This is a genomic window from Pseudomonas putida (assembly GCA_029953615.1).
In the GTDB taxonomy this organism is placed as follows: domain Bacteria; phylum Pseudomonadota; class Gammaproteobacteria; order Pseudomonadales; family Pseudomonadaceae; genus Aquipseudomonas.
This window is the reverse complement of sequence record CP124529.1, coordinates 5,038,312-5,095,304: the sequence shown is the minus strand read 5'-3', so window position 1 is coordinate 5,095,304 and position 56,993 is coordinate 5,038,312. Positions and strand designations below refer to the sequence as shown.

General features: G+C 64.5%; 50 protein-coding genes and 6 pseudogenes (2 of these 56 only partly in view). 34 read left to right on the top strand and 22 right to left on the bottom strand.

Annotation, left to right across the window (positions count from 1 at the left end):
* The 21 genes and pseudogenes from QIY50_23285 to QIY50_23185 form a co-directional block, all read left to right on the top strand.
* Positions 1-477: the 3' portion of a LysR family transcriptional regulator gene (locus QIY50_23285; protein WGV20180.1), read on the top strand. It extends 405 nt beyond the left edge of the window; 477 of the gene's 882 nt are visible here — the last part of the coding sequence; its start codon lies beyond the left edge, outside the window; the stop codon is at positions 475-477.
* A 516-nt stretch (positions 478-993) separates the two neighbouring features.
* Positions 994-1,959 carry an amino acid ABC transporter permease gene (locus QIY50_23280; protein WGV20179.1) on the top strand — a complete coding sequence of 322 codons (966 nt, stop codon included), beginning with the start codon at positions 994-996 and terminating at the stop codon, positions 1,957-1,959.
* A gap of 15 nt (positions 1,960-1,974) precedes the next feature.
* On the top strand, positions 1,975-2,739 hold the full coding sequence (locus QIY50_23275) for an amino acid ABC transporter ATP-binding protein (GenBank protein WGV20178.1): 765 nt from the start codon (positions 1,975-1,977) through the stop codon (positions 2,737-2,739).
* A 61-nt stretch (positions 2,740-2,800) separates the two neighbouring features.
* A complete protein-coding gene (locus QIY50_23270; protein WGV20177.1) occupies positions 2,801-3,640 on the top strand; it encodes an ABC transporter substrate-binding protein in 840 nt (279 codons plus the stop codon).
* A 97-nt stretch (positions 3,641-3,737) separates the two neighbouring features.
* A pseudogene (locus QIY50_23265) lies at positions 3,738-5,034 on the top strand (FAD-binding oxidoreductase).
* Positions 5,035-5,054: 20 nt separating this feature from the next.
* Positions 5,055-5,525 (top strand): Lrp/AsnC family transcriptional regulator, encoded by a 471-nt coding sequence (locus tag QIY50_23260; GenBank protein WGV20176.1) that lies wholly within the window; start codon positions 5,055-5,057, stop codon positions 5,523-5,525.
* Between the two features lie 239 nt (positions 5,526-5,764).
* On the top strand, positions 5,765-6,949 hold the full coding sequence (locus QIY50_23255; GenBank protein WGV20175.1) for an MFS transporter: 1,185 nt from the start codon (positions 5,765-5,767) through the stop codon (positions 6,947-6,949).
* Between the two features lie 97 nt (positions 6,950-7,046).
* On the top strand, positions 7,047-8,012 hold the full coding sequence (locus tag QIY50_23250) for an endonuclease (GenBank protein WGV20174.1): 966 nt from the start codon (positions 7,047-7,049) through the stop codon (positions 8,010-8,012).
* 160 nt (positions 8,013-8,172) lie between these two features.
* Positions 8,173-8,481, top strand: a complete 309-nt coding sequence (locus QIY50_23245) for a hypothetical protein (GenBank protein WGV20173.1) — start codon at positions 8,173-8,175, stop codon at positions 8,479-8,481.
* Positions 8,482-8,529: 48 nt separating this feature from the next.
* A complete protein-coding gene (locus QIY50_23240) occupies positions 8,530-9,081 on the top strand; it encodes a YbhB/YbcL family Raf kinase inhibitor-like protein (GenBank protein ID WGV20172.1) in 552 nt (183 codons plus the stop codon).
* A 555-nt stretch (positions 9,082-9,636) separates the two neighbouring features.
* On the top strand, positions 9,637-10,692 hold the full coding sequence (locus QIY50_23235) for a 3-deoxy-7-phosphoheptulonate synthase (protein WGV20171.1): 1,056 nt from the start codon (positions 9,637-9,639) through the stop codon (positions 10,690-10,692).
* 79 nt (positions 10,693-10,771) lie between these two features.
* On the top strand, positions 10,772-11,053 hold the full coding sequence (locus tag QIY50_23230) for a peptidylprolyl isomerase (GenBank protein ID WGV20170.1): 282 nt from the start codon (positions 10,772-10,774) through the stop codon (positions 11,051-11,053).
* A 12-nt stretch (positions 11,054-11,065) separates the two neighbouring features.
* The gene (locus tag QIY50_23225) at positions 11,066-12,994 is read left to right on the top strand and encodes an extracellular solute-binding protein (GenBank protein ID WGV20169.1); all 1,929 of its coding nucleotides are present in this window, start codon (positions 11,066-11,068) and stop codon (positions 12,992-12,994) included.
* Positions 12,991-14,049, top strand: a complete 1,059-nt coding sequence (locus tag QIY50_23220) for a microcin C ABC transporter permease YejB (GenBank protein WGV20168.1) — start codon at positions 12,991-12,993, stop codon at positions 14,047-14,049. Before QIY50_23225 ends, QIY50_23220 begins: the two co-directional genes overlap by 4 nt.
* A complete protein-coding gene (locus tag QIY50_23215; protein WGV20167.1) occupies positions 14,049-15,065 on the top strand; it encodes an ABC transporter permease in 1,017 nt (338 codons plus the stop codon). The genes QIY50_23220 and QIY50_23215 overlap by 1 nt, the downstream gene beginning before the upstream one ends.
* 136 nt (positions 15,066-15,201) lie before the next feature.
* Positions 15,202-16,602, top strand: a complete 1,401-nt coding sequence (locus tag QIY50_23210) for a sigma 54-interacting transcriptional regulator (protein WGV20166.1) — start codon at positions 15,202-15,204, stop codon at positions 16,600-16,602.
* Positions 16,603-16,881: 279 nt separating this feature from the next.
* Positions 16,882-18,273: a GntP family permease gene (locus QIY50_23205; GenBank protein ID WGV20165.1), complete on the top strand. Its 1,392-nt coding sequence runs from the start codon at positions 16,882-16,884 to the stop codon at positions 18,271-18,273.
* Between the two features lie 10 nt (positions 18,274-18,283).
* Positions 18,284-19,054: a 3-hydroxybutyrate dehydrogenase gene (hbdH, locus tag QIY50_23200; protein ID WGV20164.1), complete on the top strand. Its 771-nt coding sequence runs from the start codon at positions 18,284-18,286 to the stop codon at positions 19,052-19,054.
* A gap of 55 nt (positions 19,055-19,109) precedes the next feature.
* Complete coding sequence (gene eco / locus QIY50_23195; protein ID WGV20163.1) at positions 19,110-19,589, top strand: serine protease inhibitor ecotin; 480 nt, start codon at positions 19,110-19,112, stop codon at positions 19,587-19,589.
* 147 nt (positions 19,590-19,736) lie between these two features.
* Positions 19,737-21,686: an acetoacetate--CoA ligase gene (locus tag QIY50_23190; GenBank protein ID WGV20162.1), complete on the top strand. Its 1,950-nt coding sequence runs from the start codon at positions 19,737-19,739 to the stop codon at positions 21,684-21,686.
* 203 nt (positions 21,687-21,889) lie between these two features.
* Positions 21,890-22,165: a peptidylprolyl isomerase gene (locus tag QIY50_23185; protein ID WGV20161.1), complete on the top strand. Its 276-nt coding sequence runs from the start codon at positions 21,890-21,892 to the stop codon at positions 22,163-22,165.
* A 17-nt stretch (positions 22,166-22,182) separates the two neighbouring features.
* On the opposite strand, the gene QIY50_23180 is transcribed toward QIY50_23185, so the two are convergent.
* Entirely contained in the window at positions 22,183-22,806 is a 624-nt protein-coding gene (locus QIY50_23180) for a LysE family translocator (GenBank protein WGV20160.1), read from the bottom strand.
* 132 nt (positions 22,807-22,938) lie between these two features.
* Here QIY50_23180 and QIY50_23175 point away from each other — a divergent pair, with 132 nt between their 5' ends.
* Entirely contained in the window at positions 22,939-23,748 is an 810-nt protein-coding gene (locus QIY50_23175) for an AraC family transcriptional regulator (GenBank protein WGV20159.1), read from the top strand.
* A gap of 223 nt (positions 23,749-23,971) precedes the next feature.
* Positions 23,972-24,586: a LysE family translocator gene (locus tag QIY50_23170; protein WGV20158.1), complete on the top strand. Its 615-nt coding sequence runs from the start codon at positions 23,972-23,974 to the stop codon at positions 24,584-24,586.
* Here QIY50_23170 and QIY50_23165 read toward each other — a convergent pair.
* A complete protein-coding gene (locus tag QIY50_23165; GenBank protein ID WGV20157.1) occupies positions 24,534-25,259 on the bottom strand; it encodes a metallophosphoesterase in 726 nt (241 codons plus the stop codon). The genes QIY50_23170 and QIY50_23165 overlap by 53 nt on opposite strands.
* Positions 25,260-25,333: 74 nt before the next feature.
* Here QIY50_23165 and QIY50_23160 point away from each other — a divergent pair, with 74 nt between their 5' ends.
* From QIY50_23160 to QIY50_23150, 3 genes are all read left to right on the top strand, one after another.
* On the top strand, positions 25,334-25,849 hold the full coding sequence (locus QIY50_23160) for a DUF3016 domain-containing protein (protein ID WGV20156.1): 516 nt from the start codon (positions 25,334-25,336) through the stop codon (positions 25,847-25,849).
* A gap of 75 nt (positions 25,850-25,924) precedes the next feature.
* Positions 25,925-26,668, top strand: coding sequence for a carbon-nitrogen hydrolase family protein (locus QIY50_23155; GenBank protein WGV20155.1), 744 nt, complete (start codon positions 25,925-25,927; stop codon positions 26,666-26,668).
* On the top strand, positions 26,665-26,907 hold the full coding sequence (locus QIY50_23150; protein WGV20154.1) for a hypothetical protein: 243 nt from the start codon (positions 26,665-26,667) through the stop codon (positions 26,905-26,907). Before QIY50_23155 ends, QIY50_23150 begins: the two co-directional genes overlap by 4 nt.
* A gap of 3 nt (positions 26,908-26,910) precedes the next feature.
* On the opposite strand, the gene QIY50_23145 is transcribed toward QIY50_23150, so the two are convergent.
* From QIY50_23145 to QIY50_23110, 8 genes and pseudogenes are all read right to left on the bottom strand, one after another.
* Positions 26,911-27,411, bottom strand: a complete 501-nt coding sequence (locus QIY50_23145) for a methylated-DNA--[protein]-cysteine S-methyltransferase (protein ID WGV20153.1) — start codon at positions 27,409-27,411, stop codon at positions 26,911-26,913.
* 206 nt (positions 27,412-27,617) lie between these two features.
* Positions 27,618-29,259 (bottom strand): annotated as a pseudogene (locus QIY50_23140) (fatty acid--CoA ligase).
* 11 nt (positions 29,260-29,270) lie between these two features.
* The gene (locus QIY50_23135) at positions 29,271-31,049 is read right to left on the bottom strand and encodes an acyl-CoA dehydrogenase C-terminal domain-containing protein (protein ID WGV20152.1); all 1,779 of its coding nucleotides are present in this window, start codon (positions 31,047-31,049) and stop codon (positions 29,271-29,273) included.
* Positions 31,042-33,507: an MMPL family transporter gene (locus tag QIY50_23130; protein ID WGV20151.1), complete on the bottom strand. Its 2,466-nt coding sequence runs from the start codon at positions 33,505-33,507 to the stop codon at positions 31,042-31,044. The genes QIY50_23135 and QIY50_23130 overlap by 8 nt, the downstream gene beginning before the upstream one ends.
* Positions 33,508-33,522: 15 nt before the next feature.
* On the bottom strand, positions 33,523-34,518 hold the full coding sequence (locus tag QIY50_23125; protein WGV20150.1) for a YCF48-related protein: 996 nt from the start codon (positions 34,516-34,518) through the stop codon (positions 33,523-33,525).
* A 21-nt stretch (positions 34,519-34,539) separates the two neighbouring features.
* Complete coding sequence (locus QIY50_23120; GenBank protein WGV20149.1) at positions 34,540-35,898, bottom strand: DUF1329 domain-containing protein; 1,359 nt, start codon at positions 35,896-35,898, stop codon at positions 34,540-34,542.
* A gap of 38 nt (positions 35,899-35,936) precedes the next feature.
* Complete coding sequence (locus QIY50_23115) at positions 35,937-37,892, bottom strand: DUF1302 domain-containing protein (GenBank protein ID WGV20148.1); 1,956 nt, start codon at positions 37,890-37,892, stop codon at positions 35,937-35,939.
* A gap of 75 nt (positions 37,893-37,967) precedes the next feature.
* On the bottom strand, positions 37,968-38,546 hold the full coding sequence (locus QIY50_23110) for an alpha/beta hydrolase (protein ID WGV20147.1): 579 nt from the start codon (positions 38,544-38,546) through the stop codon (positions 37,968-37,970).
* 221 nt (positions 38,547-38,767) lie between these two features.
* On the opposite strand from QIY50_23110, the pseudogene QIY50_23105 reads away from it, so the two are divergent.
* Positions 38,768-39,780 (top strand): annotated as a pseudogene (locus QIY50_23105) (AraC family transcriptional regulator).
* Positions 39,781-39,922: 142 nt separating this feature from the next.
* On the opposite strand, the gene QIY50_23100 reads toward QIY50_23105, so the two are convergent.
* The 7 genes and pseudogenes from QIY50_23100 to QIY50_23070 form a co-directional block, all read right to left on the bottom strand.
* Entirely contained in the window at positions 39,923-40,933 is a 1,011-nt protein-coding gene (locus QIY50_23100) for a putative sulfate exporter family transporter (protein WGV20146.1), read from the bottom strand.
* Complete coding sequence (locus QIY50_23095; protein WGV20145.1) at positions 40,930-41,256, bottom strand: Rieske 2Fe-2S domain-containing protein; 327 nt, start codon at positions 41,254-41,256, stop codon at positions 40,930-40,932. The genes QIY50_23100 and QIY50_23095 overlap by 4 nt, the downstream gene beginning before the upstream one ends.
* Positions 41,253-41,907: pseudogene (locus tag QIY50_23090) on the bottom strand (DsbA family oxidoreductase). Before QIY50_23090 ends, QIY50_23095 begins: the two are co-directional and overlap by 4 nt.
* Positions 41,904-43,217 (bottom strand): MFS transporter, encoded by a 1,314-nt coding sequence (locus QIY50_23085; GenBank protein ID WGV20144.1) that lies wholly within the window; start codon positions 43,215-43,217, stop codon positions 41,904-41,906. The pseudogene QIY50_23090 and the gene QIY50_23085 overlap by 4 nt, the downstream one beginning before the upstream one ends.
* Positions 43,218-43,404: 187 nt before the next feature.
* Positions 43,405-44,457: a 3-keto-5-aminohexanoate cleavage protein gene (locus QIY50_23080; protein WGV20143.1), complete on the bottom strand. Its 1,053-nt coding sequence runs from the start codon at positions 44,455-44,457 to the stop codon at positions 43,405-43,407.
* A gap of 54 nt (positions 44,458-44,511) precedes the next feature.
* Positions 44,512-45,360 (bottom strand): TauD/TfdA family dioxygenase, encoded by an 849-nt coding sequence (locus QIY50_23075; protein ID WGV20142.1) that lies wholly within the window; start codon positions 45,358-45,360, stop codon positions 44,512-44,514.
* Between the two features lie 13 nt (positions 45,361-45,373).
* Positions 45,374-46,354 (bottom strand): quinone oxidoreductase, encoded by a 981-nt coding sequence (locus QIY50_23070; GenBank protein WGV20141.1) that lies wholly within the window; start codon positions 46,352-46,354, stop codon positions 45,374-45,376.
* Positions 46,355-46,582: 228 nt separating this feature from the next.
* Here QIY50_23070 and QIY50_23065 point away from each other — a divergent pair, with 228 nt between their 5' ends.
* Positions 46,583-46,789 (top strand): hypothetical protein, encoded by a 207-nt coding sequence (locus QIY50_23065; GenBank protein ID WGV20140.1) that lies wholly within the window; start codon positions 46,583-46,585, stop codon positions 46,787-46,789.
* A gap of 192 nt (positions 46,790-46,981) precedes the next feature.
* Entirely contained in the window at positions 46,982-47,338 is a 357-nt protein-coding gene (osmE, locus tag QIY50_23060; GenBank protein WGV20139.1) for an osmotically-inducible lipoprotein OsmE, read from the top strand.
* A 1-nt stretch (position 47,339) separates the two neighbouring features.
* Here osmE and QIY50_23055 read toward each other — a convergent pair whose 3' ends face one another.
* Complete coding sequence (locus tag QIY50_23055; GenBank protein ID WGV20138.1) at positions 47,340-47,699, bottom strand: hypothetical protein; 360 nt, start codon at positions 47,697-47,699, stop codon at positions 47,340-47,342.
* Positions 47,700-47,833: 134 nt separating this feature from the next.
* Between QIY50_23055 and QIY50_23050 the strand changes: the two genes are divergently transcribed.
* A complete protein-coding gene (locus QIY50_23050) occupies positions 47,834-48,034 on the top strand; it encodes a hypothetical protein (protein WGV20137.1) in 201 nt (66 codons plus the stop codon).
* An 11-nt stretch (positions 48,035-48,045) separates the two neighbouring features.
* Here QIY50_23050 and QIY50_23045 read toward each other — a convergent pair whose 3' ends face one another.
* The 4 genes and pseudogenes from QIY50_23045 to QIY50_23030 all read right to left on the bottom strand — a co-directional run bounded on the left by QIY50_23045 (position 48,046) and on the right by QIY50_23030 (position 53,516).
* A complete protein-coding gene (locus QIY50_23045) occupies positions 48,046-49,473 on the bottom strand; it encodes a sigma-54 dependent transcriptional regulator (protein WGV20136.1) in 1,428 nt (475 codons plus the stop codon).
* Positions 49,442-50,935, bottom strand: a complete 1,494-nt coding sequence (locus tag QIY50_23040) for a HAMP domain-containing sensor histidine kinase (GenBank protein ID WGV20135.1) — start codon at positions 50,933-50,935, stop codon at positions 49,442-49,444. Before QIY50_23040 ends, QIY50_23045 begins: the two co-directional genes overlap by 32 nt.
* Before the next feature lie 293 nt (positions 50,936-51,228).
* Positions 51,229-52,693 (bottom strand): annotated as a pseudogene (locus tag QIY50_23035) (HAMP domain-containing sensor histidine kinase).
* 237 nt (positions 52,694-52,930) lie between these two features.
* Positions 52,931-53,516 (bottom strand): annotated as a pseudogene (locus tag QIY50_23030) (lytic transglycosylase domain-containing protein).
* 185 nt (positions 53,517-53,701) lie between these two features.
* Between QIY50_23030 and gspG the strand changes: the two are divergent.
* The 4 genes from gspG to QIY50_23010 all read left to right on the top strand — a co-directional run.
* The gene (gspG, locus tag QIY50_23025; protein ID WGV20134.1) at positions 53,702-54,127 is read left to right on the top strand and encodes a type II secretion system major pseudopilin GspG; all 426 of its coding nucleotides are present in this window, start codon (positions 53,702-53,704) and stop codon (positions 54,125-54,127) included.
* 11 nt (positions 54,128-54,138) lie between these two features.
* Positions 54,139-55,329 carry a type II secretion system F family protein gene (locus tag QIY50_23020; GenBank protein WGV20133.1) on the top strand — a complete coding sequence of 397 codons (1,191 nt, stop codon included), beginning with the start codon at positions 54,139-54,141 and terminating at the stop codon, positions 55,327-55,329.
* Between the two features lie 303 nt (positions 55,330-55,632).
* A complete protein-coding gene (locus QIY50_23015) occupies positions 55,633-56,874 on the top strand; it encodes an efflux RND transporter periplasmic adaptor subunit (protein ID WGV20132.1) in 1,242 nt (413 codons plus the stop codon).
* A gap of 12 nt (positions 56,875-56,886) precedes the next feature.
* A protein-coding gene (locus QIY50_23010) for an efflux RND transporter permease subunit (protein ID WGV20131.1) crosses the window boundary here: on the top strand, positions 56,887-56,993 show its start. It continues 3,073 nt past the right edge of the window; 107 of the gene's 3,180 nt are visible here — the first part of the coding sequence; its start codon is at positions 56,887-56,889; its stop codon lies off the right edge, out of view.

Sequence of the window (56,993 nt, the reverse complement as noted above, 5' to 3'; positions counted from 1 at the left end):
CTGGAACAACGGGAAATCGACCTGGCGCTGCTGGAGTCCAGGCGCGTGCCGCCCGACAAGGAATCGATCCTGCTGGGCAGCGACGAGATGCTGGCATGTATGCACCCTGACCATCCTTATGCCGGCAAGGCCTTCCTCACGGCCGAGGACCTGCGCAATACCGACATGGTGGTGTTCGACCGCACCTTCGTGCAGCGCCACCTGCTGGACGCGTTCTTCGCTGAACATGGCATCACTTACCAGGTGGCGCTGCAAAGCAACTTCGTATCGCTGGTGGTGCAGGCCGCACTGGACAACATGGGCGTGGCGACGCTGCTGCGCTCGGTACAGCAGCGTACGCCGGGCATCGTTGGCGTACCGTTCCAGCCAGCGCAGCAGATGAGCTTCCGCTTGTGCTGGCGTTCGGGGGAATACCTGTCGCTGGCCAGCAAGCGCTTCATCGATTTTGCCGCGCAGACCCACTATCTGGAGCGTTGAGGCCAGCCTGCTCCGGCCCTTTCGCGGCTAAAGCCGCTTCCACAGGGACCCTGTCAGCTCAAGGAATGCGCCATACCTGTGGGAGCGGGCGCGCCCGCGAACACCGGCGCAGCCGGTGCCATCCACCGCGTCGTCTGCTTCGCGGGCATGCCCGCTCCCACAGGGTCCCAGCCAGCTGAGGAATGTGCTGTACCTGTGGGAGCGGCTTTAGCCGCGAACACCGGCGTAGCCGGTGCCATCCACCGCGTCGTCTGCTTCGCGGGCATGCCCGCTCCCACAGGGTCCCAGCCAGCTGAGGAATGTGCTGTACCTTGGGAGCGGCTTCAGCCGCGAATACCGGCGCTGCCGGTGGCTAACGATTTGACGGGGCTTGCAGCAGATGTCGGGCATCGCACTCCTCAAATGCCAGCAAAAAACTGTAAAACGTTGCAATCCGTCAGGTTCTTGCCTGCACTTCGCCTCCCTACAATGGCCTCACAACAACAAACGAGCCCAGCTCCGTGAGGCACGACCCCCATGTACAGAGACCACATCGTCAAACCGCGTGCGACCGACAACCCGGCGTTCATGGCCCTGGCCACCGCCGTCATCTTTGCACTCGCCCTGTTCTACGGCGTCGGCGACGGTAGCCTGGCCCGCCTGATGGGTCCGGTCGTGCTCGACCTGCAGGCGCCGCTGCTGCGCAACATGGCCGTAGCGGGCACCCTGGCCGTGACCCTGGTGCTTAACCTGTTCATCCTCGGCCGCTTTCCACTGCGGGCCCAGGTAATCACCGTCTGGGTTGAACTGTTGCTACTGTTCCTGCTTTTCTTCGACACCTTCGACCTGTCCTACAGCTTCATTGCCAGCAAAGTCGGCTTCATGATCACCCAAGGGGTGTTCACCACCGTCTACGTGTCCACGATCTCGATTGCCATCGCCTTCATCCTGGCCCTGCTGGGTGCGACCGCACGGCTGTCGTCCAACGGCTTTGCCATCGCCATCGCCAGCTTCTACACCTCGTTCTTCCGCGGTGTACCGCTGCTTATCCAGATCTACCTGATCTACCTCGGCATCCCCCAACTCGGCTACGTGGTCGGTGCAGTGCCGGCAGGCATCCTGGCCCTGTCGCTGTGCTACGGCGCCTACATGACGGAAATCTTCCGCGCTGGCATCAGCAGCATCCCCCGCGGGCAATGGGAAGCCTCGAGGGCGATAGGCCTGACCCCCTTCCAGGCCATGACCCGGGTGATCCTGCCGCAGTCAATGCGCCTGATCATCCCGCCCACCGGCAACCAGTTCATCTCCATGCTCAAGGACAGCTCGCTGGTATCGGTGATTGGCGTGTGGGAGCTGATGTTCCTGGCCCGCACCCAGGGCCGCGCCGAGTTCCGCCACCTGGAAATGCTGATTACCGCCGCCGTTCTGTACTGGGTGCTGTCGATCCTGCTCGAAGCCGTGCAGTCGCGCCTGGAAAAACGTTTCGACCGCGCCCACCGCTGATCGAGGAGCATCACGATGAATCAAGTAGTCCCAGCCACCGCTGTCCAGGCCGGCGTGTCCATACGCGGCCTGCAGAAATGGTACGGCGAGTTCCACGTGCTCAAGGGTATCGACCTGGAAATCGCCAGCGGCGAGATCGTGGTGGTCTGCGGCCCGTCCGGCTCGGGCAAGTCCACACTGATTCGCTGCCTGAACCTGCTGGAGGACTTCCAGAAAGGCCAGGTACTGATTGCCGGTAACCCGCTGAACCGGGATGCCGCCAGCGTGTCCGCCATTCGCCGCCAGGTCGGCATGGTGTTCCAGCAGTTCAATCTGTTCCCGCACCTGACCGTGCTGGAAAACCTGATGCTCGGGCCGCGCCTGGTCAGCAAGCTCAGCGAGCCCCAGGCCCGCGCCCTGGCCCTGGAGCACCTGGAGCGGGTGCGCATCGCCAGCCAGGCCGACAAGTTCCCCGGCCAGCTTTCCGGCGGCCAGCAACAGCGGGTGGCCATTGCCCGCGCGCTGTGCATGAGGCCGCGGATCATGCTGTTCGACGAGCCCACCTCGGCGCTGGACCCGGAAATGGTCAAGGAAGTGCTCGATGTGATGGGCGAGCTGGCTCAGGATGGCATCACCATGCTCTGTGTCACCCACGAAATGGGCTTCGCCCGCAGGGTCGCCGACCGCATCATCTTCATGGACCAGGGCCAGGTCATCGAACAGGCCCGGCCCGACACGTTTTTCGACAACCCGCGCCACCCGCGCGCCAGGGAGTTTCTCTCGCAGATCCTCAGCCACTGAGGCCTGTGTCTACCGCTGTGCCAATACCACAACAACAATCGCATACCCGGAGACTTACCGAATGAACCCACTTGCACGCTCGTTCGCACTCACTGCCCTCGCCGCCAGCCTGGCCCTGATGGGCGGCACCGCCTGGGCCGGTGCCACCCTGGACCGCATCCACCAGAGCAAGGTCATGAAAGTGGCCACCGCCGCCAACTGGCCACCGCAGTCGTTCCTCGGCGAGGACAACACACTCAAGGGCTTCGACATCGATGTCGCCAACGAAATCGGCAAGCGCATCGGCACCAAGGTGGCGTTCGTCACCCCCGAGTACGGCATCATCACCGCCGGGCGCTGGGCCAGCCGCTGGGACCTGTCGGTCGGCTCGATGACACCGACCCGCGAGCGTGGCCGCGTGCTCGACTTCCCGGCCATCTACTACTACACCCCCTACATGTTCGCCGTGCACAAGGACGCCGCCGGCGCCAGCGCCGCTGACCTCAATGGCAAGACCATCGGCGTCGAGGCCGGTACGACCTCCGAGGACTACATCAACCGCCGGCTGAAGATCGACGCGGCGGATGTGCCTGCGTTCAGCTACACCGTGGAACCAGGCGATGTGCAGACCTACGGCGACAGCATGGGCCCCCTGGATGACCTGCGCATGGGTAACGGCACCCGCCTGGATGCCGCGCTGTCGCCGCTGCCGACCATCATGGGGGCGATAAAGGCCGGTTACCCGATTGCCCCGATACAAGGCAAGCCCGCCTATTACGAGCCGCTGGCCATCGCCACCGACAAGGGCGACGACGCCTTCAACGCCGAGCTGGCCAAGGCCGTCGACAGCATGAAGGCCGACGGCACGCTGAAGCAGCTGTCCGAGAAGTGGTACGGCGCCGACCTCACCCAAGTGCAGTAACCCCATGACCCGCAGACCAGCGCCCTTCAGCTGAAGGGCGTGCGGCCCCCGCGTGCCCGTAAAACATGCACCGCCCAGTAAAAGGATGCCCCAGCCGATGTCCAGCTACAGCAACAACTATTACACCGGGACCATGCGCCCAGCCCCGCAGCGTCCGGCCCTGGCCGGTGAAACCCGCGCCGATGTGTGCATCATCGGCGGCGGCCTGGCGGGCCTGAGCATGGCCCGGGAACTGCTGGCGCGCGGGCGCTCGGTGGTCTTGCTGGAAGCCGCGCGAGTGGCCTGGGGCGCCTCCGGGCGCAATGGCGGCTTCGTGCTGCAGGGCTGGTCCGAAGGGCTGTCGGCGATCGAGCGACGCTGCGGCAAGCAGACAGCAGCGCAGTTGTTCCGGCTGTCACTCGAGGGCGTAGAAATCGTCCGCGATACCATCGCCCGCCACCAATTGCCAGGCTGTGCCGCGACCACCGGCAAACTCAGCGTGGTGCGCTACGACGACGCCGACAACCTGCAGCGCACCCGCGACCGCATGGCCCGTGATTTCGGTTTCGAGATGGAATACCTGGACACCCCGGCGCTGCGCAGCCGCCTGAACAGCGACCGCTATTTCCAGGGACTGCGCGACAGCCATGGTTTCCACTTCCACCCGCTGAACTACTGCCTGGGCCTGGCCGAGCTGGTCGAACTGGCCGGTGGCCGCATTCACGAGCAGTCGCCAATGCTGCGGGTAACACCCAAGGCCGGGCACCACCGCGTGACCACGGCCCACGGCGCAGTGACCTGTGCGGACGTGGTGTACTGCTGCGGTGGCTATGGCGGCGCCGAGTTCGGCCGGCTGCGCCGGGCGTTCCTGCCAATCGCCACCTACGTGGTGCTCACCGAACACCTGGGTGAACGCCTGGGTGACGTGGTACGTACCACGGATGCCGTCGGCGACAACCGCCGCGCCTCGGACTACTACCGCATCGTCGAAGGCGACCGCCTGTTGTGGGGTGGCCATATCACCACCCGCAACCTGCAGGACGAACAACGCCTGGGGCAGTTGCTGACCCGTGACATCCTCAGCGTGTACCCGCAGTTGCAGGGCCTGAAAGTCGCCAAGGCCTGGTCCGGGCTGATGGGCTACGCCCGCCACAAGATGCCGCACATCGGCCCCCTGGGCCCGGGAATGTGGGCCTGTACTTCATTATGGGGGCCATGGTATGAACACCGCACCCGTGGGCGCCAGGGTGGTCGCCGAGGCGCTGTGCGGCGAAACCGATCGTTACCGCCTGTTCGATGCCTACGGCCTGCAATGGAACGGAGGGCCGTTCGGGCCTGCTGCTGCACAAGCGGTTTATGCCGGGCTGAAGCTCATGGACCGGTTCCAGGAAGCGCGCTCGCAGTACACCAACTAGAACGACAATCAGGAATCGCCATGGACGCCCTTCCCCCCGGCGCACTGTTCAAGCTCACCGAAAAGGACCGCCAACTGCTGGCGCTGCTGCAGGCCAATGCCCGCGAACCCACCGCCTCGCTGGCACGCAAGCTGGGCGTGTCACGTTCGGCGGTGCAGGAGCGTATCAACCGCCTGGAAAACGCGGGCGTGATCACCGGTTACAGTGTGCGCATCGACCAGGACAAGCTGCAGCAGGTAATCAACTGCTTCACCATGACCTCGTGCAGCAACAAGAGCTACACCGACGTGATGACCACCTTGCGCAAGATGGAGTCGGTGCAGGCGGTGTATGCGGTGTCGGGCGAAATGGACTTCATCATCCACCTGACCACCCATACCTTGGGCGAACTGAATGCCGAACTGACCCGCATCAACATGATCAAGGGTGTGACGCAGACGGCGTCGCACATTGTCATGGAGACCAAGTTCAGCAAGAAGCTGACGTTGTAACCCCCCTCCCAGGCTTGTGCAGGGCCTTGTGGGAGCGGGCGTGTCGAGGCGTCGAACCGCCGCGAACACCGGCGCAGCCGGTGCCATCCTCCGCGCTGGATTCTTCGCGGGCATGCCCGCTCCCACAGGTGCTGTTCATGCCGCAGGCCCAGGAAGCCGGCCAGCTTCCTCGACGTCACCCTCTCGGATTGACTATGATCCCGCCTTGAACGTTTCAGCATGTTTCAACAAGGATCCAGATGTCAGTTCAGGAATTACCCCCTCTCCATGGCAAAAGTACCGTCGCCAAGATGGAAGCCTCCATGGCGCTGGGCAGTTTTGCCATTGGCACCGGCGAGTTCGCCATCATGGGCCTGATGCCCGATATCGCCAGCAACCTGCAATTGAGCGAGCCCCAGGTGGGCCATGCCATCAGCGCATACGCGCTGGGCGTAATGGTCGGCGCCCCGACACTGGCGATCATCGGTGCCCGGCTGTTGCGCAAGCACATGCTGCTGTTGCTGATGGCGCTGTATGCCCTTGGCAACCTGGCTACCGCCTTCGCTCCCTCGTTCGGTGGCCTGGTCGCCTTCCGCTTCATCAGCGGCCTGCCCCATGGCGCCTACTTCGGCATCGCGGCGGTGGTGGCGTCGAGCATGGTGGCCAAGGACCATCGGGCGGGGGCCGTGGCCCGGGTGATGATGGGGCTGACCCTGGCCATGTTGCTCGGCAACCCGGTCGCCACCTTGCTGGGCCAGTACTTTGGCTGGCGCTCGGCGTTCGTGCTGGTCGGCGTGATCGCCCTGTGCACCATCGCCCTGGTCTGGCGCTTCGTGCCCCAGCGCCACGATGAAGTGCGCAGCGACCCGCGCAAGGAACTGCAAGCTTTCACCCTGCCGCAAGTGTGGATGGCGCTGGGCATCGCCTCGATCGGCTTTGCCGGCATGTTCTGTGTGTTCAGCTACCTGGCGCCGACCATGTTGCAGGTGACCCAGGTGTCGCCGCAGTGGATTCCGTTCGGCCTGGCGGCGTTCGGCGTCGGTGGCATTGTCGGCAACATCGCCGGTGGCAAGCTGTTCGACCGCCTGCAGTTCCGCGCCGTAGGGCTGGTGCTGGTGTGGTCGATTGCAGTGCTGCTGTTCTTCAGTTTTGCCGCACAGGCGCTGTGGAGCCTGCTGCTGGGCATCGGCCTGGTCGGCACCATGATTGCCCTGGCGGCGCCGTTGCAAATCCGCCTGATGGACATTGCCCATGAAGCGCCAAGCCTGGCGGCGGCGTCCAACCATGCGGCGTTCAACCTGGCCAATGCGCTGGGGCCGTGGCTGGGTGGCATGGCGATTTCCGCTGGCATGGGCTGGACCAGCACCGGCTACATCGGCGCAGCGACAGCGCTGGCCGGGCTGGGGATCTACCTGGTGGCACGGCGAATGAAGGGCGGGCACTGAGGTCAAGGCCTGACAGATAGCGTGACGGGGCTGCCATGCTGGTCAGCCCGGAGGAAACGATTACAATGCGCGCCCCAACCTGAAATATGTTTTTCCCATGAAATCACTGCTTTACGCCGTATCGTTACTGTTTTCCTTCACCCTCCCCGCGCTGGCCAGCCCGCCGGCGACCTTCACCGAGGCCAAGGTGATAGCCAAGCAGAAGGTGTACCTGGACCAGGCCAGCAGTGCCATGGGCGACCTGTACTGCGGCTGCAAGTGGACCTGGGTGGGCAAGTCTGGCGGGCGTATCGATGCCGCCTCGTGCGGCTACCAGACCCGCAAGCAGCAGAACCGCGCCGAACGCACCGAATGGGAGCACATCGTGCCGGCCTACACCTTCGGCAACCAGCGCCAGTGCTGGAAAAACGGTGGCCGCGAGCATTGCGTGGATGACGACCCGGTGTTTCGCGCCATGGAAGCCGACCTGTTCAACCTGTACCCGGCAGTGGGCGAGGTCAACGGCGACCGCAGCAATTTCAGCTACGGCATGGTTGCTGGCAATGCCGGGCAATACGGGCAGTGCACCACCAAGGTGGACTTCGTGCAGCGTGCTGCCGAACCACGTGACGAAGTGAAAGGCCTGGTCGCCCGCACCACCTTCTACATGTACGACCGTTACAAGCTGAACATGTCGCGCCAACAGCAGCAGTTGCTGATGGCCTGGGACAAACAGCACCCGGTGTCGGCCTGGGAAAAAGAGCGTGACCGGCGCATTGCCGCGATCATGGGGCATGCCAACCCCTTCGTGACCGGTGAACGCAAATGGACGGCCGGCTACACGCCAGTCGGCAGTGGCGTGGTGCAGGCGGTGCCGGCGAAGGCCGCCAAGCCTGAGGCCAAGCCGAGCCTGGCCAGTGCCGGGTCTGTGGGGGCGGTGCTTGGCAACCGCAACAGCCACGTCTATCACCTTTCCGTCGGCTGCCCGGGCTATACCCAGGTTACCGCGAAGAACCAGGTCACCTTCGCCACCGAGGGTGAGGCGCAGGCAGCGGGTTATCGCAAGGCGGGCAACTGCCGCTGATCGCCTGCTTCAGGGGGCGCGCGCGCCCCCTTTTTGCGGCCTTGCATGGCGACCGGGTTGTGCTGCAGCCCGCAAAAAATGACCATCCGTCGTCCAGGCGGCACCCCGCTCCCCGCCCCCAGCCCAACGAATGACAGATCATCCGCAAAGGAGACGTTCCATGATCCGCATTCGCCCACTCTCACTCTGTCTTGCCCTGGCCATGGCCAGCGTTATTGGCACCAGCTTCGCCGCCACCGACACAGACACCGACAGCCGCCCGCAAACCGACCAGTACGGTGGCAAGACCTCCGGTGAAGGCAGCAGCGTCAATAGCCCAGGCAGCAGCAAGGCCAACGACAGCAGCGACACCGGCAGCAACAGCGATGCCGCCGACGGCGCCGCTGGCGGCTCCAACAGCACCGGCGAAGCCACCGGTTCTGGCGCCGGGCATTCGGGTGGCACCGCCGAGGACCAGGACAGCCATTGAGGCCAGCCTGGGCTACACTGCGGCACAACGCCCTGCCAAGGATTCGCCATGAACCTCAAACCCTGGCTGCTCGCCGCCCTGCTGCCGTGCGGCGCCTTGGCCGTCGCCGGTGGCCAGGGCGCGCTGTCGATCAGCTCATCGTCGTTTACCGATGGCGGCGTGATCGCCTTGCAACAGGTTGGCGCGGATCCGGCCTGCGGTGCCGGTGAAGAGCGCACTCCGCAAGTGAGCTGGGACAACCTCCCCGCAGGCACCCAGTCACTGGCGTTGATCATGTTCGACCCGGACGGCGGCAAAGGTATTGGCGTGGTCCACTGGCTCGCCTACAACATCGACCCGGCTCAGGATGGGTTGAAGGAAGGCGTCGCCGGGCTGACCGGGCAAGGCGTGACGGTGGGGCGCAACTCGCGGGGCACGCTCAGCTACCGAGGCCCCTGCCCACCCGCCGGCGACAACCCGCACCACTACGCACTGACGCTGATCGCCACCGACCTGCCATTGGGCACCCTGCCAGAGGGCCTGGACCGCAGCGGCCTGCTGCAACTGCTGCAAGGCCACGCGTTAGGCGCGCAAAGCCTGGTCGGGCGCTACGGCCATTGATCCTTCCAGTACAAAAAGCAATTGATCGTCCCCATAGCATTTATCCATTGAATGGCCCGGCGAAACTGAAGTAAGCTCGGGCTCAATCACTGGAGAGCAACATGCCAAAACACACCCGCAACCACGCCAACCACACCGGTCGCACCCTGCGCCCTGTGCTGGCCGTTGCCGGCTGCGTGGCACCTGCCAGCTATTACTTCGGGTATTGGTTTAGCCACTAGGCGCCGATACCCACACGGCGCCCACCTTCGAGGGGCCGCCGAACATGAGAATACTCAAACCCCCGGTCGGCTCCCCGACCGGGGGTTTTGCTTTTCAGGCCTTTGAACAACACCGATTCACATTGAGGACAGATTCATGAACTACGCCACTTATTACTACGCAAACACCTACGCCTGGCGATTTAGCCAATCCCGTTCGGGCCAGCCTGCCGCCTCCGTTCGGTCTTCCACAGGTGGCAATGCAGCAGCCAATACGAATTCAACGATCTGTCGAACACCTCGATAGGGCCGACCAAGCGGGCCAGAACCCGCTGTCCGCCCAGGGAAAAACGCCATGCAAGCTTCCAGCCTCGCCCTGACCCAGCCGCAAGCAGCCAACACCACCGTCAGCCAGCGCCTGCCCAGCCCGCACCTGCTCAAGCAGCAAATGCCGCTGTCCAGCGAACTTACCCAGCAAGTCCATGCCCACCGCCAGGCCATCCGCGACATCCTCGAAGGCCGCGACCAGCGCCTGCTGGTGATCGTTGGGCCGTGCTCGATCCACGACCCGCGCTCGGCCCTGGAATACGCCGACCGCCTGGCCGCCCTCAGCCGCGAAGTCGACGACAAGCTGCTGCTGGTGATGCGCGCCTACGTCGAAAAACCCCGCACCACGGTCGGCTGGAAAGGCCTGGCCTACGACCCGCACCTCGATGGCAGCGACGATATGCACGCCGGCATCGCCCTGTCCCGCGGGCTGATGCTGAACATGATCGAGCGCGGCCTGCCGGTTGCCACCGAACTGCTGCAGCCCATGGCCGCCGGCTACTTCGATGACCTTTTGGCCTGGGCCGCGATTGGCGCGCGCACCACCGAATCGCAGATCCACCGCGAAATGGTCAGTGGCCTGGAGTTGCCGGTCGGCTTCAAGAACGGCACCGACGGCGGCGTCGCCATCGCCAGCGACGCCATGCGCAGCGCCGCCCACCCGCACCGCCACTTCGGCATGGATGCGCAGGGCTACCCGGCCATCATCGAGACCTTGGGCAACCCGGACACCCACCTGGTACTGCGTGGTGGCCACAAGGGCCCGAACTTTGACGCCGACAGCATCGCCATGGCCCGCCAGGCGCTGGCCAAGGCGGGGTTGCAGGCGCGGATCATGGTCGACTGCAGCCATGCCAACAGCGGCAAGGACCCGGCGCGCCAGCCGGCGGTATTCAACGATGTGCTGGAGCAGCGCCTGGCCGGCGACCGTTCGATCGTCGGCGTAATGGTCGAAGGGCACTTGTTCGACGGCTGCCAGGCGCTGGGCAAGGGCGCGCTGAAGTACGGCGTGTCGATCACCGACGGCTGCCTGGGCTGGGCCTCGACCGAAACCCTGTTGCGCGAGGCGGCACAAAAACTGTAGGCAGCGGCTTGCAAGCCTGGCGAGACATACCCCGGACAAGTGCGCTAGGCTTGCCTTTTTACCCCAAGGAGCAGTACCCATGGCCCGTGCAACCGCCCGCCACATCCTGGTCAGCAGCGAAGATAAATGCAACGAACTGAAAGCCCAGATCGAAGCAGGCGCCGACTTCGCTGAAATCGCCAAAGCCAACTCCACCTGCCCGTCCAGCCGCCAGGGCGGTGACCTGGGCTCGTTCGGCCCGGGCCAGATGGTCAAGGAGTTCGACACCGTGGTGTTCAGCGCCCCGATCAACACCGTGCAAGGCCCGGTGAAGACCCAGTTCGGCTACCACCTGCTGGAAGTGACCAGCCGCCAGGACTAAGTCACCTTTCAGGTGATGAGATCCCTTGTGGGAGCGGGCGTGCCCGCGAATAGGCCAGATCAGGCAACCCCATTGTCTGGTCTGACGCATTCGCGGGCACGCCCGCTCCCACAAGTACTTTGGGGGCTTGTGTTTGCGTGCATGAGCTTGATGGCCCAGGCCGCCCCCACCCACGCCCTCACCGTCTACGGCGAAGCCCCCCGCTACACCACCACTTTCCAGCACTTCGACTACGTCAACCCCGACGCCCCCAAGGGCGGCATCCTGCGCCGCTCGGCCATCGAGATCGGCCAGTTCGACCATATCCTGCCCTACATCGACAAAGGCATCGGCGTCAGTGAAGTCGATGGCCTGCTGTACGCGCCGCTTGCCGTGCGCTCATTCGACGAACCCTACACCGTCTACGGCCTGATCGCCCGGCGCATGGAGCGCGGCCCGGAGGATGCCTGGCTGCGTTTCGAGATCGACCCGCGCGCCACTTTCGCCGATGGCAAGCCGGTGCGCGCCGAGGACGTACGCTTTACCTTCGAGCTGCTGATGAGCAAGGGCAGCCTCAAGTACCGCACCCAGTTCGCGGATGTTGCCGCTGTTATCGTGGAAAGCCCGCACAGCGTGCGCTTCGACTTCAAACCCGACCACGGCCGCACCCTGCCGCTGGACATCGCCAGCCTGCCGGTACTGCCCGAGCACGACTGGCAGCAGCGCGACTTTGCCAACGGCGCCGGCTTCGACAAGCCGGTCGGCAGCGGGCCGTACCGTATCGGGCACATCGACAACGGCCGCAGCATCACCTTCGAGCGCGACCCCAACTGGTGGGCGCGCGACCTGCCGGTCAGTCGTGGCCGCTACAATTTCGCCAAACTGCGCATCGAATACTTCGGTGATACCGAAGTGGCGCGGCAGGTGCTCAAGGGCGGCGGTTACGACTACAACCGCGAGTTCTCCGCCACTGCCTACACCCTGGGCTACAACGGCGCATCACTGGACGACGGGCGCCTGCAGCGCGCCCACCTGGGCCCGGCCAAACCGCAGGTGGCCCAGGGCTTCGTGTTCAACCTAGACCGGCCGCAGTTCAAGGACCGCCGCGTGCGCCAGGCGCTGGGCCTGCTGTGGGACTACGAGTGGAGCAACCGGCAGATGATGCGCAACATGTACATCCGCCAGCAGAGCGTATTCTCCAATACCCCGCTGGCCGCCCGCCAACTGCCGGATGCCGGCGAGTTGAAGCTGCTCGAACCGTTGCGCGGCCAGGTACCGGATGAAGTCTTCAGCACCGTGTTCACCGCTCCGGTCACCGATGGCTCGGGGATCATCCGCAAGCAACAGCTGCAGGCACTGGCGCTGCTCGAGCAAGCCGGCTGGCGCCCCGAGGGCGACCGCCTGGTGAACAGCCAGGGCACGCCGCTGGCGTTCACCTTCCTCAATGGCCAGGCAGGCATGGAACGCCTGCTGCTGCCGTGGAAGCGCAACCTGGCACAGATTGGCGTGACCCTGGACATCCGCAACGTCGACTCGGCCCAGTACGTCAATCGCCTGATGGCACGTGACTACGACATGATCGTCACCGGCTATCCGGTCACCCTGTCGCCCGGCGCCGAGCTGTACAACTACTTTGGTTCGGCCGCGGCGCATGACCCCGGGTCGAACAACCTGATGGTTTTGCAAGACCCGGCCGTGGACCGCCTGATCGACGGCCTGGTACGCGCCGACAGCCAGGCCGACATGCTGCACCACGCCCATGCCCTGGACCGGGTACTGCAATGGAGCTACTACTGGATCCCCAACTACTACCCGCCAGGCAGTTCCACCGTCTGGTGGAACCGCTTCGGCGTGCCCAAGGTGCAGGCGGCCTATGACGAAGGCCTGGACACCTGGTGGGAAGTCAGCCCTGCCGCGCTGAGCAACGCGCAAATGGCCGAACGCCGGAAATCCTCGCCATGACCGCCTATATCCTGCGCCGACTGCTGCTGATCATCCCGACCTTGCTGGCGATACTGCTGGTCAACTTCGCCATCGTCCAGGCCGCACCGGGTGGCCCGGTGGAGCAGGCGGTGGCACGCCTGCAAGGCATTGGCGGTGGCGCGCCCGGTGCCCGGGCCGAGGTGGTGCACGGCGAGTCACGGGCTACCCGTGGCCTGGACCCGAAACTGATCGAGGAGATCAAGCGCCAGTATGGCTTCGACAAGTCCGCCCCCGAGCGCCTGTGGTTGATGCTGGGCCAGTACGCCCGGCTGGATTTCGGCAACAGCTTCTTCCGTGGCGCCAAGGTCACCGACCTGATCCTCGACAAGTTGCCGGTAACCCTGTCGCTGGGCTTTTGGGCCACGCTGATCACCTACCTGGTGTCGATCCCGCTGGGCATCCGCAAGGCGGTGCGCCATGGCAGCCGCTTCGATGCCTGGAGCAGTGCACTGATCGTGGTCGGCTATGCCCTGCCTTCGTTCCTGTTCGCCCTGTTGCTGATCGTGCTGTTCGCCGGCGGCACCTCGCTCAACTGGTTCCCGGTGCGTGGCCTGGTATCGGACAACTTCGACGAGCTCAGCCTGTTGGGCAAGGTCGCCGACTACTTCTGGCACCTGGTGCTGCCGGTCGGTGCCCTGGTGATCGGCGGCTTCGCCACCCTGACACTGCTGACCAGGAACGCCTTCCTCGACGAGATTTCCCGGCAATACGTGGTTACCGCCCGCGCCAAGGGCCTGAGCGAGCATCGGGTGCTGTATGGCCACGTGCTGCGCAATGCCATGCTGCTGGTGGTGGCGGGGTTGCCGCAGGCGCTGATCACGGTGTTCTTTGCCGGCTCGTTGCTGATCGAGGTGATCTTCTCGCTCGATGGCCTGGGCCGCATGAGTTACGAAGCGGCCGTGTCGCGGGATTACCCGGTGGTATTCGGCACGCTGTTCATCTTCACCCTGGCGGGCCTGCTGATCCGCCTGATCGGTGACCTGTCGTATACCCTGCTCGACCCGCGTATCGACTTCGATGCGAGGGCACACTGATGCTTTCGCCGATCTCGCGTCGCCGCCTGCAACGCTTTCGCCGCAACAGCCTCGGCTGGGTTTCGCTGTGGCTGTTCGCAGCCCTCCTGCTGCTAAGCCTGTGTGCCGAACTGGTGGCCAACGACAAACCGCTGCTGCTGAGCTACAAGGGCGACCTGTACGTGCCGGCGCTCAAGCGCTACACCGAGCAGCAGTTCGGCGGCCAGCTGCCGTTCCAGCCAGACTACCGCAGCGCCTATGTACGCCAGCTGATCGAACAGCAAGGCGGCTGGATGCTGTTCGCACCCATCCCGTTCAGCGCCGATACCCCCAACTACGACCTGCAAGTACCCACCCCAAGCCCGCCAAGCGCCAGCAACTGGCTGGGTACCGACGACCAGGGCCGTGACGTGCTGGCCCGGGTGCTGTATGGCACGCGGGTATCCTTGCTGTTCGCCTTCGCCCTGACCGGGGTCAGCGTGCTGATCGGGGTGGCAGCCGGTGCCCTGCAAGGCTACCACGGGGGCTGGGTCGACCTGATCGGCCAGCGCCTGCTGGAGGTGTGGTCGGGGTTGCCGGTGCTGTACCTGCTGATCATCCTCAGCGGCTTCGTCGAGCCGGACTTCTGGTGGCTGCTGGGGATCATGGCGCTGTTCTCCTGGCTGACCCTGGTCGACGTGGTGCGCGCGGAGTTTCTGCGCGGCCGCAACCTGGAGTACGTGAAGGCCGCCCGGGCGCTGGGCCTGCCAGACACCCAGGTGATGCTGCGACACATCTTGCCCAATGCGATGAACGCCACGCTGACCTATGTGCCGTTCATGCTGACCGGGGCGATCACTACCCTGACTGCGCTGGATTTTCTCGGTTTTGGCATGCCGGCTGGCAGTGCCTCCCTGGGAGAGCTGGTGACCCAGGGCAAGCAGCACCTTGAAGCACCCTGGCTGGGCTTTACTGCATTCTTTGCGCTGGCGGTGATCCTGTCGCTGCTGGTGTTTATCGGGGATGCATTGCGCGAGGCGTTCGACCCCAGGGGATAGGTTTTCAGCTCTGGCCTCTTCGCGGGCTTGCCCGCTCCCACAGGCTCACCACCAATCTGGGGACTGTGGGGTACCTGTGGGAGCGGGCAAGCACGCGAAGAGGCCGGCACTGTTTTTAATGATTTGGAATTTACCCATGCACGACAGCGACAGCCTCAAGGACTACCCCCAGGTGCGGCAACTGGCGATCCGCTCGCTGTTCGAGATCATCGAGCAGTCCAGCGAAGGCACGGTGATTGTCGACCGCCAGGCGCGCATCGTCTGGATGAACGAACGTTACGCCAGGCGCTTTGGCCTGGCCGACGCCGCCAGTGCCATCGGCCAACCCTGCGAAGCGGTGATCCCGGGCAGCCTGATGCGCGAGGTGGTGAGCAATGGCCGGCCGATCCTGCTGGACATGCTCGACACCCCGAACGAGCCGCTGGTAGTAATGCGCCTGCCCATCCACGACGACCAGGGCGCGCTGATCGGCGCCATCGGCTTTGCCCTGTTCGATGAGTTGCGCAGCCTATCGCCGCTGCTTAAACGCTACTCCAGCATGCAGCAGGAGCTGGCCTCGACCCGCTCGCAACTGCGTGCCCGCCAGGCCAGGTACAGCTTCGCCCAGTTCGTCGGCAGCAGCACCGCCAGCCTGGAGGCCAAGCGCCGCGCCCGGCGTGGCGCGAGCAGTGATTCGCCGGTGTTGCTGCTGGGTGAAACCGGCACCGGCAAGGAACTGCTGGCCCATGCCATCCATGCGACCTCGGCGCGGGCGCACAAGGCGTTTGTCAGCATCAACAGTGCGGCAATCCCCGAGACACTGCTGGAAGCCGAGTTCTTCGGCACCGCCCCCGGCGCCTTTACCGGGGCTGACCGCAAGGGCCGCAGCGGCAAGCTGCAACTGGCCGAAGGCGGCACGCTGTTCCTCGACGAGATTGGCGATATGCCGCTGGCCCTGCAGAGCAAGCTGCTGCGGGTGTTGCAGGAGAAGGAATACGAGCCGGTAGGCTCGAACCAGATGCTGCGCAGTGATGTGCGCATCATTGCCGCCACTTCCATCGACCTGCCGGCCGCCATCGCCCGCGGGGCATTCCGCGCCGACCTGTATTACCGGCTGAATGTGCTGCCGATCGAGGTGCCGCCACTGCGGCAACGGCTGGAGGACCTGCCGGCGCTGTGCGAGGCCATCCTCGGCGAACTGGGCAGCCAGTACGAGATGGAGGCCGAAGCGCAGCAGTTACTGGCGCGGCATGCATGGCCGGGGAACATCCGCGAGCTGCGCAATGTGCTGGAGCGGGCCACGCTGCTGGCGGATCAGCCGCGGCTGGGGGTGGCGGATTTGCGCGCGGCATTGGGGCCGTTGAGCCCGGTGGCGGCTGCGCCAGTGCGGCAGAGCTACCGCGAAGCCTGCGCTGAGTTCGAGCGCAAGTTGATTGCCGGGGCATTGGCCGAGCATGAGGGAAATGTGCCGCAGGCCGCGCAGGCATTGGGATTGGGGCGATCGACCTTGTACAAGAAGATGGTGGCGCTGGGGCTTTCGTCTCCAATTGGAGACTGATGTTTCTAATTTGAGATTGCTGCGAGGACTTCGCCCTCGATCGCCGGCAAGCCAGCTCCCACAAGGTTATGCGCCGATTTCAGACTTATGGGTAATCCTGTGGGAGCTGGCTTGCCGGCGATGGGCTGCAAAGCAGCCCCCTACAGTCTCAAAATGTAGACAACATTTTCAATAACAAGAAAATAAATCATAAAAATCAATTAGTTAGTGTTTGGCACGATTTTCCGCTATCTCCTGCTCACCGATAAAAACAAGACTCACCCCAGGAGACCCACCCCGATGACCGTGCTCATCGCCCTTGCCGCGCTGGCCCTGCTGATGCTGGCTGCCTATCGCGGCTACAGCGTAATCCTTTTCGCCCCCATCGCCGCCCTCGGCGCCGTCCTGCTCACCGACCCGTCCGCCGTGGCCCCCGCATTCACCGGGGTGTTCATGGAGAAAATGGTCGGCTTCATCAAGCTCTACTTCCCGGTGTTCCTGCTGGGCGCCGTGTTCGGCAAGCTCATCGAGCTGTCCGGCTTCTCGCGCTCGATCGTTGCCGCCGCCATCCGTGTGCTCGGCACCCGCCAGGCGATGCTGGTGATCGTGCTGGTCTGCGCCCTGCTCACCTACGGCGGCGTGTCGCTGTTCGTGGTGGTTTTCGCGGTGTACCCGTTTGCCGCCGAAATGTTCCGCCAGAGCAACATCCCCAAGCGCCTGATCCCGGCAACCATTGCCTTGGGCGCGTTCTCGTTCACCATGGACGCCCTGCCCGGCACCCCGCAGATCCAGAACATCATCCCCAGCACCTTCTTCAACACCACCGCCTGGGCCGCACCCTGGCTGGGCCTGATCGGCACGCTGTTCGTATTCTGCGCCGGCATGGCCTACCTGCAGCGCCAGCGCAACAAGGCCCAGCGCGCCGGTGAAGGCTACGGCAGCGACTTGCGCAACGAACCGGAAACCGCTGCCGACCTGGCCCTGCCCAACCCCTGGCTGGCTCTGTCGCCGCTGCTGCTGGTCGGGGTGATGAACCTGCTGTTCACCCAATGGATTCCGCAGTGGTACGGCCCCAGCCACAGCCTGCAATTGCCCGGCATGAGCGCGCCGGTGCAAAGCGATGTGGCCAAGCTCACAGCCATCTGGGCGGTGCAGGCGGCGTTGCTGGTGGGCATCCTGATGGTGCTGGTGTGTGCCTTCGGCGCCATCCGTGCCCGCCTGGCCGAAGGCACCAAGAGCGCCGTGGGCGGTGCCTTGCTGGCGGCCATGAACACCGCCTCGGAATACGGTTTTGGCGCGGTAATCGCCTCGCTGCCGGGCTTCCTGGTACTGGCCGACGCCCTGCGCGGCATCCCCAACCCGCTAGTCAACGAAGCCATCACCGTGACCTTGCTGGCCGGTATCACCGGCTCTGCCTCGGGCGGCATGAGCATCGCCCTGGCGGCCATGGGCGACAGTTTCATCGCCGCCGCCAATGCCGCCAACATCCCGCTCGAAGTGCTGCATCGGGTGGCCGCCATGGCCAGTGGTGGCATGGACACGCTGCCGCACAACGGTGCAGTCATCACCCTGCTGGCCGTGACCGGGCTGACCCACCGTGAGGCCTACAAGGACATTTTCGGTATTACCCTGATCAAGACCCTGGCGGTGTTCGTGGTCATCGCCACGTTCTACGCCACGGGCATCGTCTAAGGAGCTTTGCATGACCCTAAAAGGCAAGACCGCACTGGTCACCGGTTCCACCAGCGGCATCGGCCTGGGCATTGCCCAGGTGCTGGCCCGTGCAGGCGCCAACATCGTGCTCAACGGCTTTGGCGACCCGTCCCCGGCGCTGGCCGAGATCGCCCGGCACGGGGTGAAGGCAATCCATCACCCGGCCGACCTGTCGGACGTGAGCCAGATCGAAGCGCTGTTCGCCCTGGCCGCACGCGAGTTCGGCGGCGTCGACATCCTGGTCAACAACGCCGGTATCCAGCACGTGGCGCCGGTGGAGCAGTTTCCGCTGGAAAGCTGGGACAAGATCATCGCCCTAAACCTGTCGGCCGTGTTCCACGGTACGCGCCTGGCCCTGCCCGGCATGCGCACGCGCAACTGGGGGCGCATCATCAACATCGCCTCGGTGCATGGCCTGGTCGGCTCCACCGGCAAGGCGGCCTATGTGGCGGCCAAGCACGGCGTGGTCGGCCTGACCAAGGTGGTAGGCCTGGAAACCGCCACCAGCAACGTTACCTGCAATGCCATCTGCCCTGGCTGGGTGCTGACCCCGCTGGTGCAGAAGCAGATCGACGATCGTGCTGCCAACGGTGGCGATCCACTGCAAGCACAGCACGATCTGCTGGCAGAAAAACAGCCATCGCTGGCCTTCGTCACCCCCGAACACTTGGGTGAACTGGTACTATTCCTGTGCAGCGAGGCCGGTAGCCAGGTTCGCGGTGCCGCCTGGAACGTCGATGGTGGCTGGTTGGCCCAGTGACGGGCGGCCTGGGCCTGGCGGCGGTCTTGCATTCGTTTATCTGCAAGGAGGCCCTATGCGCCCAACCCCGATGACCGTGATCCTGGCCCTGACCCTGGCTGCCGCCGCACCCGCGATGGCAGCCAGCCTGAAGGACGTCGCGCCCTATCCCGAGGCGGAAAAAGGCTTCACCCGGCAGGTCATCCACCTGCCGGCCCAGGCTGACGAGTCGGCCTATCAACTGGAAATTCTCGCCGGCAAGACCCTGAAGGTAGACTGCAATCGCCAGCGCCTGGGCGGCAGCCTGGAGGAACGTACCCTGGAAGGCTGGGGCTATAGCTACTACCGCCTGGACAAGGTCAGCGGCCCGGCCAGCACACTGATGGCCTGCCCAGATGGCAAGAAGACCGAGGCCTTCGTGCCGGTGGTCGGTGAAGGCTTCATGCTGCGCTACAACAGCAAGCTGCCGGTGGTGGTGTATGTGCCCAAGGATGTCGAAGTGCGCTACCGCGTCTGGAGCGCGTCGCAGGACGTGCAAAAGGCTAAAGTAGAGTAACGCGCAAGCCCCTGCTGCCAGGGGCTTTTTCGCGGGCACGCCCGCTCCCACAGGCTATCACCAGGCTGGACATCTACGCTGTACCTGTGGGAGCGGGCGAGCCCGCGAAGGCGCCCTCGAATCCAAGTGATCATCTGGAGGTTCGGCATGAACGATGTGCTCTGGCGCCCCTCCACGGCGCAGATCGAGGCCAGCCGGATGGATGCCTTCCGCCGCCGGGTCAACCTGCGCTACAACCTGCAACTCGGCGACTACCCTGCACTGCATCGCTGGAGCATCGAACAGCGCCCTGCCTTCTGGCAAACCCTTGCCGACTATTTCCACGTTCACTGGCATACCCCGCCAAGCCAGGTGCTCAGCGAGGGGCCGCAGATGCCCGATGCCCAGTGGTTCGCCAACGCCACCCTCAACTTCGCCGAACACCTGCTGCGCCGCCGTGACGATCGCCCGGCCCTGGTCGCCGTGCGCGAAGACGGGCAACGCCAGCAGTTCACCCATGCCCAGCTGGCCGTCCAGGTAGCCGGCCTGCAAACAGCCTTCAAGGCCGCCGGCATCGTCCCCGGCGACCGGGTTGCCGCCATCATGCCCAATACCTGGCAGACGCTGGTGGCCATGCTGGCCTGCACCAGCCTCGGTGCGGTGTGGTCCAGCGCCTCGCCCGAGTTTGGCGTACACGGCATCATCGACCGTTTCGGCCAGATCGAACCCAAGCTGCTGATCGCCTGCGCCGGGTACCAGTACGCCGGCAAAGACATCGACCAGGTGGACAAGGTCAACCAGGTGTGCGCGCAGCTGCCCGGGCTGGAACAGCTGATCGTGGTACCCCACACCCGCAGCGGAACGCGTGTCGACGAATTCCAGGCCGCGAATGTCAGCCTGTGGGACGAGTTCTATCAGCCTGGCGGCGAGCCCCGCTTCACCCCGCTGCCTTTCGATCACCCGCTGTACATCCTGTATTCCAGCGGCACCACCGGCGTGCCCAAGTGCATCGTCCACCGCGCTGGCGGCGTGTTGTTACAGCACCTGAAGGAACACGGCCTGCACAACGACCTGAAGGCCGATGATGTGCTGTTCTACTACACCACCTGCGGCTGGATGATGTGGAACTGGCTGGCCAGCGGCCTGGCAGTGGGCGCCACGCTGGTGCTGTATGACGGCTCGCCCTTCCACCCCGGCCCCGAGCGGCTGCTGGACCTGATCGACGCCGAGGGCATCCAGGCCTTCGGTACCAGCGCCAAGTACCTGGCGGCGCTGGAGCAGGCGGGCCTGGAGCCCGCGGCAAGCCACCGCCTGACCAGCTTGCGCCTGCTGCTGTCCACCGGCTCGCCGTTGTCGCCACACAGCTACGACTATGTGTACCGCAAGATCAAGGCCGACCTGTGCCTGGCGTCGATGTCCGGCGGCACCGATATCGTCTCCTGTTTCGTGCTGGGCAACCCGACCCTCCCAGTGCGCCGTGGCGAAATCCAGTGCAAGGGCCTTGGCATGGCGGTGGAGGTATGGAACGAGCATGGCCAGCCGGTGCAGGGCGAAAAAGGCGAGCTGGTGTGCACACGCAACTTCCCGTCGATGCCGCTGGGGTTCTGGAAGGATACCGACGGCAGCCGCTACCACGATGCCTACTTCAGCCAGTTCCCTGGGGTGTGGGCCCAGGGCGACTATGCCGAGCAGCGTGCCGACGGCGGGCTGGTGATTCATGGCCGCTCCGATGCCGTGCTCAACCCTGGCGGGGTGCGTATTGGCACGGCGGAGATCTACCGCCAGGTGGAAAAGGTCGAGCAGGTGCTGGAAAGCGTGGCCATCGGCCAGGACTGGCAAGGTGATGTGCGGGTGGTGCTGTTCGTTCGCCTGCGTGACGGCCTGCAGCTGGATGAGGCCCTGCGCCAGCACATCCGCCAGGTGATCCGCCAGTTCACAACGCCCCGCCATGTACCGGCGGTGATCGCCCAGGTCGATGACATCCCGCGTACCATCAGCGGCAAGCTGGTGGAGTTGGCGATTCGCAACGTGGTGCATGGCTTGCCGGTGAAGAACACCGATGCCCTGGCCAACCCCGAGGCGCTGGAGCAGTTTCGCGATCGCGAGGAGCTGCGCTAGCCAGTGTGATTGCCCAGGTCTGCTGCGCAGCCCAATCGCCGGCAAGCCAGCTCCCACAGGTACAGCGCATAACTAAGCGTTGGCGCTGTCCTTGTGGGAGCTGGCTTGCCGGCGATTGGGCCGCCTGGCGGCCCCGATGGCCTCAACCTGACCGAGTCAGGCATAATGCGCCCCTTTTGCCCCCCCGAAGCACAGGTAACCTCATGAAAGCCCAAGCCCGCCACATTCTGGTCAAGACCGCTGACGAAGCCGAAAAGCTCAAGCAGCGCATCGCCAATGGCGAGGCTTTCGACGTGCTCGCAAAAAAATTCTCCACCTGCCCTTCGGGCAAGCGCGGCGGCGACCTGGGTGAGATCCGCCCCGGGCAGATGGTCGGCGCCATTGACCAGGTGATCTTCAAGAAGCCGCTGCGCGTGGTACACGGGCCGATCAAGAGCAAGTTCGGCTACCACCTGGTGCAGACGTTCTACCGCGACTAAGTGCCGAGTACGCAGTTCTAGCGCCGCGCAGCCAGCAGCCCGAGCCCGGCGCAGCCCAGCAAGGAGGCACTGACCCGGTTGAACAACCGGCGCGGGCCGGGCTGGCTGAACCAGCGCTGCATGTAAGCTCCCAGGCCGGCGTAGATGGCGATGGCAGCCCATTCCAGCAACAGGAACAGTACACCCAGCCAGAGGAACTGCTCGCTCACCGGGGTGGCGCTGCCGACCGAGACGAACTGCGGCAGGAACGCAGTGAAGATCAGGATCGCCTTCGGGTTGCCGGCGGCAACCCAAAATTCCTGACGTGCCAGGCGCCAGGTGCCGCGCGGGTGATCGCTTGCCACCACAGCCTCGCCCACCGGTGCCCGCCACAATTGCCAGGCGATGTAGAACAGATACGCCGCGCCCACCACCTTGATCGCCAGGAACAGATATTCACTGGTGTGCAGCACCACGGCCAGGCCCATCGCCGCCAGGGCGATCATGCCGCTGAAGGCGACGATGCGCCCGCCGCCGGCCAAGCAAGCCGTACGCAGGCCATAGCGGCTGGCATTGTGCAGCGACAGCAGGTTGTTCGGCCCCGGTGCCATGTTCAGGGCGAAGCAGGCCGGAATGAAAAGCAGCAGGCTTGAAAGGTCCATTATTGTTTTTCCTTTGGCAACGAGCGCCTATTTCGGCGGTTACCGTGCCTTGGGGTCAAGTTACAGCCAGCGGAAAAAACTGTATGGGTGCCCGGCGCCTGATAAGCTGCCGGGCATACCGAGGACCCAGTGATGCCCCGCTCCCATGCCGCGCTGTGGCGCGACCCGGCCCTGCCGCATGTCGAAAGCCGCCGCGCCTGCCATAGCCGCGCCTGCTACAAGGCACACAGCCACCCGACGTTTTCCATCGGTGTGGTCGATGCCGGCCACAGTCATTTCACCGGTGCCGGCACTGGCCAGCAACGCCTGACGCCCGGCACGCTGGTGCTGGTCCCGGCCCGCCGGGTACATGCCTGCAACCCCGAGCCCGGGCAGGCGTGGAGCTATCAGATGCTGCATGTGGATGCCGACTGGCTGGCACAGCTGCGCCTGGAGTCGGGCCCGGGCGGTGCGCAGGCTGGTGAACCGGCGCGTATTTGTCGGGATCCACTGGTGTATACGCAGTTCTGCGAGCTGAACAACTTGCTGTTTTCCAGTGCCAGCCACAGCGAGAAGGATGCGGCGCTGATTGCTTTTCTGGGGGACCTGGACTTTTCCGCGCAGCCGCCACTGGCGGCGGCACCGGCTTTGCCGGCGACGGCCTTGAGCGGGCTGATCGCGCGGGTCGAAGGCCAGGACCCGGCGCAGTTGAGCCTGGAGGTACTGGCGCGGGAGGCCGGGCTTGGGCGTTATCAGTTGATCCGGGCGTTTCGTGCCGCTACCGGGTTTACACCGCATGCCTATCTGCTCAACGCCCGGGTCGCCCGTGGCCGGCAGCTACTGGGTGAAGGGCAGGCGCTGGCAGAGGTGGCCTACCAGCTCGGCTTTGCCGACCAGAGCCATTTCCAGCGGGTGTTCAAAGCCCATGTGGGGGTGACGCCGGGGCAGTACCGAGGAGACTGAAGACCTGCGCGATCCCTGTAGGAGCGGCCTTGTGTCGCGATGGGCTGCGCAGCAGCCCCAAATTCCCAGCTCCGCAGCAGATATTGCCGGGGCTGCTGCGCAGCCCATCGCGACACAAGGCCGATCCAGAGACCGAGCCAGCATTCGGGATTTGCAATATTCTTCAATACGCCTGCCTGGCCCGGCAGCAGACTGCGGTTTTTCCCTCAGAGCCGCCCCGCCCATGCAACAATTCCTGATCATCGCACTTGCCCACTTCCTCGCCCTGCTCTCACCCGGCCCGGACTTCTTCCTGGTCGCGCGCACCTCGGTCAGCAGTGGCTGGCGGGTTGCCAGCGGCGCCTGCCTGGGCATCGCCCTGGCCAATGGCCTGTTCATCGCCATGGCTTTCACCGGGCTTTCGGTACTACAGGAAGGCAGCCTGCTGTTCACCCTTCTGCAACTGGCCGGCGCCGGCTACCTGCTGTACATCGGCACTCTGTTCCTGCGCCATGCCGGGCAAAACAGCCTGGGCTCCGTCGTTGGCGAGCAAACCGCCCAAGGGTGGTGGCGAGGATTGGGCATGGGGTTCCTGTCCGGCATCCTCAACCCCAAGAACGCGCTGTTCTATGCCAGCCTGGTCAGCATGGTCGCCAACGCCAGCATTGGCTGGAAGGCAACCTACGCCCTGTGGATGTTCAGCATCGTGCTGCTGTGGGACCTGCTGGTAGCGGTGGCCATCGGCAACCCGCTGGTGCTGCGGCGCTTCGCTCGCTGTCTGCCGTGGCTGGAGCGGGCCTCGGGGGTCATGCTGGTGCTATTGGCTGCGGCGCTATTGTTTCACCTGGCCTGGGGCTGACCAGTTGCAGGGTCCGCATGTCCATCAAGGTGAAATGGCCGCTGGCCCAGCCCCCGGTGTCCAGGTGCCAGACGTTGCCCAGCAGCTTGGCTTCCAGCACCGGCGTATGGCCCACCAACAAGGCTCGCAGGCCCTGCACGGGCTGGGTATCGCCTACTTTCAGCCGCCGCCGTGACCATTGGCACACTTCCCTTACCTTGGGGTCGTCATCCAGCTCCAGCCAGGTCCTCAGCACCGTCCAATCGGCATAGGGGCTGTCGGCGTGCAGCAGGCCTACCAGGCCCGCCGCACTTTCAACCTCTATCGCAATCGGCAACTGCTCGAAGCGCTCCACGAAACGCAACTGCCGGGTCCGCGGCAGGTCGAGAAACCAGCCACCGCCAGCGGCGCGATACATGTCCAGGTCGAGCCGCCCGCCACGTACCCGGGTAATTGCCAGGGCCTCATGATTACCCTGTACGGCATGGAACCAGGGCTGCGCCAGCCATTCCAGCGCCGCCTCGCTGTCCGGGCCACGGTCGACCAGGTCACCCACGCTGAACAGCCGGTCCACGGCCGGATCAAACCCCACCGCACCCAGGCATTGCTGCAGGCGCTGGAAGTGACCATGGATATCGCCCACCGCCAGGTCACGTCCCCGCAGATTGGCGATCAGACGCCGAAACCGTGCCATTGCAATCTTCCTCTGCTGTAGCGCCATGCCAGGGGTAAAATGGAAGCACACGCAATCTGCCCCGGAGGTGCATCATGCGTACTGCCCTCGTGTGTGCCGTGCTGATGGCGCTGTCACTGGACAGCATGGCACAAGGTACCCCGGCCGCGCAGGTCGAGGTGCGTTTCGACCACCCGGAAAAATTCCGCGATGCAAGCCTCGACAGCCACGGCTACGAGCGTGGCGCCGACGCCTATGTAATGAACACCCTGGCCCAATACCTGCAGAAGCTTGGCCAACGCTACCTGCAACCCGGCCAGCAACTGCTCATCGACATCCGCGACATCGACCTGGCCGGGCGCTTCGAGCCCTGGCACAGCCAGGCCTACGATGTACGCTTCATGCGCGAAATCACCTGGCCGACCATCGACCTCAGCTACACCCTCAGCCAACCGGGCAAACCCGACCAGCAGGCGCAGGAGCGGGTCAGCGACAAGATGTACCTCAGCCGCCCGGGCCGGGTCGCCAGTAGCAGCGACCGCCTGTATGCCGAGAAGGCCATGCTCAACGACTGGTTCCGCCAGCGCTTCGCCGCCCATCCGGCATCCTGAAAATCCCTTCACTGGAACAGGTGTTGCTGCCGGTAGTATGCTCGGCTCTTCAACCTGTACCAGGGAAGGGTTTTCATGAAACTGTGCGCCGTGCAACTGGCGTCGCTCAAGGGCGATGTACACGCCAACCTCCAACGCCACCTGGCCTGCATCGAGCAAGCCGCGGCCCTGGGCGCCGAACTGGTGGTGTTCCCCGAACTGTCGCTGAGCGGCTATGAGCCAAGCATCGCGCGCCAGGCCGCCCTGCCAGTCAGTTCGGCGCAACTGGACCCGTTGCAGGCAGCCTGCGACCGGTTGGGTATCACTGCCGCCGTCGGCCTGCCACTGCCATCGCCCGATGGCATCCGCATTGGCATGCCGATCTTCAGCCCCGGGGCACCGCGCCAGGCCTATGCCAAACGGCGCCTGCATGATGATGAACTGCCTTGGTTCACCCCTGGCGACCAAGCCTTGCTGCTACAGGTGGGGACGCACCGGGTAGCGCCTGCAATCTGCTACGAATCGATGTTCATGGCGCATGCGGCCGCAGCGCGGGAACACGGTGCCGACCTGTACCTGGTCAGCGTGGCGAAAACTGCCAAGGGCATCCGCGAGGGGTACCTGCACTACCCCGAGGTGGCGCGCGAGCTGGGCATGCCGGTGTTGCTGGCCAACTGCGTGGGGCCGGCCGACACCTTCATTGGCGCCGGCGGCTCGGCGGCCTGGGACAGCCAGGGGCGCTTGCTGGCCAGCCTGGATGATCACAGCGAAGGGCTGATCGTGCTGGACACCGCCAACGCCAGTGCCATGGCGGTGCCCCTGGCCCCGCACCCGGCATGATCTATCTGTTCCTGGCGTTGCTGAGCTATGCCTGTACCTACTACCTGACGGGCCTGCTGATTCAGGGGCAACTGGCCGAAATAGCCGAGGGTTTGCGCCACCGGCCTGATGCGCCGACACCCGGCGAGTATCTGCGTGCAGTCAAGCCACATGCGCGCCGGGCCCATCGGCAGTACACCCTGATGGCCGGCTCGGCGTTGGCCCTGCTGGTCTGCCTGGCCGCCAGCTGGTTCTGTTGACACCTACAGATCCAGTGCCAAGCTTTGCCGGCCCTCCAGCGCCAGCAGGTACTGCTTTGCCGCCAGGCCGCCAGCAAAGCCGGTCAGGCTGCCCGAAGCGCCGATCACCCGATGACACGGGGCGATGATCGAGATCGGGTTGCGGCCATTGGCGGCGCCTACCGCACGCACCGCGCTGGGGTTGCCGATCTGCCGGGCGATGTCGCTGTAGCTGCGGGTCTCACCGAACGGTATCGCCAACAGCGCGGCCCACACCTGGCGCTGGAATTGGGTGCCGGCAAAATCCAGCGCCAGTTCGAAACGCTGACGATTGCCGGCAAAGTACTCGCCGAGCTGGCGGGCGGTTTCCAGCAGCACCGGGCACTGGTCGTCACGGTGCATGGCGCCAAGGCGCACACGGTTTTCCCGCTCCTCTTCCCAGAGTACGGCAGCCAGGCACTCGCCACGTGCCACCAGGGTCAAGGTGCCGACGGGCGACTGCATTAAAGTGAATGCGCTGGACATAACAGGCTCCTGCCAGGTTGCGATCAATCTACTGTACGCATCCACAGCCCTGGCTGCATCCGCTTTCTTGCTCAGGTAATCGCGCAACCGGCCTGTGGGAGCGGGCGCGCCCGCGAACACCGGCGTAGGCGGTGCCATCCACCGCGTCGCCTGCTTCGCGGGCATGCCCGCTCCCACAGGTGTCCATCAGCCGGTTCTGCCAGCATTCAGAGAAATGCCTGCCGGATCCGTTTCTTGTCGATCTTGCCAACGCTGGTCTTGGGGATCTCGTCCACGCAACGCAGCTGCCGCGGTATCGCCCATTTGTTCAGGTGCCCGCTGTCGACAAACGGCTGCAGGTGCCCGGCCAATGCCGCCTGGTCGAACAGCATGCCGTCACGACGAACCACCAAGGCCAACGGTTGTTCACCCCCACTGCGGGTCCGGGATGCCTATCACTGCTACCGAAGCGACAGCCGGGTGCTGGCTGATCAGGTTCTCCAGCGCCACCGAGCTGACCCACTCGCCACCGGTCTTGATCACATCCTTGATCCGGTCACGAATCCGCAGCACACCCGCCGGGTCGATGCAGGCCAGGTCGCCGGTGTGCATCCAGCCCCCCAGCCACAACGCGGCGCCCTGCTCCGGTTCGTGCAGATAGCCCTGCGTCAGCCAAGGCGCACGCACCACGATCTCGCCCTGGCTTTCACCATCATGTGGCACATCATTGCCTTCAGCATCGACGATGCGCAGGTCTACCAGGGCAATCGGCACACCGGCATCGATACGCAGCGGCAGCTGCTGCGCCATGGGCAGTGCCAACAGCTCGGCGCTCAGGTGGGTGATGCTCAGCAGCGGGCAACTTTCCGACATGCCGTAGCCGCAGTGCACGCTGATACCACGCTCGCTGGCACGCTGCGCCAGGCCCAGGGTCAGGGCACTGCCGCCCAGCAGCATCTTCCAGCCGCGCAGGTCGCCGCACCGCCCTTCCTCGCTGTCCAGCATCATCTGCAGCACCGTGGGCACGCAATGGGAGAACGTGACGCCCTCGTCACGGTACAGACGCACCAGGCGATTGGGCTCGTAGCGCCCGGGGTAGACTTGCTTGATGCCCAGCGCCGTGGCCACGTAGGGCACGCCCCAGGCATGCACGTGGAACATGGGTGTGATAGGCATGTAGACGTCGCCGCTGCGTAGCAGCGGCACTTCGCCGCAGGCCGCCAGGGTGCCTTGCTCGACCAGGGTATGCAGCACCAGTTGCCGGTGGCTGAAGTACACGCCTTTGGGGTTGCCGGTGGTACCGCTGGTGTAGAACAGCGTGGCCAGCGAATGCTCGTCGAAATCGGCGAAGTCGAACTGTGGCTCGGCGGCCGCCAGCAACGCTTCGTACTCGCCGAGCAACGGCACGGCCTGCGCTGCGTGGCCGCCATCGCTGAGGCGGATGAAACCCTCGACCGTCGGCAACTCATCGCGTAGCTGCGCCATCAACGGCAGGAAGTCGTCATGCACCAGCACCAGGCAGTCCTCGGCATGGTTCATGGTGTAGCGCACCTGCTCGGTGGACAGCCGCACGTTAACCGTGTGCAGCACCGCGCCCAGCATCGGCACGGCAAAGAAGCACTCCAGCGCCCGGTGGCTGTCCCAGTCGAGCAAGGCTACCGTGTCACCTGGCTTGACCCCGGCGGCGGTCAGCACGTTGGCCAGCCGCTGGATGCGTTCGAGCAAGGTGGTGTAGGTGTAGCGCAGCTTGTCGGCGTAGACGATTTCCTGGTTGGGCTGGTAGCGCACGCCCGACAGCAGCAGGCGCTTGATCAGCAGCGGATAGGCGTAAGCCTGCTCCGCCGCGGGCATGATGCGAGTGGTGATCATGTCGGCGGCCTTCACAGTTGCCCGGCCTCGAGCAGGTACAGGCTGTCGCTACCGGCCTTCACACTGGCGCTCAGCGAATGAATGCGTGGCAGCAGGCGGGCAAAGTAGAAACGCGCGGTGCCCAGCTTGCTCAGGTGGAACGGCTCCGGAGCCGCATGACACTGGCAAACCAAGGCCATGCGTGCCCACAGGTAGGCGTAGAAGGTGTAGCCAAATACCTGAAGGTACTCCACCGCCGCGGCGCCCAGCTCACGCGGGTTGCCCTGGGCCCGATCGAGCAACCACGCGGTCAGTTCGTCCAGGTTGCGCACTGCAGCCAGCAGCGGCGCGCCGAACTCCGCGCACGCCGCGGGCAGCACCTCGGCAAAGGCAGTAATTTCGTGGGACACGCAGCGATACGCCTCGCCGCCATCGGCGAACAGTTTACGCCCCACCAGGTCGAGGGCCTGGATGCCATTGGTGCCTTCGTAGATCTGGGTGATGCGGCAGTCGCGGATCAGCTGCTCCTGGCCCCACTCACGGATATAGCCATGGCCACCCAGCACCTGTTGGCCGTGCACGGTGGTCTCCAGCCCCATGTCGGTGAGGAAGGCCTTGGCCACCGGCGTCAGTAGCGCGACCTTGGCCTCGGCTTGCGCGCGCGCGACCGGGGCCTCGCTGTACCTGGCCAGGTCCAGTTGCAGCGCCACATAGGTGGAAAAAGCCCGCCCGCCTTCGTTCAGCGCCTTCATGGTCAGCAGCATGCGCCGCACGTCCGGGTGGACGATGATCGGATCAGCACTCTGCCCAGGTGCTTCGGCGCCGCTCGGCGCACGGCCCTGCTGGCGATCACGGGCATAGGCGATAGCGCCCTGGTAGGAACGTTCGCCCAGGGCCAGGCCCTGGATACCCACACCCAGGCGCTCGTAGTTCATCATGGTGAACATGGCGTTGAGGCCCTTGTTCGGCTCGCCGACCAGGTAACCGAAGGCGCCGTCGAAGTTCATCACACAGGTGGCCGAGGCCTTGATGCCCATCTTGTGCTCGATCGAACCGCAACTCACTGCATTGGCCTCACCCAGCACGCCGTCAGCGTCGACCAGCACCTTGGGCACCAGAAACAGCGAAATGCCCTTGGCCCCGGCGGGTGCATCCGGTAGCCGCGCCAGCACCAGGTGGATGATGTTCTCGGTCAGGTCCTGCTCACCGCCAGTGATGAAGATCTTGGTCCCGCTGATGCGGTAGCGGCCATCGGCCACCGGCTCGGCGCGGGTGCGGATCAAGCCCAGGTCGGTGCCGGCGTGCGGCTCGGTCAGGCACATCGAACCGGTCCAGCGCCCTTGGTACATGGGCGGCAGGTACTGCGCCTTCAACGGCTCGCTGGCATGGTTGAGCAGCGCCAGGCAGGCCCCGGCGGTCAGCATCGGGTACAGGCCGAACGACAGGTTGGCGGCATTGAGCATTTCCTCAAGCTGGGCACCGATCACTTTCGGCATGCCCATGCCGCCGTACTCCGGGGCACCGGCCACGCCGACCCAGCCATCGGCGGCAAATGCCCGGTAAGCATCGGCGAAGCCATCGGGGGTACGCACCTTGCCGGCCTCCCAGCGGCAGCCTTGCTCGTCGCCACTGCGGTTGAGCGGCGCCACCACCTCGGCAATCAGCTTGCCGGCCTGTTCGAGCACCGCCCGGGCAGTTTCGCCATCGACCTGCTCGGCCAGGGCGGGCGTTTGCGCCCACCAGGCCGGGATGTCGAACACTTCGTTGAACAGAAAATCCATGTCGCGCAGTGGCGGAAGGTAATCAGACATGAGGCGAGCACTCGGTTTCTTGGGTTTGCGAAAGCGACGTGGCCTGGGCCTCGGCAGGCGCCGGGGCGGTCTGGCCACGCAGGAGGAAATGCGACAACGCCGGGATCAGCACCAGCGCGCCGAGCATGTTCCACAGGAACATGAAGGTCAGCAGCAGGCCCATGTCGGCCTGGAACTTGATCGGCGACCAGGCCCAGCCCACCACGCCGGCCGCCAAGGTGATGCCGACCAGCCCCACCACTCGGCCGGTGAAGGCCACGGCCTTCTGGTAGGCCTGGGCCAGGCTCAGCCCGGCGCGCTGGTAATGCAGCTGCACGCTGAGCAGGTACAGCGCGTAGTCCACGCCAATGCCAACGCCCAGGGCGATTACCGGCAGGGTGGCGACCTTCACGCCAATGCCCATGGCCACCATCAACGCCTCGCACAGCACCGAGGTGAGCATCAGTGGCAGGATCGCCACCAGCGTGGCGCGCCAGCTGCGGAAGGTGAACAGGCAGAACAGGGTGACCGCCAGGTACACCAGCAACAGCATGCGGTGGTTGGCCTCGCGGACCACCACATTGGTGGCGGCTTCGATACCGGCGCTACCGGCGGCCAGCAAGAACTGGTGGTCGGCGTTGCTGTTGGCCTGGGCAAAACGTTCGGCCACCGCGGCCACCTGGGCCAGGGTGTCGGCGCGGTGATCCTTGAGGTAGGCGATGACCGGCATCAGCGAGCAGTCGTTGTTGAACAGTTCCGGGGCGTTGACCGAGGCCTGCTGGGCGGCGTAGTTGAGCACGTCCTGGTTGCGCTGCAGGCTGTTCAGGCGCGGGTTGCCTTCGTAGGTGCCGGCGGTGATCTGGCGCACGGCGTTGGCCAGCGACACTGTGGTCTGCACCCCCGGCAATTGCTGCAGTTCCCAGGCCAGACGGTCGGCGAGGACCAGTGTCTGGTATTGCAGGCAGCCTTCCGGCGCGGTCTTGACCATCACCGCGAAGGTATCGCTGGACAGCGCGTAGTGCTGGGTGATGTAGGCGTTGTCGAGGTTGTAGCGCGAATCCGAGCGCAGCTCGGGGGCGCCGCTGTCGAGATCGCCGATTTTCAATTGCAGGCTGCCCCAGATGCCAAGGGCGCCCAGGGCCAGGGCCGCCAGCAGTGCGGCGCTGGCCCATTTGCGTTCGGTGAAGCGGTCGAGCAGGTCCCACAGTCGGCCAAAGCCACGGTGCTGCGCTGCGCGGGCGTCGATGTACAAGGCCCGCTCGGCCGCCTTGCGGCCAACCCCTACATACGACAGCGCCACCGGCATCAACAGCAGCGAAGTGAAGATCAGTACGGCCACGCCGATGCTGGCGGTGATGGCCAGGTCCTGGATCACCGGGATGTCGATCAGCATCAGTACGGCAAAACCCACCGCATCGGCCAGCAGCGCAGTCACCCCGGCCACGAACAGGCGGCGGAAGGTATAGCGCGCGGCCACCTGGCGATGGGTGCCACGGCCGATGTCCTGAAGGATGCCGTTCATCTTCTGCGCCGCGTGGGATACGCCGATGGCGAAGATCAGGAACGGCACCAGGATCGAATACGGGTCGATGGCGTAGCCCAGCCAGGCGACGATGCCCAGCTGCCACACCACCGCAGTCAGCGAACACAGCACCACCAGCAAGGTGCTGCGCACGCAACGGGTATAGCAATAGATGATCAGCAGGCTGGTCAGCACCGCCAGGGCGAAGAACGCCATCACCTGGATCAGCCCGTCGATCAGGTCCCCCATCAGTTTGGCGAAGCCGATCACATGGATGCGGTACTGGCCGCTGGCCTGGTACTGGCTGCGCAGTTGTTCGAGCTTTTGCGAGAAGGCGTGGTAGTCGAGGCCTTTGCCGGTGGCCGAGTCCTGGTCGAGCAACGGCACGACCAGCATGCTCGACTTGAAGTCGCGCGCCACCAGGCTGCCGACGATGTTGGCGCGCTCGATGTTCTGCCGCAGTTGCTCAATGTCAGCCGCCGCGCCCTGGTAGCCGTCGGGCATCACCGGGCCGCCCTGGAAGCCCTCCTCGGTCACCTCGGTCCAGCGCACCGCCGGGCTCCACAGCGACTTCACCCAGGCCCGGTCCACGCCCTGGCTGAGGAACAGCTCGTCGTTGATGTGGCGCAGGGTCTGCAGGTAGCCGGGGTCGAAGATGTCGCCCTGGGTGTTCTCCACCACCACCCGCACTGCGTTGCCCAGGCCGCGCAGCGATGGGCGGTTTTCCAGGTAGTTCTGGATGTAGGGGTGGCTCTGCGGCAGCATCTTGTCGAAACTGGGGCGCAGCTCCAGGCGGGTCAGCGCCATGTAGCCCAGCACCAGGGTCGCCAGCAGCATGCACAGCAGGAACGGCAGGCGATGGTTGAACACCAGGCGCTCCAGGGCATTGCCTGAGCGTGGGTCGAAATCGTCGAGGTTGCGGATTACCGGCAGGGTGTCTTGGCGGGTAGCGGCCATCGGGGTCTTCTCTTGTTATGGGTGCAGCGTGGGGTTGCCAGGCTGGTTGCGCACGCCCCGCTCGCCGACCAGAACCAGGCCATTGCCGGTATCGGTGGCGAGCGCAGTCACCGGGCCACGGGCGCCTTGCGGCACCGGGCTGAAGCTGGCGCCGTCATCCCGGCTTAGCAGCAGGTCGCCAGCCTGACTGGCCAGCCACAGCTGGCCGTCACGGTCGACACCGGCGGCGGTGAGGCTGGTGTTCACACCAGTGCTGACCGGTTGCCACTGCCGGCCGCTATCGGTGCTGCGGTAGGCATGCCCACGCAGGCCGTAGACCAGCAGCACACCGGGCTTGCCGACAGCACCGAACAGTGTGCCGGCGTAAGGTGTTTCGACGCGGCTGAAGCGTTCGCCGTCCTGCTTCAGCAGCAGGCCTTGCTCGCCGGTGATGTACAGCTCGTCACCCACTGCGGCCAGGCTGGTCAGGTGCAGGCCTTGCGGGTTATCGCTGTGGTCGAGCCAAGGCTGCCAGTGCTCGCCGCCGTCAACGGTGCGCAACAGCAGGTTGAACACGCCGACCGCATAGCCATTGCGGGCATCGCTGAACCACACGTCGAGCAAGGCATTGTCGCTGCCCGTACCCGGCAGTTGTTCAGCCAGCACCCGGCCATCGAGCTGCTTCTGCCAGTGCACTCCGCCATCGCGGCTGTGCAGCACCACGCCATCGTGGCCAACTGCCCAGCCCAGTTCAGGCGTAGCAAAGCTCACGGCATTCAGGTCGGCACTGACCGGCACCTGGGCCTGCTGCCAGTGCACGCCGTGGTCGTCGGAGTACAGGATGTGCCCACGTGGGCCAACCGCGACCAGGCGCTGCCCGGCCAGGGTTACATCGCGCAAGGCGCTGCTGGCGACCAGGGCGCTGGGCATCGCGGGCAAGTCCAGCACATCGGTGAAGGGTGCCGCGTGAGCCGCGCCCTGCAGCGCGGCCAAGGCCAGAACTACCACGCTGCATCGTTTGAAGACAGACATTGCCACCTCTGCTGTGTGCGTTCAGCGAATGCCGTTGCCGGCCAGCGACTCGGGCGACCATTGGGTTTTCGACAGCGGGTCGATGTAGCGGATGCCGCCGTAGGCTCCGACCACGCCATTGAGGTTGTAGGTGCCGCCGATCAGGTCGTAGATCATGAACGGCGTGGCGTCGGGGGTCTGTTTGTCGTAGCTCTGGGTGAGGAAGGCGAACGAGCCGCGGTACAACTGGCCGCGCGCGTCGTACTGGTCCGAAGCCAGGGCGATCCAGCTATCTTCGTCGAGGTAGAAGCGGCGCTTGTGGTAGATGTGCCGCGCGCCGTCCTTGAGCTTGCCTTCCACCACCCACACCCGGTGCTTCTCCCAGCGCACGAACTGCGGCGCCAGGTGGTTGGGTGTGATCACCTGCTTGACGTCGGTGTTGTAGGTGAGCTGGTAAGTGTTGTATGGCACGTACATTTCCTGTTTGCCGACCAGGGTCCAGTCGTAGCGGTCCAGCGCGCCGTTGAAGACGAACACGTCATCGTAGGTACCCGAACCCGAGGTGCCCGGGTTGGGCGTGTCGTAGGCCAGGTTCGGTGCCAGCTTGACCCGGCGCTGGCCCGGCAGGTACTGCCAGGCGCTGCGTGGCTGCACCAGCGGGTTGGCAGCATCGCGCAGCATCATCGCTTCGCCGGCACGGCGGGCGGGCCCGGTGTACACCAGCTTCATCTGGTAGTAGGTGTCCTTGGCGCCAATCGGCTTGGCCATGTCCTCGTAGATCGGGTAGCTGATATTGGCCTGGCCGGTGGTCGACAGCGATGGCTTGCCGGCGGCATCGACGTTCCACGAGTCGTACTTGGCGGTCATGCTCACGCCCTGGTAGCGCAGCAGGAAGTTCCACATGGCCTCGGCACCGTTCTGCGGAATCGGGAACGGGATGCCCGGCAGCACGTTGTCCACCGCGGTGCCACCCTCCTTGCTGTTGGCTGCCGTGGCGTTCTTGCGGGTGTTGTCGAGTACTGCTTGCGGCAGCGCCACGCTACGGTGGGTCGGGTACACATCGACGCGGTAGCTGGGGTAGCGCTTGAGCAGTTCCAGGGTGGTGGCAGTCAGCTGGCTCTTGTACTGCTCGGCGTTGCTGGCATCAATGACCAGCAGCGGCTTGTCGCTGGCGAACGGGTCTGGGCGCATGCTGGCGCCGCTCTGGTAGCTGGCTGGCGGGGTCTGCAGGCCGCCCTGGTAGGCCGGGATCGAGCCATCGGCATTGCCGGCCTTTTCCGCGCCGATGGCAGTCAGGCTGCTGCCCAGGCGCGCGGCCTGGTCAGTGGAGACGGCGGCCTGGGCAGCGTTCAGCGCGGCCAGTGACAGGCACGAGGCCAGCAGGGTACGTACGAAATTCATGATGGTTGTCTTCCTGTGTAGGCTGTAGGAAACATGACTCAGAAGGTCGTCTTGACGGTCAGGTACAGGGCGCCACGGTCCTCGGTGGTGGCACCACCGCCGGAGAAGGAGGCATAACCGCCGCCGTAGCAGGTGTAATCCTGTTCGCCGTCCAGGGCGTTGGGGGTGCTGCCGTCGGTCTGGCCGTCCTTGCAGGCCTTGGTCTCACCGAAACTGTCGACGTACTTGAGGTCGACGAAGTACTGGTTGTAGATCGCGGCGCTCACACCCACCGCATAGTTGCCGGTGTTCTCGGCGCCGCCGCCCTGCACCGGCGACACGCCGTCGAGGCCGACGTTTACCGACAGCGGCATGCTCAGGTCCATGCCCGGCAGCACCTGGTACCAGGTCGGGGTGAAGTTGACAGCGATGCCCCAGTTGTCGCGGGTGGCCTTGTCGATGCCGTGGTAGCTGCTCTTGCCCTTGTACAAGGCCTCGTTGTGGCTATCGAGCTTGAGCAGGTTGCTGTAGAACAGTTCGCCAAGCAGGGTTGCCGAATCGAACAGCGGCGTATCGCCAATGGTCATCAGGCCGTTCAAGGTCCAGTGCAGGGTATCGCCGGTGGCGCTCAGGCTGTCGCCATCCTTGGGCACGTCATAGATCACGCCGCTGGCGGGCAGGCGTGCCGGCAGCAGGCCGAAGCCGCCGCCCAGGCCACCCTGGCCGGGGGCGCTGACGATTGCCGGGATGCTCGCAAGCGGCATGTTGTGGCGGATGTTCAGGTCACTGCCGACACTGATGCCGCCTACATCCTTGGACAGGCTCAGGCCATAGATGTCGATGTCGTCGGAATAGGCGAACTGGTAAGTCGTGCTTTGCAGCGAGTTGTACAGGTTGCCGACCGCACCCTGGCGGCTGCCCGGCGGGTTGCCGAACGGGCCGTTGGCGACGGTCATGCCGCGCGTGTCGAGCCAGGCCTGCGGGAGGATCTCGGAAGTTTTGCGGTAGTAGAAACCGAGGGTGCCGCCGAGCCATTCGGGTGACCATTTGGCCATGATGCCCCAGTCGCCACTCTTGCCCGGTTTCAGGTCGTGGCCACGGCGGATGGTGGTCAGCGCGCCGCGTACCGGGATCAACCCTGGGGTACCGGTGTGGCCGAGCAGGAAGCTTTGGGCGCCCTCGCCTACCACGTCCGAGCCACCGTAGTAGGTTCCGGCTTCGGGCAAGCGGGCGGCGTCCCAGTCGAAGAAGTACTGGGCGCCCAGGGTCAGTTCAGAGTTGACCAGGAACGAGGTCGACAGCTGGTTGCGCGGCACGAACAGCTCCTTCGCCTCGGTGCCCGGCGAGGCGGCCAGCTTGGCCAGGTCGAGGCCCGACTGGCCATAGCTCAACGAGTGCACCGGGTTGAGCAGGGTTTCGCCCCAGAACAGATTGTGCTGGCCGAGCTTGGCACTGACCTGCGAGGCCTCGCCGACTTCACGGCTGAAGAACACGAAGGCATCCAGCACTTCACCGGACGGGCCGCTGTAGTATCGCTGGGCGTAGTTGCTCAGGTGCGGGCTGCCCAACGGCACACCGGTGCCGGGCAGGCCATTGAGGCTGGGGTTGATGCCGGACTGGTCACCGTTGCCGTTGACGAACGGATTGCTGTTCGAACCGGTGTTGTCGTAGGCCTTGTCGTACCAGCTGGCGGTGCTGACGCGGAACCCGGTGTTGCCCTGGTAGACCACGTCCAGTTCAGTCAGCAAGTCGACCCGGTTGGTGATGTTGGTACCCGCCTTGCGGAAGTTGTAGTCACCGTCGTTGCTGTTGGGCGTGCCCAGCATGCGCTTGTCGGCGCTTTCGGTGCGCACGCCATAGTTGTACTTGAGGGTGTTGTCGAAGCGCACGGCCCAGTTTTCATTGCCGGTATCGACTTCGAACGCCTGGGCAGCGGGCAGCGTGAGCAGGCCGATGGCGCAAGCGAGCAGGCAGCGCTGTGGTTTCACAGCACGGTGAATGCGGTGTTCTGGCATTACGATGGCTCCACGTATTGTTATTGTTTTTTACGCCGCTCGTCTTTTGCGAGCGTGGCTGGGGCGTCCATGCGCTTATTGCAGGTTGGGCTGGTCCAGTCGCTGGATGAAAACCTCGGCCTGCGGCCAAGGGCCAAAGCCGGAGGCCGGGTTGAGGTGGCCGACGGCCCCCAGTGCGACCAGTTCGCTCCCCCAGCCTTGAGCCAGGGTGCTGGCTGCGGCAAAGCTGGCCAGGTGATCGTTACTGCTGGCCGCGACAATGCTGGGAAACGGCAGCGGCTGCTGGGGTAATGGCGTCCAGCCGTGCTCGGCCAGGCTGGCCGGGCTTGGGTAGTGGGCCGGCCATTGCGCGTTCAGGTCGGGTGGCGCCGCCAGCAATGCCCCCTTGATCGGCCGCCTGTGGCGCGCCGCCCAGTGGGCGACCATCAGTACGCCGGCGCTGTGCGCCACCAGAATCACTTCACCCTCGATCTGGTCCAGTTCGCGCTGGATCGCCCCGACCCGGGCCATGCAGCACAGGCCGTCGACCTGCAGCGGCGGTACGCTGCGCACCTTGGCCAGGCGGCTTGCGAGCAGGGTCTGCCAGTGCTCGGCGACATGGTCGCGCAGGCCGGGGACGATCAGCACGGTGGCAGCGGTTTGCAGTTTTTCCACGGTGAACCTCGTGTGCGGTGTAGCTCTTGAGGTCCACAGTAAACAGCCCACCCACCGGGTGCTTCACATTGGGCGTCAAGGGCTTTTCATTTGATGACAATGGCCAACACAGGGCTTTGCTTTTCAATTCATGACACGCAGGCTATAAAACCAATCAGCCGCTCGCTTTTTGCTCCTGCAAAAAGCAGCAGTTAGCCTGGAAAACATGGATAACAATAAAAATGCCTGCCCTGGTCCGTGCCGCCAGCTTGACCAATTACCTTGAAGTGTCCCGTCACCTGGGCCTCAATCCTCATGCGCTGTTGGCACAGGTTGGCCTTAGTGCCGCGTTGCTCGATGACCCCAACCGGCGCATCCCGGTTGCCAGCGTCATCACCTTGCTGGAGGCCTCCGCCAGCGCCACCCGTTGCGAAAGCTTCGGCCTGCGCATGGCCGAGTTGCGGCAACTGTCGGACTTTGGCGAAATCAGCCTGTTGCTCAGCCACCAACGCACCCTGCGCGATGCGCTGCAGGTGATCGTGCAGTACCGCCACCTGCTCAATGACGCCCTGGCCATTCATATCGAGGAAGCCGGCAAGACGGTGATCATTCGCGAGGAGGTGATCAACGAACGCGCGCCTTGCAGTCGCCAGGCCACCGAGTTGGCCATTGGCGTGATGATGCGCCTGTGCGCGGCGCTGCTGGGCGCCCACTGGCACCCGATCAGCGCCAATTTCACCCACGCGGCGCCTGCCGACCTGGCCACCCACCGGCGCATCTTCGGCTGCACGCTGGTGTGTTTGGCAGCGAGTTCAACGGCATCGTCTGCCCGGCCGCCGATCTCGACAGCGCCAGCCCGCAGGCCAACGAGGCCATGGCGCGTCTGGCGCAGCGCTATCTGGACAGCCTGCCGGCGGGCGGCACGCCGTCTTTGGAGCTGGAGTTGCGCAAGACCATCTACCTGCTGCTGCCCATGGGCCGCGCCACCATAGAGCAGGTGGCGCAGACCCAGGGCATGAACGTGCGCACCCTGCAGCGGCGCCTGGAAGAAAGCGGGTTGACCTTCAAGGACCTGATCAACAGCGTGCGCCGTGACCTGGTGATGCGCTACCTGGAAAACCCCGGCTATTCACTGGGGCGTATTGCCGACATGCTCGGTTACTCGATGCCCAGCTCGTTCACCCGCTGGTTCATCGCCCAGTTCGGCATGCCGCCGGCCAGCTGGCGGGCGCAGCGGAATGAGCAAGGGCTTTAGCCTTGAGTCATTTTGGTCCATTGGGGCTGCCATGCAGCCCATCGCCGGCAAGCCAGCTCCCACCCCGACCGCGCTGACCTCAGGCCATGCGCAGTACCTGTGGGAGCGGGCGCCGCGGAGTGTTGCAACCCACGCTCACTTTCTAAAGGCCCCAATGCATCAACGCCAGCACCAAAAGCACTAAAAACACGCTCTCCCCCACCATCAGCGCGATAGGTTTGAGCCCGACCGAGGCCAGCGCCTTGAGTTGGGTTTTCATGCCCAAGGCACTGATCGCCACCACCAGGCAGCCACGCGACAGGTCGTTGATGCCGCCCTGCACCGCGGCGGGCACCCAGCCGGTGCTGTTGACACACGCCAGCAGCAGAAAGCCGACCGCGAACCAGGGTAGCAAGGGCGGCCGCTGGCCACCGGCCTCAAGGCCCTGGCACCGAGTGATCATGGCCGCGCAGACGATGACCGGCAATAGCATGGCCACCCGCATCAGCTTGACCACGGTGGCGATGTCGCCGGTCTCGGTGGACATGCTGTAGCCGGCCCCCACCACCTGCGCCACGTCGTGGATGGTCGCACCGAGGAAGACCCCGGCCTGCGCCGGGGACAGGTGCAGCCACTGGGCAATCATCGGGTACAGGATCATCGCCAGGGTCGACAGCGCCGACACGCCGATCACGGTGAACAGCGTTGCATGCTCCTTGCGCGGGTGCTGGGGCAATGCGGCTGCCAGCGCCAGCGCCGCCGAGGCACCGCAAATGGCCGTGGCACCGCCGGTGAGCATGCCGAACAGCCGTGAAAACCCCAGGGCCTTGGCCACCACCACCGAAACCAGGATCGTCACCACCACCAGGGCCACGACCAAGGCCACGGGCTTCCAGCCCAGGCTGGCGATCTGGTCCAGGGTGATGCGCATGCCAAGCAGCGCCACCCCCAGGCGCAGTACCGTGCGGGCAGTGAACTCGATACCGGCCTTGCAGGGGCCGTCAACCGCGAGAAAGTTCAGCGCCATCCCCAGCAGCAGGGCAAACAGCATGACCGGCGCTGCGTAGTGCTCACTGAGGAAACTGGCGGCCGCGCCAACGACAAGGCTGACCACCACGCCCGGGGCAAGGGTGCGGATACGCTGATGGGTAGCGCTCAGTGCCAGTGTATTCATTGCCCCGCTTCCTCACTGTCAAACACGATGTAGACCTGCCCGCCCTGCTGCTCGACCGGGTAGCTGGCAACCTTCAAGGCCCTGGAACTGACCAGGTAACCGCTGGCCAGGTCAAAGCGCAGGCCATGCGCGCAACACTGGATGACACGGCCCTCCAGCCGCCCGCCGCACAACGACGCGCCCTGGTGCGGGCAGCTGTCTTCAATGGCATAGAGCGAGTCGGCAACGTTGAACAGCGCCACGCTGCGCCCTTCGCAGGACAACAGCACACGGCCGTCACGTTCCGGCACCTGATGAGGGGCCAGTGCAATACGCCGGCTCATGCCCTCTCAACCTCCTGCAGCGCTTCGGTCATGGCTGCAAACAGCACCTCGGCAGGCTGGGCACCCGCTAATGAGCGGCCCTTGATTGAAACGGAAACGCGGCACGGCACTGCCTGCGCGCCCTGCCCCACCGAGGAACGGGCTACCGTCGTCACGCAAGCAGTCGATTACCTGTACGGCGTCCAGCCCGCAACACTGCGCGATGTCGAGCAAGGTTCGGCTATCCCCCAGATCGCGCCCCTGGTGAAAATAGGCGATGAACAACTGTGCCAGCAGGGCTTCCAGCTGCGATGGTTCAAGCAACTGAGCAGCGCGTTGCAGCAGCCGATGGGCATTGCCGGTGTTTGGCATGCGGCGAATACGCGAGAAGTCGATGTCCTCGCCTACCACGCGGGCAGCGGCGCGCACCTGGGCCTGGCGCTCGCGCACGGCCTCCTCGCTGCCCAGGCGTTGCAGGTAAAAGGCATGGAACGGCTCGCCACTGGCGGGCAAGCCAGGCAACAACTGCCCACCTCGCCAATGCAGTTTTACCTGCACTTGCGGCTGTTCGCGCTGCAAGTACAAGAGGGCGGCCTGCAGGTGCCGCTGGCCAATCAGGCACCACGGGCAGACGAAATCGAAGAACACTTCGACGGACAAAAGCTGTTTCACGGTTTCATCTCCCGGGGCGCGGCAGCGTCGCCTGCCGGTGCATGCAGACGTTCCATGTCGCGGTGGTAATGGCGTTTGGCGAGGAAAAACACTGCCGCCGCACCAATGCTCATCAGCGGCACCAGTTGAAAGGCGGCATGCAGGCCAATCAGGTCGGAAACGCGCCCGGTGATCAGCGGCCCGGTGGCCAGGCCCAACAGGTTGTTGGCCAGGGTCAGGGTGGCGAACGCGGTGCCGTGTACCGCGGCGTGGGTGAGGTTGGCGACCATGGCACTGGACGGGCCGTTGGTGCCGGCGGCGATCATCATGCCCAGGCAGATCAGCACCAGTTGCGCGGTGCCGGCTGGCAACGCGAACGCGAGGGACAACAGTGCGCAACTGCCCAGGCAATAGGCAATGGCCAGGCTGATCTTGCGGTCCGGGCGCTGCCGCCCGAGGCGGTCGCAGAGCATCGCGCAGAGGATCATGCCGATGCCGCTGCACAACACGATGACGGCGGCAATCGCCCCGGCGCGGTCAGTGCCCATGGCGTAATAGCGGTTCAGGTAGCTGGGCATCCACACGATCACAGTGCCGCCGACGAACAGTTGCAGCCCGCTACCGACGTAGGCCGCAAGGACCGAACGGCTACTGTAAAGGGTGCGCAGCGGGCGGCCGGCACTGCCTTGCGCCTGCTGCGCGCATCGAGGCGCAATACGCGCCTCCTTGACAATCAGCGGGTATAACATCGCCAGCACCAGGCCGAACAGCGCCATGCCGGCAAATGCCCAGCGCCAGCCCAGGTGCTGGGCCAGCACACCGCCCAGGGCCATGCCCAGTACCGAGCCGAACATGCCGCCCGCCATGAAGGCACCGGCCAGGGTCGAGCGCATGTCGCGGGGGAACACGGCGACCACCACGGCAATGCCGACGCTGCCGTAGGCAGCCTCGCCGACTCCGACCAGAAACCGCGCGATGAACATTTGCGGGTAGTTTTCTGCCAGGGCGCAGCCGAGGGTGGCCAGGCTCCACAGAACTGCCATCAGCACCAGGCTGCGCACCCGGCCGAAGCGGTCGGCCAGCAGCGACAGCGGGAACGTAAGCAGGCCGACCATCAGCGCGACGATACCGCTGAGCAGGCCGAGCTGGCTGTCGCTCAAGGCCCATTCGCCCTTGAGCAGCGGGAAGACCGCATTGAGCACCTGGCGCGACATGTAGTCGGAGATCAACAGGCCGAAGGTCAGGGCAAAGACCACCCAGGCATAGCGCCGCGGGACGCTGTGGGCAGTGTCGGTGCCGGAATCTTCGGCACTGGCGAGGTAGGTGGCCATGTTGCCTCCTTGGGTGTGGGGCGTGAGGTTGTTCTTGTTGTTATGGGTTACAGCCAACATTCATGTTGCTTTTGCGGGCCTCTTCGCGGGCTCGCCCGCTCCCACAGGGACAGCGCGGACCTTTGGCCAGTGCCGCACCTGTGGGAGCGGGCATGCCCGCGAAGAGGCCGGGCCTGCCGTATCAGCATCAGCCGCGCTGCGGCACACCCTTCACACCAGGCTGGCGATTCGGTGCCATGCCGTTGGCCTTGAGGGTCTGCTCGATGCTGTCGTAATGCTGCCCGATGCGGTAGATGGCGCGAGCTTCCTTGCCGCTGGCAATCTCGCGGCCCAGCTCGTGGGCCACGCGCACGGTCTGCTGGATCTGCTGCACCGAGGTGAAGCGCTTGCCCTGCTGGTCGATGATGGTGTCTTCGTTGCCGCAGCGCGGGTGCAGGCCCATGGCCAGGGCCATGGTGTTGAACGGCAGCACGTTCTTGAGCAACGATTCGGCGGTCAGGGTGCAACCGTCCGGCGCGCGGTGGATGAAGTTGAAGAAGTTGAACGGGTTGGGCCCGTCGAAGCCGCCGCCAATGCCGATCCAGGTAAGGTTCAGCGGGCCCATGTAGTCACCGCGGCGGACGATGCGCTCGAGCGTCTCCAGGGCATGCATGCCGGTCAGCTGGAAATGCGGCTGGATGTTGCTGGCCTGCAGACGGCGCAGGTGTTCACGTACCCAGGCCGGGCCGGCCGGCACGGTCATTTCGCTGTAGGCGGCATGAATCGCCGGGCTGGCCAGCGAGGTGCCTTCCAGGTACTCGGGGTACAGCAGCTCCATGATGTTCATCTGCGTGGTGTTGATGGCCACGGTCACCTGGTCGGGGCGCGGCGTCAGCTCGGCGAGCATGTGCCGGGTGTCGTCCGACAGCCATTTGGCCGCCTCGCCTTCGCTTTCCGGGGCGAAGGAAATCGACCCGCCAACCTGGATGATCATGTCCGGCACCGCTTCGCGCACCCCGGCGATCAGCTCGTTGAACTTGGACAGGCGCTTGGAGCCCTTGCCGTCCAGTTCGCGCACGTGCAGGTGCAGTACGGTGGCACCGGCCTCATAGCAGTCGACAGCCTTCTGTACCTGCTCGTCCATCGTCAGGGGGATATCTTCAGGGAAGTCTTCGGGCATCCACTCCGGGCCATAGGGGGCCACGGTGATCACCACCTTTTCCATGTTTTCCGGGTGCAACGAATCGTCGAAGAATTGCATGCTGTAGTCCTCGCTATTGTTATTGTGCGGTTGCCGCCAGCGACGGCGACGAGCTCAGAACGTGGGGCTGCCCTTGATCCCGGCGCGCTCCATCTTGCGGTGGCACGGCGGGTAGTCCATGACGGCGTAGTGCTGGGTGCTGCGGTTGTCCCAGATCGCCACGCTGTTGGGCTTCCAGCGCCAGCGCACCTGGTACTCCGGCAGGTAGGCCTGGCTGATCAGGTAGCGCAGCAGGTCGCTGGCACCGGGGTTGGCGTCCTGCCCGAAGCGCACCCGCTGCGGGGTGTGGTAATTGCTGAAATGGGTGGTGAAAGCGTTGACGAACAGCACCTGCTCGCCGGTTTCCGGGTGGGTGCGCACCACCGGGTGCTCGGCATCGGGAAACTGCGCCTTCAGCGCCAGGCGCTTTTCCAGCGGCATGGCGGCGCCAAAGCTGGCCTCGATGCTGTGGCGGGCGCGCAAGCCTTCGATCCTGGCCTTTACATCGGCTGGCAGATTCTCGTAGGCCAAGACCATGTTCGCCCACATCGTGTCACCGCCCACGGGCGGGCATTCGATGCAGCGCAGCACACAGCCCATCGGTGGTGCCTCGCGCCAGGTGGCGTCGGTGTGCCAGGCATTTTCATAGCGGTCGTTGGGCTGGTCCGGGCGCTTGTAGATCTGCACCAGCCCAGGGTGTTCCGGGTCGCTGCCGGCCACCGGGTGGTCTTCCAGGTCGCCGAAGCGGCGGGCGAACGCCACGTGTTCGGCGCGGCTGAAGTGCTGATCACGCAGGAACAGCACACGGTGCCGGAGCAACTGCGCGCGAAGCTGGGCGAACAGGTCGTCGTCGTGGATCGCGTCGGCCAGGTTGACCCCACTTACCTCGGCACCGATCGCGCAAGTCAGTTGTTCGATGTGCATGCTGCTGCCCCCTTCAGATGAGGAAGATCGACGAGCCGGTGGTCTTGCGCGCTTCCAGGTCACGGTGGGCCTGGACGGCATCCTGCAGCGCGTAGTGCTGGTTGATCTCGATACGAATGCGCCCGCTACCGACGTGATCGAACAGCTCGCCGGCCAGGTCGGCCTTTTCCGCCGGGTCGGCGATGAAGTCGGCCAGTGCCGGGCGGGTGAGCTGCAACGAGCCCTTGATCGCCAGTAACTGCGGGTCGAACGGCGGAATGGTGCCCGACGCGGTACCGACGCAAACCATCAGGCCACGGCGCTTGAGCGAATCGAGCGAGCCCATGAAGGTGTTCTTGCCAACGCTGTCGAACACCACGTTCACGCCTACCCCGTCGGTCAGCTCACGCACCCGCGTGGGCACGTCCTCGACGCTGTAGTTGATGACGTGGTTGCAGCCATGGGCGCGAGCTACTTCGGCCTTGGCCTCGGTGGACACCGTGCCGATCACGTTCAGCCCCAGCAGCTGCGCCCACTGCGCAACGATCAGGCCAACCCCGCCAGCGGCAGCATGCAGCAGCACGCTGTCGCCAGGTTTGAAATCATGCAGCCGGCGCAGCAGGTAGGCAGAGGTCAGGCCGCGCATGGTCATGGCGGCGGCAGTTTCGAAGGCGATGGTATCCGGCAGCTTGATCAGCGCGGCGGCGGGGATCAGGCGCTCGGTGCAGTAAGCACCCAGGGTGTTGAGGAAACCGGTGTAGGTAACCCGGTCACCCACTGCCACCTGGGTCACACCCTCGCCCACCGCTTCTACCACGCCAGCCGCTTCCACACCGATGCCGTTGGGCAGCGGAATCGGGTAGGTGCCGTTGCGGAAATAGGTATCGGCATAGTTCAGGCCCACCGCCACCTGGCGCAAGCGCACCTGCCCCGGGCCGGGCTCGCCGACTTCGGCTTCCTCGTAGCGCAACACCTCGGGGCCACCGGTCTGATGGAAACGTACGACTTTGGACATGCTTGTCTCTCCAATCATCGATCTGGACGCATGGCGTCAGTTCTGGTGATTGGACTGTATGCCCTTGGTCGGCGGGGCGCTTCGCATCGGACGACAGCGAGTTTTCATTTGATGACAGCCTGGGCGATGACCTGCCGTTCACGAAAATCGCGTTTTCTTCATGAGTTTCCTTGATGCTTACCCATGCCCAGACTAATACTTAAATCTCTGCCTGGGGAGGCACGAAAAATGCAACCAAGATTCGTTATCGTTCCCGCTGTGCCAATCGAAAAGGAGTCGTTCCGCGTGGGTAGCCGCTATTACGCCGCTACTGTTTGTGGGGGATTCGACATTTACGACAACCAGGCGAAGGAGCGGCTCAAGCCCAGTTATCCCAGCAGGACGGCTGCGCAGGTGCAGTGTGAGCAGATGAACAAGCGCGGTGATGCAGGCTGATCGCGGGCGATAGCCATGGGAGCGGCTTTAGCCGCGAACACCGGCGAAGCCGGTGCCATGCACCGCGAAAGCCACTCCCAAAGACCGCTTGCGAACTCGGTTCTCTGCGCGACAGCGCAGCCCAAAGGGCTGGGTGATCTCCCAAGGCTTGCACAAGCTTTGAGAATGGGCGTCCTCTACTGGAGTACTGCCATGCACAAACTCTTCCACGCGCTGCTCCTTGCCCTGGCAGCGCTTTCAGCCTGCTCGTCCAATTCCGCGCTATACCACGACCAGCCGCTGGTGGCGAAAGTCGCCAATGGCATGAGCAGAGACCAGGTCATGCAAGTTGGCGGCAAACCCGATGCCGTGACCGAACGCACCGTTGTGCCCGGCACCTGCCTGGACTATATGCTGACCAAGGGCGAAAACCGGCAACCCTACAGCGTCAGCTTCGACGCCACCGGCAAAGTGGACAATACCGCTTTCATGACCTGCGCCGAGTGGAGCAATGCCCAGCGCCGGGCACGCCTGCCCAGCATGGGTGGCTCAAGCGGCTCGGGCTATTGATTCAGTCCAGGCATTCCTTGGCAGCCTGGCGCAGTTTATCGCCAGACAGGAAGCTGCCCTTGTAGAACGTCGCGCGGCTACCCTCGCGGTAATCGACTACGTCCAGCACATCATCGGATGCCACGGCACTGGGTGCCGTCAACCGGTAGCCGTGGGCGATCGATTTCTGCGTGGCCTGTGGTGCCAGCGCTTGCCACCTGGGCAGTACGCAGGCGGCATACTGCTGGGGCGATTTGTGGGTCAGTTTGCTGGCTGTGGGTTTGCCTGGGGTTGCACAGCCGGCAAGGCCGGCAACCAGCACAGCGGCGACAAAGATGCGAAACGTAGACATTTGCAATTGGCCATCAACGATACGCTGCATTTTAACCAGGGTTGTGCCGGCTTACCAATCAACCAACGTCGCGCTGCACAGGCTGCACCTGACATTTCTGCCAGTAGCATGAATGAGTGAAGGCTGGGAAAGTGGGGCCGTCAATTGCCTTCGGAGCACGCACCATGCAAAACAACACCGACAGAACGCAATTCTTCTATCAGAAGGGAAAACTCATCACCCTGAAGACAGGCGAACAAGGCCGCAGCATTTTTCGTACTGCCGAAGTGCCGCTTGCCGAGCAACAAACGCAAGGTACGTCCTCCACCGCCCTGCTGGGAACGGACCTCAGCGGTTCAGTGCTGAACGTACAGGAACACACCTGACCGAACGTTGCTTACCACTGGCGTTTGTCCGGTCTGGTCAGCCCCAGCTTTTCGATCCGGTAACGCAGCATATCCCGCGACAGCCCAAGCATGCGTGCCGATTTGGTCACGTTCCAGTCCGTGCGGTCCAGGGTCTTGCAGACCAGGTCACGCTCCATGTCCGGCAGACTGGTGCCGGGCTCTGGTTCGTGCCGGGGTATCTCGAACACCGCAGGCGCGGCCTGCTGCACCAGTGGCTCGTCGATCAGGGTCATGCACAGGTTCAGCTGATGCGCCTGCACCACTTCGTTCGGCGCCAGCAGCACGGTCTGCTCCAGCATGTTTCGCAGTTCACGCACATTGCCCGGCCAGCTATAACCGAGCATCAGGTTTTCCGCCTCGGCGGAAAAGCGCAGGTTCGGCTTGCCATAACGCCGACCATGATGGGCCAGGAAATGCCGCGCCAGCAGCAGCACGTCCTGCCCGCGGGCATACAGGCGCGGCACCTTCAGGGCAATGATGCGCAGGCGGAAGAACAGGTCGCGGCGGAACTTGCCCTGCTGCACCATCTGCTCCAGGTTGCAGTTGGTAGCACTGATCACCCGCAGGTCGACCTTGCGCTCCTTCACCGCGCCGATCCGACGGATGCTGCGGTCTTCCAGCAACTTGAGCAGCTTGGCTTGCAACACAAGGTCCATCTCGCCAATCTCGTCGAGGAACAACGTGCCGCCATCAGCAGCCTCCACCAGGCCCACCCGGCGCTCCTTGGCATCGGTAAAGGCGCCCTTCTCGTGGCCAAACAGTTCGGCCTCCAGCAGGTTCGCCGGGATCGAGGCGCAGTTGAACTCGATAAATGGCCCTTTGCTGCGCGAGCCATCGAAATGCAAGGCGCGGGCCACCAGCTCTTTGCCGGTACCGGTCTCGCCTTCGATCAACACCGGTGGCAGGTCGTCGCTGGCCATGCGCCGCTCGGCATCCAGCACCTGGCGCAGGGTGTGCTTGAGGGTGAGCATCGTCGGTGATTCGCCGATCAACGCCTGCAACCCGGATTTCTGCGCCTCGCGCTCCTGATAGAACGATAACGTACGCTCCATGCGCTCGGCGGCCAGTGCCTTGTCCAGGGTCAGCTTGAGCTCAGCCAGTACCACCGGCTTGGACAGGTAATGGAAGGCGCCCTCCTTCATTGCCTGCACGGCATCTTCGACATTGCCGTAACCCGTCATCATGATCACTTTAAGCCCCGGCACCTGCGCCACCAAGGTGCGCAGCAGGTCGTGCCCGCTCATGCCCGGCAGCGAGTTGTCGGTCAGCACCGCATCGGGCTGGGCCCGCTTGATCTGCTCCAGCGCCAGCTCCGCGCTGTGGCACACGGTGACCTCGAAGCCCTTGAGGCTGAGGTATGTGCGAATGTTGTCGGCAAGGATTTCATCATCCTCGACTACCAGGATGCTGTGCTCCATGGTCCCCTCCCGCTGCGATATTGAATGTGAGGCTTACGCGGGTTCCTTCCTCTTCGCGGCTGCTCAGGCTGACCGAGCCGCCAAAACGCTCCATGATGCGCTTGACCAGGGCCAGGCCTACGCCGAGGCCGCCCTGCTTGGTGGTGTAGAACGGCTTGAACACCATCCGCTCCTGCTGTTGGCTCATGCCCTTGCCGGTATCGCTAAGGACGAACTCAGCCCGCTGCCCCTCCTGCACATTGACCTGGGCGCGCAGCATACCGCCGTCAGGCATGGCTTCCAGGGCATTGGAGAACAGGGTATTTAGAATTTGCGTGAGCTGTAGCGGCTGGCTGGCCACCCACTGTGACCCAGGGCCTTCGTAGCAAAAGCGCACACCGTTGCGTTCGATCTGCTGGCTGAAGGCCAGGTGGGTGTCCTCGATGGCCATCACCAGGTCAACGGCCTCGGCGTCGTCACTGGTCGGTCGCAGCGACACCAGCAGGTCACGCACCCAGCGCGACATGCGGTCGACCTGGCTGATGATGTCGGTGATGTTCTTCTGCGCCGCGGGGTTGGCGATTTCCTGTGCCAGTTCGGCGCTGGAGCGAATGTTGGCCAGCGGGTTGCGCAAGCTGTGCGCCACCGCCGAGGACATCTCGCCCAGGGCCACATAGGTTTCACTGGCGACCAAGCGGTCCTGTTGCAGGTGCAGCAGTTGCGCCGCGCGGCGCACGATCCAGAACAGACCGAAGTAGACCAGTGCACCACCCACCAGGGTCGAGGCCCAGATCAGCACATAACCGCGCTGGATGCGTCGGACCAGGTCTTGCGGCTCCTTGTAGATTTCCACCATGGCCAGCACCTGCTCGCCCTGGCTATCGAACAAAGGGATGTAGTTCTCGATGAACAGGTAACGTGGTTCACGCTGGAACCTCTGCTCCTCGCGGTCATCCTCGGCCTGGTGATAGCTGGCCGACACCGCCTTGCGCGAATGAAAGGCGCGGTCGAGGTCGTCATCCGCCTCGATGCGCTTGCCGATCAGCTCCCGGTTGGTCGACCAGACGATGGTGCGGTCGCGTGCATAGACGTTGGCCAGCAAAGTGTCAGGCAGGTGCTCGACATGGTCGAGAAACTCGACCCGGGTCGATTCCGCCAGCGCCGGGGTAAACTGCAAGTGCTGCTGGTCCAGGCGCGGGTCAAGCAACTCGCCCATGGTGGTGCCCGGCGGCAACTGCGAATGACGCACTTCGGCCTGGGCCATGGCCTGGATGAACTGGGCCGTGAGCATGGCATCGCGCTCGACGCTGTCGCGCACCACGAAACGCGTCGACACATAACCCAGCCCGCCTGCCACCGAGGCGATGATCAGCAGGCTGATGACCGAGAACCAGCGCAGCAGATTGAATTCGCGCAATGGCACGGCCACACCGCTGGCGGTAGTACTGGCCTTGTCTGGAACTTGGTTATCCAGCATCTGCATCGCGTGCTTCCCGCGCAGGGCGTCCGTTGAGAAATGCATCAAGGCGACGAATAGTAGCCAATTGATAGCACTCCACCCGTGCAGCCGCAGCTGCCATTTGTCGTGTGTTGCGCTCCGCCTGTTACGTAGCAAAAACCCAGCCAGCAACTTCAACCATTTTGTTAACTCTTATGAATCATGGAGATACCGACTTTTCATGAACCTGAATGGAGATGAATTCCCCACATTTGGGGATTTATTACCCAATAAACAAAAAATCTTTATAAACAAGAAGATATGAGCATTTATTAATGTCAATCAGAAGATATTGCCAGCCGGAAACTCAGCGAAACCCGGGTGCCATGCCCTTCGCTGCTGCTAAGCCGGACACTGCCACCGAAGCGTTCCATGATGCGTTTTACCAACACCAGCCCCACGCCCAACCCACCCTGCTTGGTGGTGAAGAAAGGTCGGAACGCCATGCGCTGCTGCTCTTCGTTCATGCCTTTGCCGTTGTCGGAAAGGCGCAGTGTCAGGTTACGCCGGTCGTGACGCACCACCTCGACACGCAACCGCCCACCCTGCTCCATCGACTCCAGGGCGTTGGCGATCAGGCTGCTGAAAATCTGCCGCAGTAAAGCCGGGTGCCCCAGCACCTGTACCACTGGTAACGGTTGCAGATCCAGGCTCACGCCGCCGCGTGCCAGCGGCATCGCATAGGCCTGCAGGCTTTCCTGCAATGCCAGCGGCAAATCCACCGCCTCTGCCTCATCGTTGAGCGGACGCAATGACTGCAACATCTGGCGGATCCACTGCGACATGCGGTCGACCTGGCCGATGATGTCGTTGACATTGCGCTGCGCCGGGCCATCGTCGAACGCCTGGGCCAGTTCGGCACTGGAACGGATGGCTGGCCAGCGGGTTGCGCAGGCTGTGGGCCACCGCCGACGACACCTCGCCCAGTGCCACATAGGTTTCGTTGCTGATCAGGCGCTTCTGCTGCACCGCCAGCAGGCGCGCAGCGCGGTGCATGATGCCGTACAGGCCGACGTAGACCAGGCCGGCACCGACAGTGATCGCCAGCCAGATCAGGATCAGGCCATGTTCGATGCGCACGATCAGGTCATGGGGCTCTTTGTAGATCTCGACCATGGCCGTGACCCGCTCGCCATCGGCATCGAACAGCGGAATGTAGTTCTCGATGAACAACTGCTTGGGCGGGGTGACGAACTTCTGCTCGGCGCGGGCCTGTTCGAAGTTGTGGTAGCTGGCCGAGACTCGCATCTTGTATTCGAAGGCCTGATCCAGGCCGTTGTCGCCCACGATCAGCTTGCCGACCAGCGCCGGGTTGCTGGACCAGATCACCGTACGGTCCGGAGCATAGATGTTGGCCAGCAGCATGTCGGGCAGGTGGGCGATGTGGTCAAGAAACTCGCCACGCGCCCTGCGCCGGGCATCCGGGTCGACGTCGAGCAGGTTGGCGCGATCGCTGCGCGGGTCAAGCAGCTCACCCATGGTGCGCACATTCGGGATCGACACATGGCGCACTTCGGCGTCGGCAATGGAGGTGATGAACTGTGCGGTGAGCAAGGCGTCGCGTTCGATGCTCTCGTTGATGATGAAACGGCTGGAGATCACCCCCAGCCCGACCGCTACCGAAAGGATGATGGCCAGGCTGACCCAAGCATACCAGCGCAGCATGTTGAACGGCTTGCGTGAGGCGGGCAACTCGCTACCGGCAGGCACTTCAATAGCGTCGGAACGAGGGGCGATGTCCATGGCGGACTCCACAACTGGGCACCTTCAGAAGGTTATAGCCCAGAGTTGGGGAAACCATCGGGTCGGCTTGCTGGCATCCGCCGAAGGGTATGGTTCACGGTCATTCGAAGTACGTCGACGCTGTGGGAGCGGGCGTGTCGAGGCGTCGAACCGCCGCGAACACCGGCGCAGCCGGTGCCTTTTACCGCGTCGCTTGCTTCGCGGGCACGCCCGCTCCCACAGAGAAAATTGCAGAGGCTAATCACCCACCACCCCCTGCAACCTGCGGTACTCGCGCAGCACATTGGGCACATAGCGCCGGGTCTCGGCGAACGGCGGTACGCCGCCCCGGCGCAGTACCGCGTCCGGGCCGGCGTTGTAGGCCGCCACGGCCAGGGTGATGTCATTGTCGAACAGGTCGAGCATGCGCTTGAGGTAGCGGGCCCCACCCTGCACGTTGTCTTCCGGGTCCAGGCGGTTTTCCACGCCCATCTCGCGGGCGGTATCCGGCATCAGTTGCATCAGTCCCACCGCGCCCGCTGGCGAACGGGCCTTGGGGTTGTAGCCGGACTCGGCCTTGATCACCGCATGCAGCAACGCCGGGGGTACGTCGTGGGTGCGCGCCGCCGCGGCGACCAGCTTGGCGTAGGGGATGGCCGGTGATGAGCTGCGCGTTGGCCGGGCCGGCCTGGGCCTTCGGCTCGCTGATCACCGTTTCATAGAGGCGCCCGGGTCGATGTACGTTGGTCAGTATGTAGCTGCCTTTGGCGTCGATGGAAATGTACACATCGGCCTGGGCAGCACCTGCCACCAGCCAGATCAAACCGAGAATGAGTCCACGCATGTCGGTCGCCTCTTCGTGGTTCCCCCGATGTTGGGGGATATACCCCGGAAATCCCGGGGTCGGTGACCACGACGCAAGCACTGTGCCGCTTTGCGTGCCGCATGCTGCAAGGTGCCGGGGCAGGCGTGCACGGCTGTTGCATGGAGCCTGCAAAAGCTTGTCCCCATGCAGCGGAGGGCTTCACCATGCAGCGCAGAAACAACCCTCAACGTGGCTTCACCCTGCTCGAACTGCTGGTGGTACTGGTGGTGCTCGGTCTGTTGGCCGGTATCGTCGCGCCCAAGTACTTCAGCCAGCTCGGCCGCTCCGAGGCCAAGGTCGCGCGGGCGCAGATAGAGGGGCTGAGCAAGGCCCTGGACCTGTACCGCCTGGAAGTCGGGCACTACCCCAGCAGTGAGCAAGGCCTGCAGGCCCTGGTGGTCGCCCCCAGTGGCGAGGCGCGCTGGACCGGCCCGTATCTTCAGAAAGCCGTGCCCCAAGACCCGTGGGGGCGCCCCTACATCTACCGGCAACCCGGCGAGAACGGCGGCGAGTACGACCTGCTGTCGATGGGCAAGGACGGCCAGCCCGGTGGCGACGGGGAAAACGCCGAAATCACCAGTTGGCAGTAGGGAGAACGGTCATGCGCTACAGTCTCAAGGCCCTGGGCAGGCAGGGTGTGGTGCAATTGCAGATCGACGCCGAGGACGCCGACCAGGCCCGCCGCCAGGCCGAGGACCAAGGCCTGCGGGTGCTCAGCCTACATGGCCACGGCGGCGCCTTGCGCGGCCTGGCCTGGCGCCGCGCGGCAAGCTTTGACCTGGTGCTGTTCAGCCAGGAACTTTCGACCCTGCTCAACGCCGGGCTGCCGCTGATCGACGCACTGGAAAGCCTGGCCGAAAAGGCCCCCGCAGCCGCAACGCGCAAGGTGCTCGCCGAACTGGTCCGCCAACTGTACGAAGGCCGTTCGCTGTCCCAGGCCCTGGGCCAGCAGCCACGGGTGTTCCCGCCGCTGTACGTGGCGCTGGTTCAGTCCAGCGAGCGTACCGGCGCGCTCGGCGATGCCCTGGCCCGCTACATCAGCTACCGCCAGCGCCTGGACCTGGTACGGCAGAAACTGGTGGGCGCCTCGGTGTACCCGTTGCTGCTTTTGCTGGTAGGCGGTGGCGTGGTGCTGTTCCTGCTTGGCTACGTGGTGCCGCGTTTCAGCCAGGTATTCGAGGGCATGGGCAGCGAATTGCCCTGGCTGTCGCGGCTGCTGATGCAGATCGGCCTGTTCCTGCACGCTCGGCAGCTGCCGCTGGCGCTGGGCTGCCTTGGCGCGGTCACGGCGCTGTGGCTGCTGCGCCGCCAGCCATGGGTACGGCGCTGGGCAGCCTGCCAGCTGCGACGCCTGCCGGCACTTCACCAACGCCTGATGATGTACGAACTGGCGCGCTTCTATCGCTCGTTGGGCATCCTGCTGCAAGGCGGCATCCCCATCCTCACCGCCATGGGCATGGTCCGCGGCCTGCTCGGCAGCGCGGCGGCCGAGGGCCTGGAGTACGCCAGCCAGCGGGTCGGCGAAGGGCTGCCGCTGTCCGACGCACTGGAGGCCGGGCAACTGGTCACGCCGGTATCGCTGCGCCTGCTGCGGGCCGGCGAGCAGTCCGGCAACTTGGGCGAAATGCTGGAGCGCTGCGCCGACTTCCATGATCAGGAAATCGGCCGCTGGGTGGAATGGTTCGTCAAGCTGTTCGAACCGCTGCTGATGACCTTCATCGGCCTGCTGATCGGCCTGATCGTGATCCTGATGTACATGCCGATCTTCGAACTGGCCTCAAGTATTCATTGAATTGCTGAACTGCCCTGAGGGCGGGTATCGCCGACGTAAATCCCTGCACGGTACCCTGTGGGAGCGGGCGTGCCCGCGAACACCGGCAAAGCCGGTGTCAGCCACCGCGTCGCCTTTTTCGCGGGCTTGCGCGATCTCACAAAGATTGCACAAGCTTTCAGATCTTGCGCAACCATGCCGCGCATCGATGACTGACCCACACATATCATTCATCGTGATAATAACCTTCGTCCCGTTCGATTCGTGCATCGCGCGCAACACACTCACACTCCGCCCACTACTAATACATTGGCGGAGTTCTCCATGGAACAATCACTCAAACCCTTGCGCTTGCCTCTCGCTGCCCTGGCAGTGGTGGTGATCAGCGCTTGCGGTCGAACCCCCGACGCGGTGCAGGCTCCCGCCGCGCCGAAGGTCAGTGTGGCCAAGGTGATCGAGCAACCGATCAACGAATGGGACGAGTTCACCGGCCGCCTCGAAGCCCCGGAAACCGTCGAGGTGCGGCCACGGGTCTCCGGCCAGATCGATCTGGTGGCCTTCACCGAAGGCGCCCAGGTCAAGAAAGGCGACCTGCTGTTCCAGATCGACCCACGCCCGTTCCAGGCCGAGGTCCGCCGCCTCGAAGCCCAACTGCAGCAGGCCAAGGCCACCGCCATCCGCAGCGCCAACGAAGCCCGCCGTGGCGAACGCCTGCGTGACAGCAACGCCATTTCCGCAGAACTGGCCGAATCGCGCAGCAGTGCCGCCGCCGAAGCCCGCGCCGGGGTCGATGCGATCCAGGCCCAGCTCGATCTGGCACGCCTGAACCTCAGCTTCACCCGCGTCACCGCGCCCATCAGTGGCCGTGTCAGCCGCGCCCAGTTCACCGCCGGCAACATCGTCACCGCCGATGTCACCCCGCTGACCAGCGTGGTCTCCACCGACAAGGTCTACGCCTACTTCGACGCCGACGAGCGCGTGTACCTCAAGTACACCCAGCTGGCCCGCGAAGGCCAGCGCAGCCAGAGCACCCCGGTGTACCTGGGCCTGACCAACGAAACCGGTAACCCGCACCTGGGCCAGATGAACTTCGTCGACAACCAGGTCAACCCGCGCACCGGCACCATCCGTGGCCGTGCGGTGTTCGACAACCGCGACGGCCAGTTCACCCCGGGCCTGTACGCACGCCTGAAGCTGGTGGGCAGCGCCCAGTACCAGGCCGTGCTGATCAACGACGAAGCCGTGGGCACCGACCTTGGCAAGAAGTTCGTGCTGGTCATGGACAAGGACAACAAGGCCGCCTACCGCGCCGTGGAGCTGGGCCCGAAGCTGGAAGGCCTGCGCATCGTGCGCAGCGGCCTGGGCAAGGATGACCGCATCGTGGTCAAGGGCCTGCAGCGCGTGCGCCCTGGCTCACCGGTGACCCCGGAGGAGACGCCGATGGCCAGCGAACAGACCCTCGCCGCCCTCGCCCAGCAGCGCCAGGCCCTGGAGGCCAGCAACCCGGCGCCGAAGGTGGCGGGCAACAACGTGAAAGTCGCCAGCGCCCAGGCGCCACGCGGTTAAGGGACCACACCGATGAACTTTTCGAAATTCTTCATTACCCGGCCTATCTTCGCCGCGGTGCTGTCGCTGGTGCTGCTGATCGCGGGCTCGATCTCGCTGTTCCAGTTGCCGATCAGCGA

What these genes read in the sequence shown, in the direction of transcription:
- QIY50_23085 (WGV20144.1), bottom strand. Translation starts at nt 43,217, where the DNA reads ATGGCCACCTACCTCGCCAGTGCCGAAGATTCCGGCACCGACACTGCC.
- QIY50_23020 (WGV20133.1), top strand. Translation starts at nt 54,139, where the DNA reads ATGCGCTACAGTCTCAAGGCCCTGGGCAGGCAGGGTGTGGTGCAATTG.
- QIY50_23190 (WGV20162.1), top strand. Translation starts at nt 19,737, where the DNA reads ATGAACGATGTGCTCTGGCGCCCCTCCACGGCGCAGATCGAGGCCAGC.
- QIY50_23280 (WGV20179.1), top strand. Translation starts at nt 994, where the DNA reads ATGTACAGAGACCACATCGTCAAACCGCGTGCGACCGACAACCCGGCG.
- QIY50_23215 (WGV20167.1), top strand. Translation starts at nt 14,049, where the DNA reads ATGCTTTCGCCGATCTCGCGTCGCCGCCTGCAACGCTTTCGCCGCAAC.
- QIY50_23175 (WGV20159.1), top strand. Translation starts at nt 22,939, where the DNA reads ATGCCCCGCTCCCATGCCGCGCTGTGGCGCGACCCGGCCCTGCCGCAT.
- QIY50_23165 (WGV20157.1), bottom strand. Translation starts at nt 25,259, where the DNA reads ATGGCACGGTTTCGGCGTCTGATCGCCAATCTGCGGGGACGTGACCTG.
- QIY50_23255 (WGV20175.1), top strand. Translation starts at nt 5,765, where the DNA reads ATGTCAGTTCAGGAATTACCCCCTCTCCATGGCAAAAGTACCGTCGCC.
- QIY50_23130 (WGV20151.1), bottom strand. Translation starts at nt 33,507, where the DNA reads ATGGCCGCTACCCGCCAAGACACCCTGCCGGTAATCCGCAACCTCGAC.
- QIY50_23210 (WGV20166.1), top strand. Translation starts at nt 15,202, where the DNA reads ATGCACGACAGCGACAGCCTCAAGGACTACCCCCAGGTGCGGCAACTG.
- QIY50_23235 (WGV20171.1), top strand. Translation starts at nt 9,637, where the DNA reads ATGCAAGCTTCCAGCCTCGCCCTGACCCAGCCGCAAGCAGCCAACACC.
- QIY50_23230 (WGV20170.1), top strand. Translation starts at nt 10,772, where the DNA reads ATGGCCCGTGCAACCGCCCGCCACATCCTGGTCAGCAGCGAAGATAAA.
- QIY50_23115 (WGV20148.1), bottom strand. Translation starts at nt 37,892, where the DNA reads ATGCCAGAACACCGCATTCACCGTGCTGTGAAACCACAGCGCTGCCTG.
- QIY50_23170 (WGV20158.1), top strand. Translation starts at nt 23,972, where the DNA reads ATGCAACAATTCCTGATCATCGCACTTGCCCACTTCCTCGCCCTGCTC.
- QIY50_23135 (WGV20152.1), bottom strand. Translation starts at nt 31,049, where the DNA reads ATGTCTGATTACCTTCCGCCACTGCGCGACATGGATTTTCTGTTCAAC.
- hbdH (WGV20164.1), top strand. Translation starts at nt 18,284, where the DNA reads ATGACCCTAAAAGGCAAGACCGCACTGGTCACCGGTTCCACCAGCGGC.
- QIY50_23015 (WGV20132.1), top strand. Translation starts at nt 55,633, where the DNA reads ATGGAACAATCACTCAAACCCTTGCGCTTGCCTCTCGCTGCCCTGGCA.
- QIY50_23185 (WGV20161.1), top strand. Translation starts at nt 21,890, where the DNA reads ATGAAAGCCCAAGCCCGCCACATTCTGGTCAAGACCGCTGACGAAGCC.
- QIY50_23045 (WGV20136.1), bottom strand. Translation starts at nt 49,473, where the DNA reads ATGGAGCACAGCATCCTGGTAGTCGAGGATGATGAAATCCTTGCCGAC.
- QIY50_23040 (WGV20135.1), bottom strand. Translation starts at nt 50,935, where the DNA reads ATGCAGATGCTGGATAACCAAGTTCCAGACAAGGCCAGTACTACCGCC.
- QIY50_23120 (WGV20149.1), bottom strand. Translation starts at nt 35,898, where the DNA reads ATGAATTTCGTACGTACCCTGCTGGCCTCGTGCCTGTCACTGGCCGCG.
- osmE (WGV20139.1), top strand. Translation starts at nt 46,982, where the DNA reads ATGCACAAACTCTTCCACGCGCTGCTCCTTGCCCTGGCAGCGCTTTCA.
- QIY50_23075 (WGV20142.1), bottom strand. Translation starts at nt 45,360, where the DNA reads ATGCACATCGAACAACTGACTTGCGCGATCGGTGCCGAGGTAAGTGGG.
- QIY50_23100 (WGV20146.1), bottom strand. Translation starts at nt 40,933, where the DNA reads ATGAATACACTGGCACTGAGCGCTACCCATCAGCGTATCCGCACCCTT.
- QIY50_23220 (WGV20168.1), top strand. Translation starts at nt 12,991, where the DNA reads ATGACCGCCTATATCCTGCGCCGACTGCTGCTGATCATCCCGACCTTG.
- QIY50_23260 (WGV20176.1), top strand. Translation starts at nt 5,055, where the DNA reads ATGGACGCCCTTCCCCCCGGCGCACTGTTCAAGCTCACCGAAAAGGAC.
- QIY50_23065 (WGV20140.1), top strand. Translation starts at nt 46,583, where the DNA reads ATGCAACCAAGATTCGTTATCGTTCCCGCTGTGCCAATCGAAAAGGAG.
- QIY50_23145 (WGV20153.1), bottom strand. Translation starts at nt 27,411, where the DNA reads ATGTCCAGCGCATTCACTTTAATGCAGTCGCCCGTCGGCACCTTGACC.
- QIY50_23150 (WGV20154.1), top strand. Translation starts at nt 26,665, where the DNA reads ATGATCTATCTGTTCCTGGCGTTGCTGAGCTATGCCTGTACCTACTAC.
- QIY50_23055 (WGV20138.1), bottom strand. Translation starts at nt 47,699, where the DNA reads ATGCAGCGTATCGTTGATGGCCAATTGCAAATGTCTACGTTTCGCATC.
- QIY50_23270 (WGV20177.1), top strand. Translation starts at nt 2,801, where the DNA reads ATGAACCCACTTGCACGCTCGTTCGCACTCACTGCCCTCGCCGCCAGC.
- QIY50_23095 (WGV20145.1), bottom strand. Translation starts at nt 41,256, where the DNA reads ATGAGCCGGCGTATTGCACTGGCCCCTCATCAGGTGCCGGAACGTGAC.
- QIY50_23125 (WGV20150.1), bottom strand. Translation starts at nt 34,518, where the DNA reads ATGTCTGTCTTCAAACGATGCAGCGTGGTAGTTCTGGCCTTGGCCGCG.
- QIY50_23070 (WGV20141.1), bottom strand. Translation starts at nt 46,354, where the DNA reads ATGTCCAAAGTCGTACGTTTCCATCAGACCGGTGGCCCCGAGGTGTTG.
- QIY50_23080 (WGV20143.1), bottom strand. Translation starts at nt 44,457, where the DNA reads ATGCAATTCTTCGACGATTCGTTGCACCCGGAAAACATGGAAAAGGTG.
- QIY50_23245 (WGV20173.1), top strand. Translation starts at nt 8,173, where the DNA reads ATGATCCGCATTCGCCCACTCTCACTCTGTCTTGCCCTGGCCATGGCC.
- QIY50_23155 (WGV20155.1), top strand. Translation starts at nt 25,925, where the DNA reads ATGAAACTGTGCGCCGTGCAACTGGCGTCGCTCAAGGGCGATGTACAC.
- QIY50_23275 (WGV20178.1), top strand. Translation starts at nt 1,975, where the DNA reads ATGAATCAAGTAGTCCCAGCCACCGCTGTCCAGGCCGGCGTGTCCATA.
- QIY50_23250 (WGV20174.1), top strand. Translation starts at nt 7,047, where the DNA reads ATGAAATCACTGCTTTACGCCGTATCGTTACTGTTTTCCTTCACCCTC.
- QIY50_23050 (WGV20137.1), top strand. Translation starts at nt 47,834, where the DNA reads ATGCAAAACAACACCGACAGAACGCAATTCTTCTATCAGAAGGGAAAA.
- QIY50_23180 (WGV20160.1), bottom strand. Translation starts at nt 22,806, where the DNA reads ATGGACCTTTCAAGCCTGCTGCTTTTCATTCCGGCCTGCTTCGCCCTG.
- QIY50_23205 (WGV20165.1), top strand. Translation starts at nt 16,882, where the DNA reads ATGACCGTGCTCATCGCCCTTGCCGCGCTGGCCCTGCTGATGCTGGCT.
- QIY50_23240 (WGV20172.1), top strand. Translation starts at nt 8,530, where the DNA reads ATGAACCTCAAACCCTGGCTGCTCGCCGCCCTGCTGCCGTGCGGCGCC.
- gspG (WGV20134.1), top strand. Translation starts at nt 53,702, where the DNA reads ATGCAGCGCAGAAACAACCCTCAACGTGGCTTCACCCTGCTCGAACTG.
- eco (WGV20163.1), top strand. Translation starts at nt 19,110, where the DNA reads ATGCGCCCAACCCCGATGACCGTGATCCTGGCCCTGACCCTGGCTGCC.
- QIY50_23160 (WGV20156.1), top strand. Translation starts at nt 25,334, where the DNA reads ATGCGTACTGCCCTCGTGTGTGCCGTGCTGATGGCGCTGTCACTGGAC.